At 64.2% G+C, this 56446-nt stretch carries 57 protein-coding genes and 1 pseudogene (2 of these 58 only partly in view); 27 read left to right on the top strand and 31 right to left on the bottom strand.

Going from position 1 to position 56446, the window contains the following annotated elements; translation table 11 throughout:
* Both kdpA and AC51GR_RS20655 read right to left on the bottom strand, forming a co-directional pair.
* Nucleotides 1-678, bottom strand: partial view of a potassium-transporting ATPase subunit KdpA gene (gene kdpA, locus AC51GR_RS20660; RefSeq protein WP_496326515.1) — the beginning only. Its footprint begins 1008 nt before the window's first position; 678 of the gene's 1686 nt are visible here — the first part of the coding sequence; its start codon is at nucleotides 676-678; its stop codon lies beyond the left edge, outside the window.
* Between the two features lie 3 nt (nucleotides 679-681).
* Nucleotides 682-822, bottom strand: a complete 141-nt coding sequence (locus AC51GR_RS20655; RefSeq protein WP_496326514.1) for a potassium-transporting ATPase subunit F — start codon at nucleotides 820-822, stop codon at nucleotides 682-684.
* Nucleotides 823-1127: 305 nt separating this feature from the next.
* Here AC51GR_RS20655 and AC51GR_RS20650 point away from each other — a divergent pair, with 305 nt between their 5' ends.
* Nucleotides 1128-1385: a hypothetical protein gene (locus AC51GR_RS20650; RefSeq protein WP_496326513.1), complete on the top strand. Its 258-nt coding sequence runs from the start codon at nucleotides 1128-1130 to the stop codon at nucleotides 1383-1385.
* Nucleotides 1386-1397: 12 nt separating this feature from the next.
* On the opposite strand, the gene AC51GR_RS20645 is transcribed toward AC51GR_RS20650, so the two are convergent.
* Both AC51GR_RS20645 and AC51GR_RS20640 read right to left on the bottom strand, forming a co-directional pair.
* Complete coding sequence (locus AC51GR_RS20645; RefSeq protein WP_496326512.1) at nucleotides 1398-2018, bottom strand: TetR/AcrR family transcriptional regulator; 621 nt, start codon at nucleotides 2016-2018, stop codon at nucleotides 1398-1400.
* Between the two features lie 163 nt (nucleotides 2019-2181).
* The gene (locus AC51GR_RS20640; protein WP_496326511.1) at nucleotides 2182-2898 is read right to left on the bottom strand and encodes an enoyl-CoA hydratase/isomerase family protein; all 717 of its coding nucleotides are present in this window, start codon (nucleotides 2896-2898) and stop codon (nucleotides 2182-2184) included.
* Between the two features lie 154 nt (nucleotides 2899-3052).
* Here AC51GR_RS20640 and AC51GR_RS20635 point away from each other — a divergent pair, with 154 nt between their 5' ends.
* The 6 genes and pseudogenes from AC51GR_RS20635 (at nucleotide 3053) to AC51GR_RS20610 (ending at nucleotide 9834) form a co-directional block, all read left to right on the top strand.
* On the top strand, nucleotides 3053-4588 hold the full coding sequence (locus AC51GR_RS20635; protein WP_496326510.1) for an AMP-binding protein: 1536 nt from the start codon (nucleotides 3053-3055) through the stop codon (nucleotides 4586-4588).
* Nucleotides 4589-4626: 38 nt separating this feature from the next.
* Entirely contained in the window at nucleotides 4627-5805 is a 1179-nt protein-coding gene (locus AC51GR_RS20630; RefSeq protein ID WP_496326509.1) for an amidohydrolase family protein, read from the top strand.
* Nucleotides 5802-7232: a FadD3 family acyl-CoA ligase gene (locus AC51GR_RS20625; RefSeq protein ID WP_496326508.1), complete on the top strand. Its 1431-nt coding sequence runs from the start codon at nucleotides 5802-5804 to the stop codon at nucleotides 7230-7232. The genes AC51GR_RS20630 and AC51GR_RS20625 overlap by 4 nt, the downstream gene beginning before the upstream one ends.
* Before the next feature lie 53 nt (nucleotides 7233-7285).
* Nucleotides 7286-7723 carry a hypothetical protein gene (locus AC51GR_RS20620; protein ID WP_496326507.1) on the top strand — a complete coding sequence of 146 codons (438 nt, stop codon included), beginning with the start codon at nucleotides 7286-7288 and terminating at the stop codon, nucleotides 7721-7723.
* Between the two features lie 211 nt (nucleotides 7724-7934).
* Nucleotides 7935-8350, top strand: a pseudogene (locus tag AC51GR_RS20615) (NAD-dependent dehydratase); the annotation flags it as partial.
* Between the two features lie 323 nt (nucleotides 8351-8673).
* On the top strand, nucleotides 8674-9834 hold the full coding sequence (locus AC51GR_RS20610; RefSeq protein WP_496326506.1) for an HNH endonuclease signature motif containing protein: 1161 nt from the start codon (nucleotides 8674-8676) through the stop codon (nucleotides 9832-9834).
* A 91-nt stretch (nucleotides 9835-9925) separates the two neighbouring features.
* On the opposite strand, the gene AC51GR_RS20605 is transcribed toward AC51GR_RS20610, so the two are convergent.
* The 4 genes from AC51GR_RS20605 to AC51GR_RS20590 are packed head-to-tail and all read right to left on the bottom strand — an operon-like array spanning nucleotide 9926 to nucleotide 14999.
* Nucleotides 9926-11092 (bottom strand): thiolase C-terminal domain-containing protein, encoded by a 1167-nt coding sequence (locus AC51GR_RS20605; RefSeq protein WP_496326505.1) that lies wholly within the window; start codon nucleotides 11090-11092, stop codon nucleotides 9926-9928.
* Nucleotides 11089-12276, bottom strand: coding sequence for a Zn-ribbon domain-containing OB-fold protein (locus tag AC51GR_RS20600; protein ID WP_496326504.1), 1188 nt, complete (start codon nucleotides 12274-12276; stop codon nucleotides 11089-11091). The genes AC51GR_RS20605 and AC51GR_RS20600 overlap by 4 nt, the downstream gene beginning before the upstream one ends.
* A gap of 18 nt (nucleotides 12277-12294) precedes the next feature.
* Nucleotides 12295-13500: a CaiB/BaiF CoA transferase family protein gene (locus AC51GR_RS20595; RefSeq protein ID WP_496326503.1), complete on the bottom strand. Its 1206-nt coding sequence runs from the start codon at nucleotides 13498-13500 to the stop codon at nucleotides 12295-12297.
* A complete protein-coding gene (locus tag AC51GR_RS20590; protein WP_496326502.1) occupies nucleotides 13497-14999 on the bottom strand; it encodes an aldehyde dehydrogenase family protein in 1503 nt (500 codons plus the stop codon). The genes AC51GR_RS20595 and AC51GR_RS20590 overlap by 4 nt, the downstream gene beginning before the upstream one ends.
* 219 nt (nucleotides 15000-15218) lie before the next feature.
* On the opposite strand from AC51GR_RS20590, the gene AC51GR_RS20585 reads away from it, so the two are divergent.
* The 12 genes from AC51GR_RS20585 (at nucleotide 15219) to AC51GR_RS20530 (ending at nucleotide 27051) form a co-directional block, all read left to right on the top strand.
* Nucleotides 15219-16025, top strand: a complete 807-nt coding sequence (locus AC51GR_RS20585; RefSeq protein ID WP_496326501.1) for a TauD/TfdA dioxygenase family protein — start codon at nucleotides 15219-15221, stop codon at nucleotides 16023-16025.
* On the top strand, nucleotides 16016-16726 hold the full coding sequence (locus tag AC51GR_RS20580; protein WP_496326500.1) for an SDR family NAD(P)-dependent oxidoreductase: 711 nt from the start codon (nucleotides 16016-16018) through the stop codon (nucleotides 16724-16726). Before AC51GR_RS20585 ends, AC51GR_RS20580 begins: the two co-directional genes overlap by 10 nt.
* A gap of 74 nt (nucleotides 16727-16800) precedes the next feature.
* On the top strand, nucleotides 16801-17661 hold the full coding sequence (locus AC51GR_RS20575; RefSeq protein ID WP_496326499.1) for a mycofactocin-coupled SDR family oxidoreductase: 861 nt from the start codon (nucleotides 16801-16803) through the stop codon (nucleotides 17659-17661).
* A 52-nt stretch (nucleotides 17662-17713) separates the two neighbouring features.
* Nucleotides 17714-17908: a ferredoxin gene (locus tag AC51GR_RS20570; RefSeq protein ID WP_496326498.1), complete on the top strand. Its 195-nt coding sequence runs from the start codon at nucleotides 17714-17716 to the stop codon at nucleotides 17906-17908.
* Nucleotides 17909-17958: 50 nt separating this feature from the next.
* A complete protein-coding gene (locus AC51GR_RS20565; RefSeq protein WP_496326497.1) occupies nucleotides 17959-19323 on the top strand; it encodes a cytochrome P450 in 1365 nt (454 codons plus the stop codon).
* 110 nt (nucleotides 19324-19433) lie between these two features.
* Nucleotides 19434-21101 (top strand): thiolase C-terminal domain-containing protein, encoded by a 1668-nt coding sequence (locus AC51GR_RS20560; RefSeq protein ID WP_496326496.1) that lies wholly within the window; start codon nucleotides 19434-19436, stop codon nucleotides 21099-21101.
* Nucleotides 21098-22009, top strand: coding sequence for an alpha/beta hydrolase (locus tag AC51GR_RS20555; RefSeq protein ID WP_496326495.1), 912 nt, complete (start codon nucleotides 21098-21100; stop codon nucleotides 22007-22009). Before AC51GR_RS20560 ends, AC51GR_RS20555 begins: the two co-directional genes overlap by 4 nt.
* A gap of 25 nt (nucleotides 22010-22034) precedes the next feature.
* Nucleotides 22035-22862, top strand: a complete 828-nt coding sequence (locus AC51GR_RS20550; RefSeq protein ID WP_496326494.1) for an NAD(P)-dependent oxidoreductase — start codon at nucleotides 22035-22037, stop codon at nucleotides 22860-22862.
* Nucleotides 22862-23668 carry an NAD(P)-dependent oxidoreductase gene (locus tag AC51GR_RS20545; protein ID WP_496326539.1) on the top strand — a complete coding sequence of 269 codons (807 nt, stop codon included), beginning with the start codon at nucleotides 22862-22864 and terminating at the stop codon, nucleotides 23666-23668. The genes AC51GR_RS20550 and AC51GR_RS20545 overlap by 1 nt, the downstream gene beginning before the upstream one ends.
* Before the next feature lie 31 nt (nucleotides 23669-23699).
* Complete coding sequence (locus tag AC51GR_RS20540; RefSeq protein WP_496326538.1) at nucleotides 23700-25241, top strand: acyl-CoA synthetase; 1542 nt, start codon at nucleotides 23700-23702, stop codon at nucleotides 25239-25241.
* 44 nt (nucleotides 25242-25285) lie between these two features.
* Nucleotides 25286-26191: an LLM class F420-dependent oxidoreductase gene (locus tag AC51GR_RS20535; protein WP_496326493.1), complete on the top strand. Its 906-nt coding sequence runs from the start codon at nucleotides 25286-25288 to the stop codon at nucleotides 26189-26191.
* A complete protein-coding gene (locus AC51GR_RS20530; protein WP_496326492.1) occupies nucleotides 26188-27051 on the top strand; it encodes an SDR family NAD(P)-dependent oxidoreductase in 864 nt (287 codons plus the stop codon). The genes AC51GR_RS20535 and AC51GR_RS20530 overlap by 4 nt, the downstream gene beginning before the upstream one ends.
* A 70-nt stretch (nucleotides 27052-27121) precedes the next feature.
* On the opposite strand, the gene AC51GR_RS20525 is transcribed toward AC51GR_RS20530, so the two are convergent.
* Entirely contained in the window at nucleotides 27122-28495 is a 1374-nt protein-coding gene (locus tag AC51GR_RS20525; protein ID WP_496326537.1) for an ABC transporter substrate-binding protein, read from the bottom strand.
* Nucleotides 28496-28670: 175 nt separating this feature from the next.
* Nucleotides 28671-29444, bottom strand: a complete 774-nt coding sequence (locus tag AC51GR_RS20520) for an SDR family NAD(P)-dependent oxidoreductase (protein WP_496326491.1) — start codon at nucleotides 29442-29444, stop codon at nucleotides 28671-28673.
* Between the two features lie 69 nt (nucleotides 29445-29513).
* Between AC51GR_RS20520 and AC51GR_RS20515 the strand changes: the two genes are divergently transcribed.
* Nucleotides 29514-30275: an SDR family NAD(P)-dependent oxidoreductase gene (locus AC51GR_RS20515; RefSeq protein ID WP_496326490.1), complete on the top strand. Its 762-nt coding sequence runs from the start codon at nucleotides 29514-29516 to the stop codon at nucleotides 30273-30275.
* Between the two features lie 173 nt (nucleotides 30276-30448).
* Here AC51GR_RS20515 and AC51GR_RS20510 read toward each other — a convergent pair whose 3' ends face one another.
* The 3 genes from AC51GR_RS20510 to AC51GR_RS20500 form a co-directional block, all read right to left on the bottom strand.
* The gene (locus tag AC51GR_RS20510) at nucleotides 30449-31867 is read right to left on the bottom strand and encodes an aldehyde dehydrogenase family protein (protein WP_496326489.1); all 1419 of its coding nucleotides are present in this window, start codon (nucleotides 31865-31867) and stop codon (nucleotides 30449-30451) included.
* Between the two features lie 268 nt (nucleotides 31868-32135).
* Nucleotides 32136-33542 carry an acyl-CoA reductase gene (locus AC51GR_RS20505; RefSeq protein WP_496326488.1) on the bottom strand — a complete coding sequence of 469 codons (1407 nt, stop codon included), beginning with the start codon at nucleotides 33540-33542 and terminating at the stop codon, nucleotides 32136-32138.
* Between the two features lie 11 nt (nucleotides 33543-33553).
* Nucleotides 33554-34849 carry a tellurite resistance TerB family protein gene (locus tag AC51GR_RS20500; RefSeq protein WP_496326487.1) on the bottom strand — a complete coding sequence of 432 codons (1296 nt, stop codon included), beginning with the start codon at nucleotides 34847-34849 and terminating at the stop codon, nucleotides 33554-33556.
* 118 nt (nucleotides 34850-34967) lie between these two features.
* On the opposite strand from AC51GR_RS20500, the gene AC51GR_RS20495 reads away from it, so the two are divergent.
* Nucleotides 34968-35639 carry a TetR/AcrR family transcriptional regulator gene (locus AC51GR_RS20495; RefSeq protein ID WP_496326486.1) on the top strand — a complete coding sequence of 224 codons (672 nt, stop codon included), beginning with the start codon at nucleotides 34968-34970 and terminating at the stop codon, nucleotides 35637-35639.
* On the opposite strand, the gene AC51GR_RS20490 is transcribed toward AC51GR_RS20495, so the two are convergent.
* From AC51GR_RS20490 to AC51GR_RS20475, 4 genes are read right to left on the bottom strand one after another with little or no spacing between them, the layout of a single operon-like run.
* Complete coding sequence (locus tag AC51GR_RS20490) at nucleotides 35623-36255, bottom strand: TetR/AcrR family transcriptional regulator (RefSeq protein WP_496326485.1); 633 nt, start codon at nucleotides 36253-36255, stop codon at nucleotides 35623-35625. The genes AC51GR_RS20495 and AC51GR_RS20490 overlap by 17 nt on opposite strands.
* Nucleotides 36256-36277: 22 nt before the next feature.
* Complete coding sequence (locus AC51GR_RS20485; protein ID WP_496326484.1) at nucleotides 36278-36610, bottom strand: hypothetical protein; 333 nt, start codon at nucleotides 36608-36610, stop codon at nucleotides 36278-36280.
* A gap of 36 nt (nucleotides 36611-36646) precedes the next feature.
* Nucleotides 36647-37477 carry an SDR family oxidoreductase gene (locus AC51GR_RS20480; RefSeq protein WP_496326483.1) on the bottom strand — a complete coding sequence of 277 codons (831 nt, stop codon included), beginning with the start codon at nucleotides 37475-37477 and terminating at the stop codon, nucleotides 36647-36649.
* Nucleotides 37477-37923, bottom strand: a complete 447-nt coding sequence (locus AC51GR_RS20475) for a VOC family protein (RefSeq protein WP_496326482.1) — start codon at nucleotides 37921-37923, stop codon at nucleotides 37477-37479. The genes AC51GR_RS20480 and AC51GR_RS20475 overlap by 1 nt, the downstream gene beginning before the upstream one ends.
* Nucleotides 37924-38036: 113 nt before the next feature.
* Between AC51GR_RS20475 and AC51GR_RS20470 the strand changes: the two genes are divergently transcribed.
* From AC51GR_RS20470 to AC51GR_RS20445, 6 genes are all read left to right on the top strand, one after another.
* The gene (locus tag AC51GR_RS20470; RefSeq protein ID WP_496326481.1) at nucleotides 38037-39338 is read left to right on the top strand and encodes an acyl-CoA dehydrogenase family protein; all 1302 of its coding nucleotides are present in this window, start codon (nucleotides 38037-38039) and stop codon (nucleotides 39336-39338) included.
* Nucleotides 39338-40354 carry a phosphotransferase family protein gene (locus AC51GR_RS20465; RefSeq protein ID WP_496326480.1) on the top strand — a complete coding sequence of 339 codons (1017 nt, stop codon included), beginning with the start codon at nucleotides 39338-39340 and terminating at the stop codon, nucleotides 40352-40354. Before AC51GR_RS20470 ends, AC51GR_RS20465 begins: the two co-directional genes overlap by 1 nt.
* Entirely contained in the window at nucleotides 40351-41115 is a 765-nt protein-coding gene (locus tag AC51GR_RS20460) for an enoyl-CoA hydratase-related protein (protein ID WP_496326479.1), read from the top strand. The genes AC51GR_RS20465 and AC51GR_RS20460 overlap by 4 nt, the downstream gene beginning before the upstream one ends.
* A 5-nt stretch (nucleotides 41116-41120) precedes the next feature.
* Nucleotides 41121-42092, top strand: a complete 972-nt coding sequence (locus AC51GR_RS20455) for an NADPH:quinone oxidoreductase family protein (RefSeq protein ID WP_496326478.1) — start codon at nucleotides 41121-41123, stop codon at nucleotides 42090-42092.
* Between the two features lie 38 nt (nucleotides 42093-42130).
* A complete protein-coding gene (locus tag AC51GR_RS20450; RefSeq protein WP_496326477.1) occupies nucleotides 42131-42601 on the top strand; it encodes a pyridoxamine 5'-phosphate oxidase family protein in 471 nt (156 codons plus the stop codon).
* A gap of 83 nt (nucleotides 42602-42684) precedes the next feature.
* Nucleotides 42685-43356 carry a hypothetical protein gene (locus tag AC51GR_RS20445; protein WP_496326476.1) on the top strand — a complete coding sequence of 224 codons (672 nt, stop codon included), beginning with the start codon at nucleotides 42685-42687 and terminating at the stop codon, nucleotides 43354-43356.
* Between the two features lie 77 nt (nucleotides 43357-43433).
* Here AC51GR_RS20445 and AC51GR_RS20440 read toward each other — a convergent pair whose 3' ends face one another.
* From AC51GR_RS20440 to AC51GR_RS20375, 14 genes are all read right to left on the bottom strand, one after another.
* Nucleotides 43434-43937 carry a hypothetical protein gene (locus AC51GR_RS20440; protein WP_496326475.1) on the bottom strand — a complete coding sequence of 168 codons (504 nt, stop codon included), beginning with the start codon at nucleotides 43935-43937 and terminating at the stop codon, nucleotides 43434-43436.
* Nucleotides 43934-44539: a TetR/AcrR family transcriptional regulator gene (locus AC51GR_RS20435; RefSeq protein WP_496326474.1), complete on the bottom strand. Its 606-nt coding sequence runs from the start codon at nucleotides 44537-44539 to the stop codon at nucleotides 43934-43936. The genes AC51GR_RS20440 and AC51GR_RS20435 overlap by 4 nt, the downstream gene beginning before the upstream one ends.
* 94 nt (nucleotides 44540-44633) lie before the next feature.
* Entirely contained in the window at nucleotides 44634-45782 is a 1149-nt protein-coding gene (locus AC51GR_RS20430; protein ID WP_496326473.1) for an acyl-CoA dehydrogenase family protein, read from the bottom strand.
* A 13-nt stretch (nucleotides 45783-45795) separates the two neighbouring features.
* A complete protein-coding gene (locus AC51GR_RS20425; RefSeq protein WP_496326472.1) occupies nucleotides 45796-46941 on the bottom strand; it encodes a thiolase family protein in 1146 nt (381 codons plus the stop codon).
* The gene (locus AC51GR_RS20420) at nucleotides 46942-47760 is read right to left on the bottom strand and encodes an enoyl-CoA hydratase/isomerase family protein (RefSeq protein ID WP_496326471.1); all 819 of its coding nucleotides are present in this window, start codon (nucleotides 47758-47760) and stop codon (nucleotides 46942-46944) included.
* Nucleotides 47750-49012 (bottom strand): CaiB/BaiF CoA transferase family protein, encoded by a 1263-nt coding sequence (locus AC51GR_RS20415; protein ID WP_496326470.1) that lies wholly within the window; start codon nucleotides 49010-49012, stop codon nucleotides 47750-47752. Before AC51GR_RS20415 ends, AC51GR_RS20420 begins: the two co-directional genes overlap by 11 nt.
* The gene (locus AC51GR_RS20410) at nucleotides 49012-49779 is read right to left on the bottom strand and encodes an SDR family NAD(P)-dependent oxidoreductase (RefSeq protein ID WP_496326469.1); all 768 of its coding nucleotides are present in this window, start codon (nucleotides 49777-49779) and stop codon (nucleotides 49012-49014) included. Before AC51GR_RS20410 ends, AC51GR_RS20415 begins: the two co-directional genes overlap by 1 nt.
* A complete protein-coding gene (locus AC51GR_RS20405; protein ID WP_496326468.1) occupies nucleotides 49779-50945 on the bottom strand; it encodes an acyl-CoA dehydrogenase family protein in 1167 nt (388 codons plus the stop codon). Before AC51GR_RS20405 ends, AC51GR_RS20410 begins: the two co-directional genes overlap by 1 nt.
* 155 nt (nucleotides 50946-51100) lie before the next feature.
* On the bottom strand, nucleotides 51101-51415 hold the full coding sequence (locus AC51GR_RS20400) for a hypothetical protein (protein WP_496326467.1): 315 nt from the start codon (nucleotides 51413-51415) through the stop codon (nucleotides 51101-51103).
* Nucleotides 51381-51785, bottom strand: a complete 405-nt coding sequence (locus AC51GR_RS20395) for a hypothetical protein (protein ID WP_496326466.1) — start codon at nucleotides 51783-51785, stop codon at nucleotides 51381-51383. The genes AC51GR_RS20400 and AC51GR_RS20395 overlap by 35 nt, the downstream gene beginning before the upstream one ends.
* Nucleotides 51782-52489 carry an ABC transporter ATP-binding protein gene (locus tag AC51GR_RS20390; protein ID WP_496326465.1) on the bottom strand — a complete coding sequence of 236 codons (708 nt, stop codon included), beginning with the start codon at nucleotides 52487-52489 and terminating at the stop codon, nucleotides 51782-51784. Before AC51GR_RS20390 ends, AC51GR_RS20395 begins: the two co-directional genes overlap by 4 nt.
* On the bottom strand, nucleotides 52486-53202 hold the full coding sequence (locus tag AC51GR_RS20385; RefSeq protein ID WP_496326464.1) for an ABC transporter ATP-binding protein: 717 nt from the start codon (nucleotides 53200-53202) through the stop codon (nucleotides 52486-52488). Before AC51GR_RS20385 ends, AC51GR_RS20390 begins: the two co-directional genes overlap by 4 nt.
* Nucleotides 53180-55360, bottom strand: coding sequence for a branched-chain amino acid ABC transporter permease (locus AC51GR_RS20380; RefSeq protein ID WP_496326463.1), 2181 nt, complete (start codon nucleotides 55358-55360; stop codon nucleotides 53180-53182). The genes AC51GR_RS20385 and AC51GR_RS20380 overlap by 23 nt, the downstream gene beginning before the upstream one ends.
* Nucleotides 55360-56446, bottom strand: the 3' portion of a protein-coding gene (locus AC51GR_RS20375; protein ID WP_496326536.1) for an ABC transporter substrate-binding protein. Its footprint extends 284 nt past the window's final position; 1087 of the gene's 1371 nt are visible here — the last part of the coding sequence; its start codon lies beyond the right edge, outside the window; it ends in the stop codon at nucleotides 55360-55362. The genes AC51GR_RS20380 and AC51GR_RS20375 overlap by 1 nt, the downstream gene beginning before the upstream one ends.

Raw genomic sequence — 56446 nt, 5'->3', positions numbered from 1 at the left:
CTTGATCGCTTCCTGCGACGCGAACGGACCGACCACACTCGAGCCACTTGATCCGTCGAGATTGATGAAGTCGAAGCCACTCCTGAACGACTGGATGGCGCCCTGGGTCAGAAGAATTGCCGCGACGATGATGCTCAGCGGCAGCAGGATTCGGAGCGCGGCCCGGGTCATGTCGACCCAGAAGTTGCCGAGCTCGCCGTCACCCTTCTTCGCGACGATGCCGCGGATGAGTGCAATGGCAACGGCCAGACCCACTGCTGCGGACAGGAAGTTCTGCACTGCCAGGCCGATCATCTGGGTCAGGTTGCTCATCACCACCTCGGGTGAGAAGGACTGCCAGTTGGTGTTCGCGACAAACGAGATCGCGGTGTTGAACGCCATGGCCGGCGATACGGAATCGCGGCCGTCGCTCCAGGGCAGGACACCTTGCAGTCGCTGCAGCAGGTAGAGGAAGACGATGCCGACGAACGAGAACGCGATCAACGCGGTGGCGTAGCCGGTCCACGTCTGGGAGCGCTTGGGGTCGATCCTGGCGATTTTGTAGATGAATCGTTCGGGCGCCCAATCGCGCGCACTGGAGAAGACCCGGGCCATGTAGTCACCGAGGGGTACATATGCCGCCGCGAGTACGACCACCACCACCCCGAGCTGGAGCGCGGCAGCCAAAGAGGAGTTCACGCCTTAGAACCTTTCGGGGAATATGAGGGCGGCAATGAGGTACAGCCCAACGATCACAGCGAGGATCAGCAACACGACATTGGTTGCTCCGTCGGCGGTCACCGGCGTGTTCTCGCAGCGACGGCACGCAGGACCAGCGCGCATATGAGGAATCCCCCGCCGATTGCCAGCAGGAAAAAGAGATCTGACACGACCACTCCTGGAAAGATGCTGGGCTACTCCATCGAGCCCGGCGTGTGTCCTGAGCATGCGCGCCGAAAGGGACATCGAGCCCGTCGTTGACGACCTTCATACGCCCGGGTTCACCTTCTTTACGCGATCTTTGCGCGTGGCGATCGGGCGCTTCGAGGCCTCGAATACCGGTGCAATATTCAGATATCGCAATACCGGATCAGTCGTTCGGCAACTCCGATGTACCCAGAGCGGGAATCTACTGATCTAATGTATGCATGCGGAATAGACAATCGACTGCTGCTGATAAGGATGCTCCCAAAGTATCCGAGGCACTCAGCGTTGGAGCGCAGGTCAACGTCACCACAGACGACAACACTCGCGAGGGCACCATCGTCGAGGACTTCGGTGTACTCCCCGAGGCCACGGTCGATCTCGGTGACGGGCTCAAGGTCAGCCCGAAGCGCTTTGCGGTGCTCCTGAATGACGGAAGTCTGGTCTTCGTCGACGACGACAGCCTCAAGGCACTCGCGTAAAACGCAGCGCCGTCAGCGACGGCGCTGCAGGATCTCCCGCAGCTCGGGACTCGGTTCGCCCTCGAGCTGACGGAGATAGTTCTCGACGACCTCGATCATCTCGGCGTGCCCTTCGCGGACGCCGAGAGTGTCTTCCATGACCACCACGCGCGAGATGCTGGTCATCAACACGATGGCCGCCACTGCCGGCATCTGGTCGAGATCGACCCCATACCTGCGCAGGACTTCTTCGATACCGGCACTGGCCTCGCTGCGGAATTGTTCTGAGATCCGCACGATCTCTGCCCGCAGTTCTTTGCGATGGTTCGACAACGCGATGAACTCCATCGTGAACGTCGCACCGGCCGGGTCAGTGCTGAAAGTCCACAGCGCCCACAACGGTTGCTCGGATTTGAGCGCGAGCGCCTGCACCTCGAGGCCCTGTTCGGCCCGACGTCGGAACAGCTCCAGGAACAGTTCGTCCATGGTGCGGAAGTAATAGTGCACCAGCTGAGGTTTGAGGCCCGCTTCGTCGGCCACCCGCCGGGAGCTCACCGCGGCATAGCCGTTCTCCAACATCAGACGCTCGGCGGCAGCGAGCAGCACCGCACGATTCTTCGCGTCCGGGGCGCCCAGTCTGCGGGGCGATGCCATCGGGTTCGACCTCCGCATCATTGACAGCAGCCGATTTGGCTCACGACATGTTAGCGCGCCGTTGTCCACAATATCGACGGATGCTGTGCAAATGCCTAGCACCGCTGCGCACAGAAGCACGAAATGGCCGCCCGGAGAACCGGACGGCCACTTCGAATCAGTGTCAGCGCTTGCGGTTCATCACCCGATCAGCGGCTTCCCAGTGCTCGTCGGCCACCCACAGGCGGGCGAAGGCCGCGACTGCCTCGTCCGGGGTGGCACCGCCGATGACGCGCTTGATGTCACCGGACGAATTGTTGGCCAACGACCTGGCCACAGCCTTCCAACCCTCGTCGAACGACGCCCTGGGCAGCACGCGGTCGACGAGACCGATCCGCTCGGCCTCCGCGGCGCCGAGGAGTGCGCCACCCCCGGCGAGCAGCAGGGCCCGGCTCTTGCCGACCAATTGCGCGAGGCGCTCGGCGCCGCCCCAGGCCGGCATGATCGCCAGCGTCACCTGATTGAAGCCGATCCTGATGTCGTCGGCGGCGATCCGGATGTCGGCCGCGACGGCCACCTCGGCTCCGCCACCGAGCGCATGCCCGTTGAGCGCCGCGACAACCGGCGCCGGGAACGCAGCGATCTGATCGCAGATCCCACGCATCCGCCGGGCCATCGCCTCGGCCTCTTCGATGGTCCGCAGGGCACTGAGTTGCTTCAGATCTCCGCCTGAGACGAACGCTTTGTCGCCACCCCCCTTGATGACCAGGGCCTGAGCACCCTTCGCCTCATCGAGCGCCGTCTCGAGCTGATCCATGGTTTCCGGCGCGATCGCGTTCCGGGCCTGCGGACGGTCGATGGTGATGACCGCCAGGCCTTCGTTGAGTTCAAGTTCAACCATGGGAGATTCTCCATCAATGAGATTGGCATTCTTCTTCTGTGAGAATATCATCACCATCGTCGGCCTCTGATCTCCTCACCCGGCCGACGCCCGCCCCCCCGGCCGTCATTTCCGGGCCCGGTTCTCGGACCAGAGCTGCATTGGAGTGCTCGACATGCGAATCATCCCCGCCGACCTGGTGGCCCGATACGAGCAGCAGGGCTGGTGGACCGACGAGACGATCGGCGAACTGCTCGCAGCCGGACTCGCGGCCGCACCCGATGTCGAGTTCCGGATCCATTCGACGACCCGGCCGTGGACCGGAACCTTCGCCGATGTCGAACTGGTGGCCCGGCGACTTGCCGCCGGCCTACGGGACCGCGGCGTGGGCCCCGGCGACATCGTCGCATTCCAACTCCCCAACTGGATGGAGGCCGCGGCGACCTTCTGGGCTTCGTCGTTCCTCGGTGCCACGGTGGTTCCGATTGTCCACTTCTATGGGCGCAAAGAGGTCGGATACATCCTCGGCGCGATCAAACCGAAGGTGTTCATCGCCGCCGAGAAGTTCGGCCGCCTCGAGTACGACCCGGCCCTTAGTGCCGACGTCCCGATCGTCGGGGTGGTGGGCCGCGACTTCGACGACCTGCTGGCCGACGAACCGATATCGGGGATCATCGAGACAGATGCGGCCCTACCTGCACTGATCGCGTTCACCTCGGGAACCACCAGCTCGCCCAAGGGTGTGATCCACAGTCATCGCACCCTCGGTTTCGAGACCCGGCAACTCGGCGCGTGGTATCCGCCCGATCGCGGGAGCCAGCTCACCGCTGCGCCGGTCGGGCACTTCATCGGGATGGTCAACGCCTTCCTCATCCCGGTCCTCGACGGCAGTCCCATCAACCTCACCGACGTATGGGATCCGGCTCAGTCCATGCATCTGATGAAGACGGAGGGCCTGACCGTCGGCGGCGGCGCCACCTACTTCGTGACGAGCCTGATCGACCACCCCGACTTCACCGACGAGTACCTGCCCTTCATGAAGTACGCCGGATTGGGCGGATCGTCGGTGCCGGCGGCGGTCACCACGCGACTCGAGGACCTCGGCATCACGGTGTTCCGCTCATATGGGAGCACCGAACACCCCTCGATCGTCGGTTCCATGTACAACGCACCCATCGACAAGCGTCTGTTCACCGACGGAAATGTCTTGCCGGGCGTGGAGATTCGGCTCGGTGACGACGGCGAGATCTTCAGTCGCGGACCCGATCTCTGCATCGGGTACACCGATCCGGAGCTGACCGCCCGCAGCTTCGACGACGAGGGTTGGTACCGCACAGGCGATGTCGGCGTGCTAGACAGGGATGGGTACCTCACGATCACTGATCGCAAGGCGGACTTCATCATTCGGGGCGGCGAGAACATCAGCGCACTGGAGGTCGAAGAGGTGCTGATGGGCATGGCCGCAGTTGCCGAAGCGGTGGTCGTCGCCGCCCCCGATGCCCGCCTGGGGGAGCACGCCGCTGGGGTCCTTCGACTCAAATCCGGCCATTCCATGCCCACGATGGCCGAAGTCCGAGCACACTGCGATCAGGTCGGCCTGGCCAAGCAGAAGTGGCCCGAAGAGCTCCATCAGGCGGCCGAGTTTCCGCGCACTGCAAGCGGAAAAGTTCAGAAGTTTCAAGTGCGCAAGGATATTGCTACATCCACATAAAGAGAATATGATTCTCACAAGAGGAAATGGAGGATCTCATGCCCGAAGCATTGCCGTATCCGTTGTTCGACGCGGACAACCACCTGTACGAGACCCAGGAGGCGCTGACCAAGTTCCTTCCGGAGAAGTACAAGAATGCGATCCAATACGTCCAGGTCAACGGCCGGACCAAGATCGCCATCCGTGGCCAGATCAGCGAATACATCCCCAACCCGACGTTCGACGTCGTCGCACGCCCGGGTGCGATGGAGGATTACTTCAAGAACGGTAATCCCAAGGGTCTGAGCAAGCGCGAGATCTTCGGCAAGCCGATCAAGTCGCCTGCCGCATTCCGTGAGCCCGCTGCGCGTCTCAAGCTCATGGATGAGCTGCAGATCGACCGCACGCTGATGTTCCCCACGCTCGCCAGCCTCATCGAGGAGCGCATGCGTGACAACCCGGAACTGATCCATGCGGTGGTCCACTCGCTCAATCAGTGGTTGTACGAGACCTGGGGCTTCAATTACGAGGATCGCATCTTCACCGTCCCGGTGATCAGCTTGCCGATCGTCGAAGAGGCCATCAAAGAGCTCGAGTGGTGTGTCGAGCGCGGCGCCAAGGCCATCCTGGTCCGGCCCGCCCCGGTGCCCGGATACAAGGGCCCGCGGTCGTTTGCCCTTCCGGAGTTCGACCCCTTCTGGAAGCGTGTTGTCGAGCTCGACGTGCTGGTCACCCAGCACTCGTCGGACAGCGGCTACGCGCGGTACAACCAGGACTGGGACGGCACCGGCGACGAGATGCTCCCCTTCGTCACCAACGCGTTCCGCATGGTCAGCGAATGGCGTCCGATCCAGGACACCGTTGCCTCGTGGGTCTGCCACGGCGCGCTGTTCCGTTTCCCGGAACTTCGTATCGCCGTCATCGAAAACGGTGCCAGCTGGTTGCCGCACGTGCTGCAGACACTGGGCGACGTCTACAAGAAGGCTCCTGAGGGCTTCGGCATGCAGGATCCGGTGGCTGCGATCAAGAAGAGCATCCACGTCAGCCCCTTCTGGGAAGAAGACTTCAGCAAGCTCACCGCCTTGATCGGCGCCGAGCGCGTGCTGTTCGGGTCGGACTACCCGCATCCCGAGGGCCTGGCCGAGCCGACCTCCTACATCAGCCACATCCAGCACCTGCCCCTCGAGGATCAGAAGCTGGTCATGGGCGGAAACATGGCGAGGTTGCTCAAGGTATGACCTGGGAGACCATCCCGCAGATGGTCCTCTCCGTCGGCGATCGCTTCGGTGACAACGAAGCGATCGTCGACGGACCGCTCCGGCTGACTTTCCGTCAACTCGCCCAACGGGTTCGGAAGGCAGCCGGAGCTTTTGCATCAGCGGGCATCGACAAAGGCGACCGGGTCGCCATCTGGGCACCCAACTCGGCGGAGTGGGTCATCGCGGTCTTCGGTCTACTGACGGCCGGCGGCGTGCTGGTCCCGGTCAACACCCGTTACAAGGCCGATGAGGCGCACGACATCGTCCGGCGCAGCGGTGCCAAGCTCCTGCTGGTCCAGCAGGGTTTTCTCGGAGTGCAGTACGGCGGACCCGAAGGCGTGCCGGTCATCGACCTGAAGTCCGACTTCCTCGACGGCAGTGAGCCTTTCGAGCTGCAGGTGAGCGGCGACGACATCGCCGACATCATGTACACCTCGGGTACCACCGGGCGCCCCAAGGGCGTCATGATGAATCACCGGCAGACGCTGCGGCTGTTCTCCGAGTGGTGCGAGCTCGCCGATCTGCGCGAAGGCGACCGCTATCTCATCGTCAACCCCTTCTTCCACATGTTCGGCTACAAGGCCGGCGTGATCGCGTCGATGATCCGGGGCGCCACCATCTTTCCCGTACCTGTACTCGACGTCGAGCAGGTACTCGATCTGGTCGAGCGCGAGAAGATCACGATGCTCCCCGGTCCCCCGACCCTGTACCAGTCGCTACTCGCGGCCAACGACGGAAGCCGTGATCTGTCCTCGCTTCGCGCCGCGGTCACCGGGTCGGCAGACATCCCCGTCGAACTGATCCGCCGGATCAAGAATGACCTCCCCTTCGAGACCATCATGACCGGTTACGGGCTGAGCGAGGGCGGCACGGCCACCGCATCCCGGGCCGGCGACACCTTCGAACAGATCGCCACCACCGTCGGAAGGCCGTGCAACGGAATCGAATTGCGCATCGCCGACGACGGCGAGGTCCTCATCCGCGGGTACAACGTCATGCAGGGTTACCTCGACGATCCGGCGGCCACCGCCGAGGCCATCGATTCCGACGGATGGCTTCACACCGGAGATCTCGGCACCCTCGACGAGGGCGGCCGACTGCGCATCATCGGCCGTAAGAAGGACATGTTCATCGTCGGCGGCTTCAACGCCTACCCTGCCGAGATCGAGGGCTTCCTGCTCGAACATCCCGCAGTGGCACAGGTCGCTGTCATCGGCGTCCCCGACGAGCGGCTCGGTGAGGTCTGCAAGGCATTCGTCGTGGCGGAGAAACCCGTATCCGAGGCAGACCTGATCACCTGGAGCCGAGGACGCATGGCCGGCTTCAAAGTCCCCCGGTCGATCGAGTTCCTGACCGAGCTACCGACCAACGCAACCGGCAAAGTGGTGAAGGATCTGTTGCGATGAGTTCGCCGGCCGCTACTGTGGCCTGAACAAACCCCCGTCACGAGGACCACCCGATGGACACGGACCTGCCCTTGATCGACGAACACCGGTTGCACGTCGGCGCGCCCGTCCAGACCACCTGGGAAGCCCTGACCACCTGGATCGCCCGCACCCAACTCGGTACCAACACCCGATTCGCACATCTGGTGGGCACCGATCCGCGCCGCGTTTCGGGCACGATCCCCGACGTGGGCGCCACGATCCCCGGATTCGCGGTCACCGAATCCGTACCCACCGAACACATCACTCTGGCCGGACGCCACCGTTTCTCCCGCTACCTGTTGGTCTTCACGGTGAGCGACGACACCGGGGGCTCGGTGGTCAGCGCCCGATCTCATGCAACGTTTCCAGGAGCGCTCGGCTGGGGTTATCGACGCTTCGTCATCAGCTCCGGAGCACATGGACTCATCGTCAAACGCATGCTCGCCCAGATCCGCAGCGCCGCCGAATGACTCCCCACCCCTCCGCCGAGCGTGCCGATCGGACCGTTCACCGTGCCGAAGTTGCTCACAGACCCCGCTCGATGAACGCGGCAAGCCTCGCGATCTGTTGCTCGTTTCGCTTGTAGTGCGGGGTCGGAGCCCGAGGTGTGATCGGCGGAAACCTGATCGACCACCTCGCAGCACCGGCACATGGGACATCATCGGACTTCTCGGCGAGGCGGCACTCTACGCGACCATCTCGAAGAAGTTGGGTGTCCCGCTGAGCTTCCCCGGGAAAACCCCGACAGCTCCAACGAAGCATTCAACATCAACAACGGCGATCTCTCTCGCCGGCAAGAGATGTGGCCACAAATTGCTACGTTCTTCGACGTGGACGTCGCGCCCCCACTCCCGATGTCGACGGCTGTTGCAATGGCGGACAAGGAGCCGCCACGGGACGAGATCGTCCGCGAATACGACCTTGCCCCAACCCCGTACTCCGAGGTCTCATCGTGGGATTTCCGCGACTTCGTATTCGGTTGGGACTACGCCTATTTCGCCGATGGCTCAAAAGCACGACGGTTCGAATTCCAGCGCTACGCCGACACCGAAGCAATGTTCCTCGAGATATTCATCCGAACCCGCCAGATAATCCCGCGACCGCCTCGGTACACCTTCGGGGTCCACGGCGACACCGAGAACGCCACCAGAGCGCCGTCGACCAGGGAAACCACCCTTGTCAGACCCCTCCGATAGGCTGGTCGACCAACTCAATTAGCCTGACGAAATAGACTGCCGCACACTCGAATTGATTTATTCGAAAGCTTGTGCGAATAGAGTTTGGGGCGTATTGTTGAGCCATGGACTTCGGGGGAATGTTCGCCAGATTGTCAGATCTGGCAGGGGATGCAGCTCTGGTCGCCGGGGATGATGCGCAGGTTTCATCACACACGGTGGCGGCTATACGACTCAATCACGTTGTGGAACAGGTACTTTTCCGGCTGGTCGGCGAAGTCGACAGGCGTGGGTTGGCACAGAAGAAAGGTGTGGGGTCCACAGTCAAGCTGTTACGGGACGCCGGTATGGCGCCGGCAGCCGCGCACCGGTATGTGCGAGTGGGTAAGGCACTCGGCGACATTCCGTCGGTGTCAGCCTACGGAGTGGACGGGAGCCTGTCGGGTGAGCATGTGGACTCGATTATCAAGGGCCTCAACCACATTGACCGGCGGAATCCAGAGTTACCCGTCTCTGATCGAGACGATTGTGTCCGAGGCCTGCTCACCGAAGCGTTGATGGGCACGCCGGCTGCGGTGTCGGTGCGGGCGCGGCATATGGCGTTGGTGTTGTCGCCACCCGACAAAAAAATCCCCGACGCGGAAAACCATGACCTGAACGAGTTGTCATTCGGGACCGGTGATGACGGCCGCACCCGCGGCACCCTGGATCTGGATAGTCTGCTCGGCGAGAAGCTGGCGGTGGCACTCGATCCGCTGTGCACACCAGTACCTGAACCCGACGGCTCGCCGGATCCGCGGAGCACAGGCCAGATCCGCGCCGATGCGCTGGAACGGTTGCTGGATTCGTATTTCGGTCAGGAAGACCGACCCACCCGAGGCGGTGCGAAACCACATGTGACGGTGACAATCTCACCCGAACATCTACAACACTTGCAGCTGCGCGGCATCCCGGGTGCCAGCGCGCTGGCCATGGCACCGAAGTTCGAATGGACCGGACCAGCATCAGCACCGACCGCCCAGATGGTGGCGTGTGATTCGGTGATCACCAGAATCCTGCTCGACAACAACTCGGTGCCACTCGATGTCGGCCGTGACCAACGCACCGTCACCCCCGCGATCCGCAAAGCGTTGATCGCCCGCGACCAGGGCTGCGCCTTCCCCGGCTGCGGTTGCGCCGCGGTCTACACCGACGCCCATCACATCGACTTCTGGCGCAACGGCGGCGGCACCAGCCTGACCAACATGGTGCTGCTCTGCCGGCGACACCACCGCTACATCCACCATCAGGGCTGGACGGTGTTCATCGGCCACGACGGGCATCCCTGGTTCCTCGCACCGGGCAGCACCACCGAACTGCGGTCTCATGCCCGCCGCACCCTGACCTCTGAGCTCACCGTCGCATAGACAACCAAGCCCTTACACCGAGAACCGAAGCAGTGCAGATAGCTCTGCCCTGCAAGCTCTTTGACAACTTCACAGCGTGGTCGCTCGAAACCTAGCGGGACGAGTCCGGTCCCTCGAGGATCGTCACGGCGGCAACGGCGGTGGGTCCACCGAGGTTGTGTGCCAGACCGATCTTGGCACCATCCACCTGATTGATGGCGTTGCCGCGCAGCTGGTCGAACAACTCGACACACTGCGCGACACCGGTGGCGCCCGGCGGATGTCCCTTCGATTTCAGGCCTCCACTGGGATTCACCGGCATCGAACCGCCGACGGAGGTGTCGCCGGCCTCGAGCAGTTTGTAGCCCTCGAACCGGTCGGCGAACCCCAGATCCTCGTAGCTCATGATCTCGACGCCGGTGAAGAAGTCGTGCAGCTCGGCGACATCGATGTCGGCCGGGGTCATCCCGGCCATCGAGAAGGCCTGCTTGGCGGCACGGACCGTGGCCGGGAAGGTGGTCATGTCCGTCTTGTGCTGGTGCATGACCGAATCCAGGCCGAGACCGACACCCCGCACCCACACGGGCCGGTCGGTGTAGCGGTCGACAACGTCTTCGGAGACCAGGATCAGGGCGGCCGCACCGTCACTCTGGGGTGCACAGTCATAGAGCCCGAACGGTGTCACCACCGTGGGTGCCTCGAGCGCCTGTTCCATGGTGATCTCGAACCGCAAGCGCGCCTTGGGATTGTTGACACCCTGGCGGTGGTTCTTCACCGCGACCATCGCCATGTGTTCCCGGGTCGCCGGCGACTCGTAGAGGTAGCGGCTCACGTGCAGCGCGAATCCAGCCGGGGCGACCAGGCCCAACGGGTAGTCCCACGCCATATCCCGCGACGTCGCCTCCCACTCCCAGAGCATGTCCTTGGAGGCCGTCTCCCGGAGCTTGTCGGCGCCCATGACGAGGGCGACATCGAACGCACCGGAGGCGATGCCGTACAACGCGTTCCGAACCGCGTCATTGCCGGTGGCGCAGGAGTTCTCGATGCGCGTGACCGGGATGTCGGGCAGGCCGAGGGAATCGGCGAGGATGCCGGACGGGAAGCCGTCCGTGGTCCCCATCGCGCCGAACCACGCGGCTTGCAGGTCATTCTTGTTGATGCCCTTGTCGACACTGGCCGCCGCCTCGGCGTAGGCCATCGGCAGCAGGTCTTTGATTCCGTGAGCGAAGTGTTCGGCGAACGGGGTCATACCCGCGCCGACAACTGCAACCTTCCTCATACCGCTGCTCCTTCCGCAACAGGTTCTGGCTCGAACGCGTAGCCGTAGTCGGGAACTCCCGACCGCATGGCCACCCGGCGCAGCGCCAACCGCCCTCGGTCACCGATATCCACCGAACCGGGGTCGGCTCCGGTCACCTTCACCAGCACCCGCACATTCACATCTTCGAGTTCCACGATCACCAGCGAATACGGGGTCTTCAGACCCGGGACCGGTACATGGACCGTCACACCGGTGTAGACGGTCCCGGTCCGCGGCAGCGGTACGTGTTCGTATTCGGTCTGCAGGGCGGAGTCGTCGGACACCTGGTAGCGCGGCGGGAAGTCGAGGTGGTCGGAACCGGTGTGTCTTCCTGCCTCCCAACGCACTTTCGCCTCGAACGCCCGCTCGTACGCCGCCAACGAGATGGGGATCTCGTTGCCGGGAATATAGGTTGTCTCGATCTTGGGCCGGGCAGTGGGTTCACGGCGGTGCAGTGCCACCGAGCCGGCGGCAACCGTGATCCCGGACAGGCTCGCCTGTTCCACAGCGGCGAGCGGGCCGGTCGTCTCCGACTCGGCCATGGCCGCCAGTGCGAACAGACCTGAACTGGCACCCACCGTCGGCAAATGTGCAGCGAACCCGGGACTCAGTTCGGCTGCGTGCTTGTGGTCGACGCCCGCAACCGCTGTCGGATGATCCAGCCATGCCGCGGCCAGCGAAGCCACCAGACCGCGGTCGTGCAGCAGCCGTGGGTCGCCGTAGTCGTGCACCACACCGGTGGCATTGCGCGTGCGGACCGGGAGGCTGCGCGCCACCCGGGCCGACGTGCGGACGTGCAGACCGCAATCCGACGTCAGAGCGGCAGCCGCTCCGGCCGGATCGAGGTCCACCCCGATGACCAGCGTCCGCTGGCGCGCCGAACTCAACGCATCAAGCGTTGCCGGCGCGCCACCGAGACGCTCGGTCACCTCTAGCTCGGGGTCGAGATCAAGCCCGGCGAGAAGCACTGCAGCATTACTACTTTCGAGCAAAGGGAGGTCGCGGGTGACAAGAACAACCGAGTCGACCGCACCCCCTTTGGACAGCGCTGCCCGACCCGCCTCCACCGCCATCGTGATGGCATCCTCATCGTCACCGGCGATGCGATGTTCCGAGGTACCCCACGGCGGCAGGTACGTTCCGATAGAGGCGATGTAAGGCATGTTGATCTCCCGATTTACCTAGGTGACCGCGCCGGCGGTCTTCAGTTCGATGATGCGATCCCAGTCGAGCCCGATTTCCTGGAGGATCTCATCGGTATGGGCGGCGAACTCCGGAGCCGCAGCGGTTTCCGTTGCGGCGACATCGAATTGGACCGGTGTCGAGACCAACTCGATCTCACCCGCCTGGACGAAGTAGTCGTTGGCCCGCGCCTGCGCGTCCGAGGTCACCTGGTACGAATCCTGCACGGGCGCCCACGGACCGGCGAGCGTCCCGAAGCGCTCGGTCCACTCTTCGAGCGTGCGGCCCTTGATCGCCTCACGCAGGATCGCCACCGCGGCCTCGGTGTTGTCCGAGATGTCCTTGCCCGTGGCGAATCGCGGATCGTCGATGAGGTCGGTGCGGTCGATGTGCCGGCAGACATCCGCCCAGAACTTCGACGGTTGCATCATGATGAACGAGATGTACCGGCCATCGGCCGTCTCGTACACACCGGTCAGCGGATTCACCGGGGATCCGTGAACGCCGGGTACCGGCGCCACCATCGGCTCTTTCAGATGAGCCGACAATGCAACTCCGTGTCCCATCGCCCACAGGCCACTGCCCAAGAGCGACACATCCACCACCGACGGCTCACCGGTCCGCTCGCGTTTGAGCAACGCCGCAGTGACGCCGCCCGCGAGGTTGGTCCCGGAGATGGTGTCCCCGTATGCCGGTCCCGGAGGCGCGATCATGCCCTGGGTTCCGGGCGGGGTGATGGTTGCGGCCGTGCCTGCACGGCACCAGAACGCGGTCATGTCGTAACCGCCGCGGTCCGATTCCTGCCCGCGCGGCCCCAACGCACTGCCACGGGCGTAGATGATCTTCGGGTTGATCGCCCGGATGTCGTCGACGTCGATCCCGAACTTGGCGCGGTGATCGGGCAGGAAACTGGTCAGGAAGACATCCGCCTTCTTGACCAATTCGGTCAGGACTTCCTTGCCCTCGGGCTTGGACATGTCCAGGCCCAGGCTCCGCTTGCCCCGGTTGGCGTGTTCGACGTTCGGGTTGGGGTCGCCAACCACGATCATCGTGCCGGTCTGTCGCAGACCGCGCTGCGGATCTCCGGTCACCGCGTGTTCGATCTTGATGACCTCGGCGCCCCAGTCCGAGAGAACCGCACCAGCGGACGGCACGAACCCGTACATCGCGACCTCGAGGACGCGGATGCCCTCTAGTGGCTTCATGCAGTCACCACCGGAGCCGCAAACGCCTTGGTCTCGAGGAACTCTTCGAGTCCGGCTGTACCCATCTCACGGCCGAGGCCCGACTGCTTGTACCCGCCGAAGGGCACGTCGGCGCTGAAGTAGTTGCCGCCGTTGACGCTGAACGTACCGGTGCGGATCCGGCGACCGATCGCGATGGCCCGATCCTCATCGGCGCTCAGGACGCCGCCCGAGAGACCGAACTGCGAATCGTTGGCGATCCTCACGGCGTGGTCGTCATCATCGAACGGGATGACGGCGAGCACGGGGCCGAAGACCTCATCCTGCGCGATCTCGCTGGACGGGTCGACGTTTGCCAGCAAGGTGGGCTTGTAGAAGTAGCCCGGGCTCACGGACTCGCCACCGAAGGCCAGTGTCGCGCCCGCTTCGACGGCCCGCTTCACCATGCCGTCGACTTTGTCTCGCTGACGTTCGCTGATCAGCGGACCCATGTAGATCTTCGGGTTGGTCGGGTCACCGTAGGAGATGTGCCCCATCATCGCCGCAACCGCCGCGACGATCTCGTCCTGCTTGTGACGCGGCACCAACAGGCGGGTGGTCAGCGCACAGCCCTGACCGGCATGCGAACAGATGCTGAATGCCGCGAACTGGGCAGCGGTCTGCAGGTCGGCATCCTCGAGGACGATCAGGGCCGACTTGCCGCCGAGTTCCAGGAAAACCTTCTTGAGGGTGTCGCCGGCCGCGGACATGATCTGGCGGCCGACCGGGGTGGAGCCGGTGAACGAGACGACGTCGACGTCGGGGTGCGTGGTCATCGTCTGACCGACAGCGATCTCGGTGGACGAGAGCACGTTGACGACACCGGCCGGGATGTCGGTGTGGTTGGCGATCACTTCGCCGAGCGCCAAGGTGAGCAGTGGGGTGTCGGGTGCGCCCTTGAGGATCACGGTGCAGCCGGCGGCCAGCGACGGAGCGAGCTTCGCCAGCGCGAGCTGCGTCGGGTAGTTGTAGGCGGCAATGGCCGAGACCACACCGGCCGCTTCCTTTTCGACCCAACGGCGATGACGTTTGCCGTTGATCTCGGTCTCACCGAGGTCTTCGGTCAGCGGGTAGTTGCGGAGCAGGTCGGCGTAGTACTTGACGATGCCGATCGGCACGTCGAGCTGGTTGCCATGGGTGAGGATCCGGGTGGCGCCGACCTCCGCCATCGTGATCTCGCGAAGATCTTCGGCGTTGTCGAGCAGCGCCTGGTGCAGCTGATCGAGGCACTTGATGCGCAGCGCGGTGTTGGTCGACCAATCCGTGTGGTCGAATGCCTGGCGTGCGGCGGCGATGGCCGCATTCGCCTCGTCGACACCGGCATCCGGGGCGTAGCCGTACACCTCTTCGGTGGCCGGGTTCAGCGAGGGGAACTCCTTGTCCATCGCCACCAACTCCCCACCGATGAGTAGACGTTTGCGGACTCCTCCGGCTTTCACGCCGACTCCTCCATCGGTCGCGACTGCTTCCTGGGCTGGCATTGCGCCTCCTCAAAATCTGTGAAAACTTCATTCTCAAATATGACCAACGCCACATTCGTCTTAAACGGACTGTAGCAACATTTCCTGCGCACGCCTACCCCGAGGTGAGCCCGTCCGGGGGCGGGCAAACGGACAATAGCCGCAGCCCAAACGCACCAAACTCTTGCCGACTGCTACATTTTGAGAGTATCGTTCTCACAAATAGAAAGGGAGATTCTTGTGATTGAGACAACAGCCCTCGGCCCCGCCCTCGGCGTTCAGGTCCACGGCGTAGAAGACCTGAATGACCCCGTGGTGACCGCCCAGTGCCTCGAAGCACTCAAGTGGCGAGGTGTCCTCCTCATCCGCGGATTGGACCTGAGCGACGAGGACCAGGTCACGTTCAGCCGCAAGCTCGGACCGGTGCAGGCTCCGGCAGGCCAAGAGGTCTTTGTCGTCTCCCTCAATCCCGAGAAGTCCCGCTCGGCCGAGTACCTCAAGGGCACTCTCTTCTGGCACATCGACGACACCTGCAACGACGTCCCGTCCAAGGCCACGATGCTCACCTGCAAGCATGTCGCTATGGTCGGCGGCGGCACCGCCTTCTCCAATACATATGCCGCATACGAGGCCCTGCCCGAGGCAGAGAAGAAGCGTCTCGAAGGTCTGCGCGTGCACCACAGCTTCGAAGCCGCCCAGCGACTGGTCGACCCCGACCCGACCCCCGATGTGCTCGCCCTCTGGCGCACTCAGAAGACACACGACACGTCACTGGTCTGGGATCGCAAGGACGGCCGCAAGTCGCTGGTCATCGGTGCCACCGCCGAGTACATCGTCGGAATGGATCCTGTCGAAAGCCGCGAACTGCTCGACGAGCTGTTGACCTGGACCACCCAGGACCGCTTCAGCTACAGCCACGAGTGGCAGGTCGGTGACGTCGTCATCTGGGACAACACCGGAATGCTGCACCGTGCACTGCCTTACGACCCCAGCTCCGAACGCGAGATGCACCGGACCACGATGGGCGGAAACGAGCCATGGGCGTGAAAACAGCAGTGGTCACCGGCGGTAGCTCCGGGATCGGCCACGCCGTGGTCGAACGCCTGGTCGCCGACGGCTACAACGTCGCCTCCTTCGATCGGACACCGAGCGAGGAAAAGAACACGTACACCGTCGACATCACCAGCCGTGAGCAGATCGACGCCGCGCTCGCGGAGGTGCGCGACACCTTCGGCCCGGTCACCGTCCTGGTCAACGCGGCCGGCATCGACAGCTTCGGCCGCTTCGTCGATCTCGACTTCGACGAGTGGAAGCGCATCCTCGACGTCAACCTCAACGGCACCTACCACTGCATCCAGGCCGCACTGCCGGACATGCTGAAGGCCAAGTGGGGCCGGATCGTCAACATCTCGTCCTCCAGCGCACATTCGGGCCAGCCGTACATGGCCGCCTACGTCTCGGCCAAGTCCGCGGTCAACGGGCTCACCAAGTCCCTGGCGCTCGAGCTCGGTCAGGTCGGCATCACCGTGAACGCGGTACCACCGGGCTTCGTCGACACCCCGCTGCTGCGCAGCGCCGAGGGTCAGAAGCGTCTCGGCGGCACCGTCGACGAGCACATCCTGCGGACTCCGGTACGCCGGGTCGGGCGGCCCGAAGACATCGCCGCCGCCTGCGCCTTCCTGATCTCCGAGGACGCGAGCTACATCACCGGTCAGATCTTGGGCGTGAACGGCGGCCGCAACACATAGGTAGTGAGCACCGGCGCCACCCGCCGTTGTCGATGGATCCCCCAGCAGCAGAAGAAAATCGAAAGGCAGTCACCATGGGTCGTGTAGAGGGCAAAGTCGCGTTCATCACCGGAGCAGCACGAGGACAGGGCCGCAGCCACGCGGTCCGCCTCGCCGAAGAAGGCGCCGACATCATCGCCGTCGACATCTGCACCGACTTCGAGACCATCGGGTACCCGATGGCAACGCCCGAAGATCTCGCAGAAACAGCCAGACTGGTCGAGAAGCACGACCGTCGTATCGTCACCGTGCAGGCCGATGTGCGCGACGCGGCCCAGATGAAGGCAGCTGTCGACCAGGGTGTCGCCGAACTCGGCCGCCTCGACATCGTTGTCGCACAGGCCGGTATCGCCGGGATGAAGGGCGAGCCCCGGTGGCAGTCGTTCACCGACGTCATCAACACCAACCTCGTCGGCACCATCAATGCGGTGACCGCTGCCCTGCCCCACCTCAAAGAGGGCGCCTCGATCATCGCCACCGGATCCACCGCGGCGCTGATGGACACCAGCAAGGTCGATCAGCCCGGCAAGGATCCCGGTGGCGTCGCCTACGTCTACTCCAAGCGCGCGCTGACCGAGTTCATCCACAACCTCGCGCTGCACATCGCCCCGGAAGGCATCCGCGCCAACGTGGTTCATCCGACGAACTGCAATACGGACATGCTCCAGAGCGAACCGATGTACCGTTCATTCCGTCCGGACCTCGAGAACCCCAAGCGCGAGGACGCAGAGCCGGCGTTCGGCGTGCAGCAGGCCATGAAGATCCCGTTCGTCGAACCACTCGACATCAGCAACATGGTCCTGTTCCTCGCTTCAGATGAATCTCGCTATGTCACCGGCACCCAGCAGCGCGTCGATGGCGGCGGTTACCTGAAGTGGTACGGCGTTCACTTCTGATCCGAAAACCCCAACCCCAGCCCGCAATACAACAACTCTCGAGGAGACACACGTGAAGGTGCAGGTCGATTCAGACAAGTGCCAGGGACACACGCTTTGCGCGATGATCGCTCCCGAGTCGTTCGAATTGGACGACATCGACGGACACGCGTCGGCGATCACCGAGGATGTACCGGCGGAGCACGAAAAGAGTGTCCGCGAGGCATTCGCATCGTGCCCGGAACGAGCAATCACCATCACCGAGTAGTACCCCCTTCCCTGGTATTCGACTGCCCCGCACCTGAAAGGACGACGCCCATGACCGTTGAGGACGTCACCCAAGACGCTCGAAAGACACCCCGTTTCCAGTTCGAGAGACACGCGCCCCACTACCGGGACGAGTTCGAAACCGTGACCCAGAAAATGCAGTCGGAGTGTCCGATCGCATGGAGTGACACCTACGGCGGCCACTGGGTTGCCGCGGGCAACAAAGAGGTCTTCGAACTCGCTCGCTGCCCGGTGGTGTCCACCGACCACGATGTCAGCGGCACCGGCTCCGGTTACAAGGGCATCTCGATTCCGACCGCGGAACGTGCCAGCGGTATTCGCGGCGGCATCCTGGAGATGGACGACCCCGATCACAAGAACTACCGCGCCATCCTGAACCCGTACCTGTCGCCGGCTGCGGTGAAGGCCTGGGTTCCGTTCATCGACGACGTCGTCCAGGCGTGCCTCGACGAGAAGATCGAGTCGGGACGGATCGACTTCGTCGACGAGCTCGCGAACATCGTTCCGGCCGTCCTGACGTTGGGCATGATGGGCATCCCGCTGGAGAAGTGGACGCTCTACAACGAGCCGGTGCACGCCGCGGTCTACACCCCGCCGGACTCCCCGGACATCGCGCGGGTCAACGAGATGCACCGGACCATGGGCATCGATCTGTTCACCAATCTCGCCGAGATCAAGGCGAATCCACGTCCCGGACTGATCAACGCCCTGGTCGAGGCACGCATCGACGGCGAACCGCTGCCGGACATGGAGATCTTCGGCAACCTCGGCCTGCTCATCGGTGGTGGCTTCGACACCACCACGGCGCTGACCGCCCATGCACTCGAATGGCTCTCGGAGAATCCCGAAGCACGTAAGACGCTGAGCGACAACCGGGATGAGCTGCTCGACTCCGCCACCGAGGAGTTCCTGCGCTACTACACCCCGGCCCCCGGTGACGGACGTACCGTCGCCGCGGACATCGAGATCGAGGGCAAGGAGTTCAAGGAGGGCGACCGGTTGTGGCTCTCCTGGGCGATGGCCAACCGCGATCCCGAGGTGTTCGACGACCCCAACGAGGTCATCCTCGACCGTGGTGCCAACCGGCACTACAGCTTCGGACTCGGTCTGCATCGCTGCGCCGGTTCCAATGTCGCCCGGACCGTCTTCAAGCGGATGCTCCTCGCCGTTCTCGACCGGATGCCGGACTACAAGTGCGATCCGGAGGCGACCGTGCACTACGACACCATCGGTGTCATCCAGGGCATGCGTCATCTGCCCGCGGACTTCACCCCGGGTGAGCGGGTCGGCGACGGTTTCGACGCCACCCTCGTCAGGTTGCAGAAGCTGATCGACGACACCCGTCTGGCAGAGCCTGCGGTCATCGCGAAAGCGCGCGCCCAATCAGCCGGATAGTCGGCTCAGCACCAACGATCTGACAGCGCAGAACACGAAGAACGCGGACCGCGGCCGCCACGCTGATGCAGGCGTGGCGGCCACTGTCGTAGTTCCAACAAGGAGGCACAGTGGCCGAAACGACAGGACGTCCCCTGCCGTCACTCACCAGCGAGAACGAGTTCTTCTGGACGTCGGGTTCCGACGGCACATTACGTATCCAGGAATGCCAGAGCTGCTCGTCGCTGATCCATCCGCCGCAGCCGGTCTGCCGGTATTGCCGCGGCCGTGAGCTCGCGCCCCGGGCCGTGTCGGGTCACGCCACCCTCATCGGGTTCACCATCAACGAGCGGTTCCCGCTCCCCGGTATGCCGACCCCGTTTGTGATCGCCCAGGTGGCGCTCGAAGAGGATTCCCGTATCCGGCTGACCACCAACACCGTTGAGTGTGACCCTGCCGACCTCGTACTCGGTATGCGGATGGAGGTCGTCTTCGAGAACCGCGAAGACGTCTGGTACCCGTTGTTCCGGCCCGCCGCCGAACAGGCCTCGCAGCCGGCCGCGGCGCCCCACGACGAGATCGAACCGCAAGACTTCCACAAGCATGTCCGGCCGATGGCCACCACCGAGAAGTTCGAGGACAAGGTCGCCTTCACCGGTGTCGGGATGTCCGAGATCGGCCGGCGCCTGATGGTGTCACCGCTGGACCTGACCATCACCGCCTGCGAACGTGCCGTCGCCGACGCCGGTCTGACGATGGCCGACATCGACGGCATCGCCAGCTATCCGGGCTCCGGTGACGTCGGTGGATTCGGCGAAGGCGGCGGCGTGCTGTCGGTCGAGGCCGCCCTCGGTATCCACCCGACCTGGTACAACGGCGGCATCGAAACCTTCGGTCCCGGCGGGTCGGTCATCGCCGCGATGATGGCCGTTGCCAGCGGACTCGCCACCCACGTGCTGTGCTACCGAACCCTGTGGGAATCCACCTACGGCGAATTGATGAAGCAGGGCAAGCTGTCTCGCTCCGGCGGCGGACGCGCCAAGGGTTACATCATGCCGTTCGGCGCCATGTCGGCCTCGCACACGCTCGCGATGAACGCCCAGCGCCACATGCACCGGTACGGCACCACCCGCGAGACACTCGGGTGGATCGCGTTGAACCAGCGAAAGAACGCCGCGCTCAACCCCACCGCCATCTACCGCGATCCGATGACCATGGACGACTATCTGTCGGCCCGCACCATCACCACACCGTTCGGTCTCTACGACTGCGACGTGCCCTGCGACGCGTCGATCGCCGTCATCGTCTCGGCCAAAGACGCTGCGGCCGACCTGGCCAAACCGCCGGTGTACGTCGAGGCGGTGGGCACCCAGATCCTCGAACGGATCGAATGGGACCAGAGCACGTTGACCCATGAACCCCAGGTCCTGGGGCCGTCGGCGCACATGTGGTCGCGAACCTCGCTGCGGCCCAGCGACATCGACACCGCTCAGTTGTACGACGGTTTCAGCTTCAACTGCCTGTCCTGGCTGGAGGCGCTGGGCTTCTGCGGGATCGGCGAGGCCAAAGACTTCCTCGACGGCGGCAAGAACATCGCCATCGGCGGCGAAGTCGCCGTCAACACCCACGGCGGTCAGCTCTCACACGGACGGACGCACGGCATGGGCCTGATCGCCGAGGCGATCACTCAGCTCCGCGGCGAAGGTGGGGCCCGCCAGGTGCCCGGAGCCAAAACCGCGATCGCCAGTAGTGGTGGCCTGACACCCGGTGGCGTGATGCTCTTGAGGTCGGCCCAGTGACCGCGGCGGAGACGACAACCACCGCGGCCGGCGACGTGCCGGTCGCGCAGGTTGTCGATGTCGACGGGATCCCATCATCGGGTCTGCTTCTCGCCGTCCCCGAACCACGGGGCGTCATCGTCGCGCTGCACGGTGGCGCATCCAAGGCGGCCTACTACGACTGCCCCGGTTTTCCGCGACATTCCCTCCTTCGGACCGGAGCCGCGAACGGCTATACCGTTCTGGCACTGGATCGTCCGGGATATGAGGCCTCCTACGAACTCGGCGGCCGGTTCACAACCGCGGAGCAGCGTGTCGACTGGGCCTACGCGGCAGTGGAGGCGCACCTCGGTGACCGCGCACGCGGAGCCGGCACCTTCATCCTGGCCCATTCGGTGGGGTCCGAACTCGGTGTCCGCATGGCTGCCGCCAACCCGCGAGGAGACCTCCTGGGTCTGGAGATCTCCGGGACCGGCCTGGAGCACCAGGCACAGGCCGCCAGGGTTCTGGTGCCCCGGCACAACGGTGGCAAGAAGCCCGACGGCGCCGGTGTGCGCGAACTGCTCTGGAACCCCGCGCGCCTCTACCCGGCCGAATTATCCGGCGGTGGGGCGATTTCCGCGCCCGGACCCAAATACGAGTATGAAGTGGTCCGGGATTGGCCGACGATCACGTTCCCCGACAAGGCAGCACAGGTCCGGGTCCCGGTGCACTTCACCTCCGGCGAGTTCGAGAACGTGTGGCGTCAGGACCCCGATGCGTTGCACGACATCGGCGCGTTGTTCAGCAACTCACCCCGGGTCGTGGTGGAACAGCAGTTCGACGGCGGTCACAACCTGAGTCTGGGATACACCGCCAGGGCCTATCACCTGAACAGCTTGTCGTTTGTCGAAGAGTGCATCAACGACGCGAAACGTCCCGGGCACTAGTGCCTTTCGACCAGAAGGAGTATTGATGCGAGTCGGATTCATCGGTCTCGGCAGCCAAGGCGGCCCGATGGCCCGCCGGATCGTGGAAGCCGGTTACGAGACGACACTGTGGGCGCGGCGACCGGAGTCGCTCGAGCCGTACGGTGACACCGCGGCGAAGACCGCGGGTACCCCCGCCGAATTGGGCGCCGCCAGCGATCTGGCCTGCGTTTGCGTTGTCGCCGACGCCGACGTCCGTGAGGTCGTCGACGGGCCGCAGGGCATCCTGCGTGGGATGAGCGCAGGCGGCGTCATCGCAGTGCACTCGACGGTGCACCCGGACACCTGCCGCGAACTGGCGGACAAGGCTGCACAGCAAGGTATCTCGTTCGTCGACGCACCGGTCAGCGGTGGTGGCATGGGCGCCGCCGCCGGCACGCTCCTGGTGATGGTGGGCGGTGACGACGAGGTCGTCGCCCGCGTCCGGCCGGTCTTCGAGACCTATGCCGATCCGGTGGTCCACCTCGGCGGCATCGGCGCCGGCGAGGTCACGAAGCTTCTCAACAATCTGCTGTTCAGCGCCAACCTCTCCACCGCGTCGAGCACCCTGGCCCTCGGGGAAGCACTCGGCGTCGACCCCACCCGGCTCGCCGAGGTCCTCGCGCGTGGGTCGTCGAACAGCTTCGCGTTGGCCCGGATCACCGACACCGCGGGTTCACTGGACCGGATCGCCATGCATGCCGGAGAACTGCTCCGCAAGGACGTCACGCTCGTCGCCGACATCGCCGATGCCGCAGGCGCCACGGTGGGTTCCGTCCTGACCGCGGCCGACGCCACGCTGGCCCAGATGAACCACCCACGACAGGAGTCATGATGCGTATCGGATTTGTCGGCACCGGCCGGATGGGTCTGCCCATGGTCCGCCGCCTCGTCGGCGGCGGCCACCAGGTGCGCGCGCTGGTCCGCAATGATCAGGCACGTGATGACGTCACCGAAGCGGGTGCCGAGGCAGTCTCCGACATCAGCGAAGTCGGATTCGACGCCGAGATCGTCATCGTCTGCGTCTTCACCGACGACCAGGTGCGTGAGATCTGCCTCCAGGGTCCGCTGATCGCCGCGATGCCACCAGGCTCGGTGCTGGTTCTGCACACCACTGGCAGCCCGGTCACTGCAGAGCTGATCACGGAGCGCGCCAAACCCTTTGGCGTGCATGTCGTCGACGCCCCGGTCAGCGGCGGTCCACACAACATCGCGGCCGGTGGCCTCACGGTCTACCTCGGTGGCGACTCCGAGGCCATCGACCGCATCCGTCCGGCCTTGCAGACCTATGCCGAACCGGCATTGCATGTCGGGGTCATCGGCAACGGCCAACGGGTCAAGCTGGTCAACAACGCATTGTTCGCGGCGCAGATCGGATTGCTTCGTGAAGGAGTTCGCCTCGCAGCCGAACTCGGCATCGACGAATCCACCCTGCTCAGTTCGCTCCCCCACGGCAGCTCCAGCAGCCGTGCGCTGGACGGGGTGTCGTCCCGCGGATCGGTTTCCGCGTTCAGTGAAGCGGTGGGTGCCTTCGTCAGCAAAGACGTCAGCGTTGTCCGCGCCGTCGCCCTCGAACTCGGTGGACAACTCGGACTGATCGACGAAGTGATCGGCGACCAATTCGGAGCCGTCAAACCCTGATCCGACCGAGTTAGGACTGTTTCGTATGCAGATGACGCCAAGCCATCACGCCGAACTGACACCGGATGCGCCGGCCATCGTGATGGGCCGAAGCGGCGAGGTTGTCACGTACGCCCAGCTCGAAGACCGGTCGATCCGATTCGCCCGGGCCCTGCGCGAACGGGGCCTACAGCCGGGTGATCACATCGCGATCCTGATGGAGAACACTCGCTCGTTCCTCGAGATCGCTTGGGCGGCACAGCGTTCTGGCCTCTACTACACCGCCGTCAATCGACATCTGCGTACCGACGAGGTGCAGTACGTCCTCGACGACAGCGGCGCGCAGGCACTGATCGCCAGTGAGTCCGTCGCCGATGTCGTCGTCGATCTCGACCTGTCCCGGCTACGCGCGAAGATCAGCGGCGCCGGGCGGATCGACGGCTTCGAGTCATACGAGGACGTCCTGGCCGCCACCTCCGGGGCACCCCTCGACGACGAGCTCGAGGGCCGGGAGATGCTGTACTCCTCGGGCACCACCGGTCGTCCCAAAGGGGTTCGGAAACCAGTGGACGGCAAAGCATTCGGTGACCCGTCGTCGGCCCCGGTGCTCATCGCCAAGGGTGTGGTCGATCGCAGTTCCGGCGACAACGTCGTGTACCTGTCCCCTGCGCCGCTCTATCATGCCTCGCCCCTGGTCTTTTCGATGTCATGGCATCGTGGAGGAGCAACCGTGGTGGTGATGGAGAGCTTCGATCCACGACGATGCCTGGAACTGATCGAGCGCTACCGCGTCACCGACGCGCAATTCGTACCCACCATGTTCGTCCGGATGCTCCGGCTCCCCGATGCAGAACGGGAGCGGTATGACGTGTCGAGCCTGCGCGGCGTGATGCATTCGGCCGCACCATGTCCGGTCGCGGTGAAACGACAGATGCTCGACTGGTGGGGGCCGATCATCAATGAGTACTACTCGGGTACCGAAGATATCGGGGCCACCGCCATCACGGCCGCCGAGTGGCTTGCGCATCCGGGTTCGGTGGGTCGGCCGATGCAGCCCTGCCACATCCTCGACGCGCACGGCAACGAACTGCCTGCCGGTGAGGCCGGCGATGTGTACTTCGAAGGCGGGCGCCCGTTCGAGTACCACAACGACCCGGAGAAGACCGCGTCCGCGGTGGACGCCCACGGCTGGCGAACCATCGGCGACATGGGATATCTCGACGAGGACGGATACCTGTACCTCACCGACCGCAAGGCCCACATGATCATTTCCGGTGGAGTGAACATCTATCCGCAGGAAACCGAAAACATCCTGGCATCGCATCCGGCGATCGCCGATGTCGCCGTCATCGGGGTCCCCGACGACGAGATGGGCGAATCCGTCAAGGCTGTCGTGCAACTGGTCGACCCCGAGACCGGCGATGATGAGCTCGGGAGCGAGCTGATCGCGTATTGCGCACGAGAGCTCGCCACTTACAAGTGCCCTCGCAGTGTCGACTTCGTCGACGAACTGCCCCGAGATCCGAACGGAAAGTTGTACAAACGCCGGCTCCGCGAACGCTACTGGGACGGGCACGACAGCCTGATCCTCTGACCATGACGAAGTCAGTCCACAAACACGAGTTCATGAGGTGACCGATGCGCTACATCTTCCACTATCCAGAACCCAGCGGCCCCGATGCCGATCTCTTTGCGGCCGGACCGATGACCGATGTCGCGGTCGCGGTGGAAAAGGCCGGGTTCGATGGATTCTCGGTGAGCGAACATCCGATCCCCGGAGCGAAGTGGCTGGCCACCGGTGGACACCAGACGGTCGACCCCTTTGTGGCGTTGAGTTTTGTCGCCGCTGCGACCAGCCGGATCAAGGTCCTGACCTACCTGGCGGTCGCGCCCTACCGGAATCCACTGTTGCTGGCCAAGTCTGCGTCGACACTGGACACGCTGTCCGGTGGACGACTGATCCTGGGCCTGGGCACCGGGTACCAGAAGAGCGAGTTCTTCGCACTCGGCGTCGACATCGACGAACGCAACGAGTTGTTCGACGAGGCCCTGGACGTGCTCCCCCTGCACTGGAGCGGCGAGGCATTCAGCTATCAGGGCAAACACTTCAACGCGCGGGATGTGCGGTCGCTGCCGCGACCGGTCTCCGACCCGATCCCGATCTGGGTCGGCGGCAACTCCAAGCTCAGCCGCCGCCGGGTCGCCGAACGGGCACAGGGCTGGATGCCGATGTCCGGTGGAGCACAGCTCAGTGCCACCGCCCGCACTCCGGCACTGGGATCGAGTTTGGAACTGGGCGACAAGATCTCGGAGATGCGAGACGCCGCAGCGGCCGCCGGGCGCACCGAGCCGATCGACGTCCTCTACTCCTACCAGGCCGATGGACTGACCACACCCGCCGCGGACGCCGACCGTCACCGCGAGAATTTTGCCGAACTCGAGAAGGCCGGTGTCACCTGGATCGTGGTCTCGCATCCCCCGGCCCGTTCCTTCGGCGAGACCACCGAGTTCCTCGACGCATTCGGATCGACCCACCTGTCATGACCTGGTTCGAAGAACGTGCCCGACTCGACGGCACTGTGGCCGTGATCACCGGCGGCGCAGGAGGTCTCGGCGAGAGCATCGCGGCCGACCTCGTCGCCAACGGTGTACGCATCGCCGTGATCGACATCGATCCGACGGCCGTCGAGGCCATGCGCGAGAACCTCGCCGACGGTGGCTTCGAGGCAATCGTGCATCACGGCGATGCTCGCGATCCGGAGACGCTGGCGGCTTTGTTCACAGCTGTGGATGAACGCTGGGGACAACTGGACACGCTCGTGAACATCGTCGGCGGGACCTTCCGAACGCCCTTCACCGAAAGCAAACCGAAGGGCTGGGACGCGCTCTTGCGCACCAACCTTCATCATGTGTTCCACGCCTGCTCGTTGGCGATCCCACGGATGCAGGCCGGTGGTCGCGGCGGCAGCATCATCAACATCAGCACCATCGAGGCGCATCGCGCGGCACCGGGATTCGCGGTGTACTCGGCGGCGAAGGCCGCGGTGGAGCAGTTCGCCCGCACACTGTCGGTGGAGGTTGCCCCGGATCGGATCCGGGTCAACAACATCGCCCCCGACTTTGTGCCGACACCCAGCCTGGACAAACTCGGCGGTGGCGGGGCTCCTGCCATGGCCACCCCGGTCGGCGCCCGGATCGCCATCCCGATGGGCCGGGTCGGCCACGTCACGGATGTCTCGAACTGCGTGGTCTTCCTCGCCTCCGGACTGTCGGAGTACATCACCGGGACAACGCTGCACCCCGATGGCGGCACGCTCGCGTCGTCGGGATGGTTCAACTGGCCCGACCACGGCTGGGCCAATTATGCACCGGCTTCGGTCATGGACCGGCCGGACTCGGACTGATCGAACTCAGACTGAGCGAACTCGGACCGATCACCGTGTGATCAGTCCGAGTTCGCGCAGCTCGAATCGATTACTTGATATCCGCCATGGACTTTCCGACGTCGGCCAGCGTCATCGGCGTGCCGTAGTCGGTCGTGTACTTGTAGGGCGGGATGTCGCAGCGGTAGAGACCGTTGTCGGGCTTGAAGTCAGCGGGCTCCCAGCCGTCCGGTGTCGCCACCTCCACGTTGAAGCACGGTGACGGCGGAGCCGGTTGCTCCAGATTCTGCGGTGCGGTCAACCCGCCTCCGGTCCAGGCTGTTTCGGCCTTCGCCGCGTTGTAGACGCAGGTACGGGTCAGATCATCGCCACAGCCGGCCGCGGACTTCGCGAAGAGCAACCATGCGGACATCGCACGAATACCCGGCAATGTGATCTGGGCATCCGGCGCGTACTTGTCATACAACGCCTTGAGCTGGGTGATCGCCGGCTCATCGCTGTTCAGTGGCGCCACACCTCCCATGTCGAGGATGTTGTTCTGGAAGTCGAGCGAATCCGATGCCAGATCGAGGAACTGCTGGTTGTAGGCATTGTTGTTCGTATCGATCCAGTCGAGCTTGTAGTCGAGCGAGGTCAGGACGCTCTCCAGCTTGGCGAGCTGCTTGAAATCGCCATAGAACTGCAGGCCCTTGACCCCCTTGCTCTTGATCGACTGTGCGTACGGAGTCCAGTCCGAGACACCCATTGCCGGGTACAGGTCGTTGTAGACGTAGGTTCCGCCTGCGGCTTCGGTGGATTCGACGGCCTGAGCGCCAATGTCTTTCGTCAGCGGCGAGTCGCCGTTGATGATTCCGATGAGGTTTGCCGACCCCGGGTATGCGTCCTTGATCAGCCAGCTCCGCAGCTGGAAGTAGGGGTCGTAGCCGACGGTCTGGGCCGGTGAGGCGCTGACCTGCAAATCTGAGCCGGTCACCGCCGGTTGCACGGTCTGGCCGGGGAAGCTCGGAAGCCCACAGGTCAGCCGGTCCTTGACGCCGAGTCCGTCGAGCGCGCTGCCGCCGCCGACGAGCGCGAAATCCTCGCGGCAGGCGGTGATCATCTGCTGGCGGGTTTCCATCAGCTTGGAATCACGCGTGTTGGCCACGAGCGTGCGGCCGTTGATGCCGCCGAGTTCGTTGCACCACGACGTGAAGACCTTCGCCGCGTCGACGAACTCGGGGTTCTTGGTGAAGCCCACGTCGGAGAACACACCGACCTTGATCTCGCTTTCGGTGACACCCTGCGCGGGCGACCCGGTGGCCGAGCCCTCCTGGCAGACGTCGGTGAGGGATCCGAAGTCACTCGACACCGTCTCCGCCGACGCGGTTCCACCTCCACCTCCCCCTTCGTCGCCATCTCCGCCACTGCGGTCGCTGCTACACCCGGCAACAACAAGCAGTGCGGCAGCCGACAAGGCTACGAGCATGCGATGCGGTTTCAACTGTTCCTCCTCGATCGTGACCCCCCGGTAGCGCGGAGCCTATCCCCGACCGGTGCCGTGGCGGAGCAATTTGGAACTTTATCCTTATAAGGTTAACCAGGAATGCTGGGCAGCCTCGTTGACCTGCGACTTTGACGAACGTTCAGCGAGCACGTAAAGGTCAGAACAACCCGCCATCAACCCGGATCAACGACCCCGTGGTGAAGCTCGAGGCTGCGCTGGCCAAGTAGAGCGCGGTGGTCACGATCTCCGACGTCTCACCCGGGCGCCCCGCTGCGCTGCGCAAGCCGGTACGCGCGTCGTCGCCCCAGCCTTTCGAGATGTCCGTCAGGAACGGTCCGGCCGAGATCGTGTTGACCCGGACGTTGGGTCCGTATTCACGACCGAAAACGCCTGCGAGGGTGTTCAGTGCAGCCTTGGCCCCGGCATAGGGTCCGAACTTGGGCGCCGGGAAGATGGCGCCCGAAGACGAGATGTTGATGATCGAGCCACCGTCGCCGTCGGCCATCCGACGGCCGACGAGCGAGCCGAGCCGGAACGGTCCCTTGAAGTTCACCGCGACAACCTTGTCGAAGAGCTCCTCGCTCGTCTCCTCCGACGACGGCGCCACCGGCGACAAGCCGGCGTTGTTGACCAAGATGTCGACCTTGCCGAAGTGGGCGTAGGCCGTGTCCACAAGTGCGTCAACGTCTTCCCACTTGCCCACGTGAGCACTCACCGGCAACGCCTTCCGGCCGAGCGCCTCCACTTCGCGAGCCGTCTCCTCACATGAGGGAAGTTTGCGACTGGCGATGACGACGTCGGCGCCCGCCCTGGCAAAGGCCAGCACCATTTCGTGGCCGAGACCGCGACTTCCACCTGTCACGAGGGCTACTTTGCCCTTCAATGAGAACAATTCAGAGAGATCGGCTGCGGGTTCCGGAGTTGCATTCATGCCATGAGAATAGCATTCTGATTACTTAGATCGTGATTCTCATGCGCATGTTCACAAGGGAGCCAGTTGATGCAGGGACTGCAGGACAAAGTTGTCGTGGTAGCCGGGGCCGCCACCGGACTCGGGGCCGACTCTGCACAGCGGTTGGCCCGCGAAGGCGCGAAAGTAGTTGTCGGTGACCTCAACCCAGCAGGTGCCGAGAAGACCGCCGCCGCGATCAACGAGGCAGGCGGCCAGGCCGTTGCCTCGCAGTTCGACATCGCCGACGACGATTCGGTCAAGGACCTCATCGCCTTTGCGGTCGCCACCTTCGGCGGACTCGACGCCGTCCACGTCAACGCCGGCGACATGGCCGCGGTCTCCAAGGACACCAACGTCGTCGACATCGACCTCGAGATCTGGGACCGCACCATCGCAGTCAACCTCCGCGGGCACATGCTGGTCAGCCGGCACAGCATCCCCGAACTCCTCAAACGCGGTGGTGGATCGCTCGTCTACACGTCGTCGGTCGCATCGTTCGCCGGTCAACCCCAGCGTCCCGCCTACGCTGCGACCAAGGCCGGCATCAATGCCATCGCCCGCCATGTCGCCGCCGGATGGGGCAAGGACGGGATCCGGGCCAACGCCCTCACCCCGGGCCTGATCCTGACCGATGAGATCAAGCAGGGCGCCGATCCGAAGATGTTGCAGGGCATGCTCAAAGGCGCTCGCAGCCCCCGACTCGGAGAAGCCCGTGACGTCTCCAGCATGGTCGCCTACCTGATGTCCGACGAGGGTTCCTGGATCAACGGCCAGGTCGTCAACATCGACGGCGGCACCTACTTCCGCTGACTGACCCACTCCACCCTCCGTCGACCGTGCCTTAATCACCGCCGAGCGTGCCCTAGTTACCGCCGAGCGTGCCAAAGATGCTCACGCCAAGCACTTTTCGGCACGGTCAATGGCGACTTTGGCACGCTCGACGGTGATATCGGCACGCTCGGCGGAGGGGCGGGCGGGTTGGGTCAGAGTTTGATGGTGACGCACTTGACCTGACTGTAGTGATGCAGCGCCTCGACACCCTTCTCGCGACCGTAACCGCTGTTCTTCCAACCGCCGAAAGGTGTTTGGACGGACGCCGTTGACCAGGTGTTGACGAAGACCTGGCCGACCCGCAGGCGGTCGCTGACCGTCAATGCCCGGGAGACGTCTTTGGTCCAGACCCCGGCGACCAGTCCGTAATCGGAATCGTTGGCCATCGCAACGGCTTCGGCGTCGTCATCGAAAGGGATCACCACGACGACGGGGCCGAAGATCTCTTCACGGGCGATCCGTGCGGAGTTGTCCACGCCGGTGTAGATCGTCGGGTCGATGTAGAACCCGCCGGTCTCGTCGGCGACCGTCGACACCGTGCCACCGGTGGCCGCATGCGCCCCATCGGATTCGGCGACCTTGAAGTATTCCTGCACCCGCGAGAACTGGTCCCGCGTGATCAGCGGACCGATGTCGTGGCCCACACGTACGTTCGCGGCGCGGTCGACCAACCTCCGGACCACCTCGTCATGGACCGAGCGATGAACCAGCAGTCGGGTGCCGGCAGAACAGACCTGTCCCGCGTTGGCCGTGAACGCCTGCAGTGAACCGGCCACGGCCGCATCGAGATCGGCGTCGGCGAAGATGATGTTCGCCGACTTCCCGCCCAATTCGAGGGTGAGCGGAATGATCCGTTCAGCCGCGATCCTGCCGATCGCCCGTCCGGTGGGAACAGACCCGGTGAAGGCGACTTTCGCCACCGACGGATGCTCCACCAGTGCGGCGCCGGCATCCCGTCCGTCGCCGAGGACCACATTGAAAACGCCCGGCGCAAAACCGACCTCGGACGCCAGCTGCGCCAACCGCACAGTGGTCGACGAAGTGTACTCGGAAGGCTTGACCACCACCGTGTTCCCGGCCGCCAATGCGGGCGCGCACGCCCTGGCCGCCTGGTTGATCGGCACGTTCCACGGGGTGATCACACCGACGACACCGAACGGTTCACGCCGGGTGTAGACATGTTGATCCGGCGCCACATCCAGGGTCTCCCCGACCGGCATCCCGATCAGTCCACCGTAGAAGTCGAAGTAGGTGGCCGAGCCGTCGATCTCTCCCAGGGCGACGGCTTCGGGCTTGCCGGTCTCACTGACCTCCAACTGCGCGAGTTCCGTTGCGTTCTCGCGCATCGCACGTGCGAGGTCGGAGAACAACCGGGCGCGCGCCAGTCCCGGCACCTGACGCCAGGCCTGCGCAGCCGAGTCGGCCGCGGTGACCGCAAGGGAGATGTCCACACCGTTCCCGGCGGCGATCCGGCGAACCTCTGTGCCGCTCGCCGGATCTGTGACACCAAGGTATTCGCCGGCCGACGGCGCCACCGGGGCGCCACCGATCCAGTGGTCGAGTTTTTGCACGTCTGTCAGGTCCTTTTAACTGGTCGGGGGAAAATCGCAGGCCGCTTGTTGAGAAAATCATGCGGATATCCGAGCCGCACCCGGTTTGCCGTCTCCAGCCGATCGAGGTGCGTCTGTTCCAACCGTACCGCCAGGGCGCCCAGATCATCTCCCACATCAGATCGATGTGGTCGCGAATGTCATTGCACCGAGGCAGAGTTCACCGACCCGAATCCCTGACCTTCCGAGGACCCGCACCGGCATCGCCGTACCGAATCCCTCGATTCCGCTACGCGTCATCGTCGACCACCCAGTTCACGAATCGATGCAGCGGATACATGCCGTCATGAGGTCCACCCATGCTGCCCTTCATGGCACTTCCGAGTTTCACCAGACGTTGCACGCCCGCGGTGGCCAGATCATCACGGATCTCGGCTTTTCGATGCGTCGGGTACACCCCGACGGTCTGCGTGGCGACGGTGGCCAACGCCGCCGCGTCCCGCATGGTGTCGACCGGGATGACGTTCACGGTCTTGTTGGTGGGATGGAAGTCGACCATCTCCGGCGACCGGACAACCAGTCCGCGCCCGTCGAACGCACCCCAGACCCGGTATTCGGGTTCGAGGAAGCGCATCCCCTCGACTGCCTCGCGGATGTCGGAAGCCGGTTTCGGCCCGACTGCCGACGCGAAATCCCGGTCCACACCGAGACGTTCGTGGAGCAGTTCGCAGAAGCGGTCCACCTGCTCGACATCCCCTTCGACGCAGATGTGCCGGGCCGCGAGACAGGCATCCTGGTTGAAGATCGTGACGTCCTTGGCGGCCAGCTCCGCGACCTCGAGCAGGCCCTCCTCGGACTCGAAGGCCTCGCGGCCGATGACCGACATCGATACCTTGGGATCGAAGGAGATGAGCCCGAAACCGGGGCCCACATATTTCGCCGCGTTCTCGATCGCGGCCCCGCCACCCCAGGCGACCAGTTTGTCGAAGTACTGCGACCGGTAGAGAATGCTCTCGACCTTCTCGTCTCCGCCCCTCCAGTACACCGCCGACATCGATTGGAGCACTGGATGATCAGGCGCGATGTCGGCCATGGTCCGCAGTACCGCGACGGTGGTGAACGGATCGGCAGACGGCATCTTGAACACGTTGACGGCCTTGGTCAGGGCGGCGTCGGCGATCGACGTCATGGCCGCACTCGGCGAGTTGCCCGCCAGCATGTGGACCAGCCGGGGCGGGAAAGCCCTGATGCGGCTGACACTTCCGTTCGGATCGATGTTCTCCACCCAGCCGTCGAGCACATCGAGGCTTCCGAAGGTCTTCTTCAGCCGGTATTCCATCGCCTCCCTGGTGAGGAACTGTCCCGGCCTGGCGAAGGTGTTCTCGATGATGCGTCGCGGAAGGGCGCTGACCTGCAGCGTCATCTCCAGCGATTCCTGCAGGTATTCGTTCTTCTCCAGCGACAGGTGCGACGCCGTCTCGACCAGGAAGTCGATGATCTCCGACACCGGCATGTCGAAGGCCGGTCCCTGCTGCGTGCGCGGCACGAACAGGTCGTTGAACTCGATTTTCGGGGTCACAAACGGGACGCCGAAATCCCTTGAGAGATACTCGTTGTCCTCACCCCAGATCAGCTTGCCCCGAACGAAATGCGGTACCCGGATCTTGGATTTGGTCGGGCTCGATGTGGCAGTCATGTGACGGGCCCTCAGTCCTCGATGAATCCACGCACGTAGGCATCCATGGTGCCGGCGCAGGTGATCTTGTCGTCGTCCTCGAGATCGGAGTAGCGGGCGATCTCATCGAGGACGCTGGTGCCGGCTCGACCACAGGGGCATCCGTCGAGTTCGGCGATGATCTTGTCCCCGGAAATCGTTCCGCCCCAGCGTCCGTCGACGGTGGTGTCGAAGAAGGCCGCCCGGCCCTCGACCTGTCCGTCGGAGACCGGCGCCATCGACTCGCCGTTCTTGTCGAGCACGAAGAGGATCACCTCGGCCGGGACGTGATACCGCCCGGACAGACATTTCGGCAGGCGCAGGTTGAGCTCCTGCATCGAGTAGTAGTGCAGGAAACGGGCAGGGTCGATGTTGAGCAGCCGGTAGATCTGCTCCTGGTAGTCCTCGGGCAGGGATATGCCTTTGAGTCCGCCACCGGTCGTCAGCGCGTTCTGGCCGGTGATGTCGCCGTCTTTGGCACCGATCTCCTTCAGGATCTCGGTCAGCCGGAACAGATTCGGGAACTGCGAGCTGAAGAAGAAGCGTTCGGAACGCCGGGCGAGGATCTGCTCGGCGAGGTAGTGCAATCGATCCTCGTTCTCCTGTTGGCGCTGTGCTGCTCTCGCCTCGAATGCGGCGATCTCATCCGGTGCGGCGGTGCCGTCGGCCATGGCCCGGCGCATCGCCTGCAGCAGCGCCATGTATTTGTGGTGTCCGGCCGGGGCGGTGCTCGGTGGCATCGCGATACCGTCCGGCCTGCCGTACGTCTCGGCCAGCATGTCTTTCAACGCAACGTGCGCGGTGAGGCTGGTCTCCGGACCCACCGGGATGAAGTTCCAGATCTGTTGCGGCCGAACACCGAGGTCGGTCAGACAGTCGAACATGTTGGTCGAGCTCGTGTCGAGGTCGGTCCGGGTCTTGTTGAGGAAGGAACCCTTTCCGCTGGTCCCACTGGAACTCGACACCATGTGTCCCGCGGCTTCGAGGCGGCCGATCCAGCCATCGACGTCTTCGACCCCGTCGACGTCGACATCGGCCACCCGGTGGGTCGACAGCGAGTCGAGCCAGCGATTCATCTGGGACCACTTGCTTTTGGCGATAAGCGATTCCGGGTAGCTCTTGTACGTCGTGTGCGGGAACAGCAGCGGAATGAGGTCTTCACGGGCCCGGATCTGCGTGATGCCTTCAGCGTCGGCACGCTGCCGCAGAACGGGCACCTGCTCGCGGCGCTCCCGGAAACGGGCATCGAGTTGCTCGACGACATCTCGTGGATTCGTGGTCACTGACATTGCTGCCTCCGTGGAAGGTGGGACGTGAAGAGAAAGGGGGGTACGGCGGACCGACTTCATTAACCATACCCGCGGGTAAAGTTTTCTGTCCAGGGCTCGAGGTGGCAGACTTTCCCAGGTGACCTCGACCAACTCCGACACACCACCGGGCGGCCCGACCCGCAGCCGCGGTGGTCGGCCGACAAAAGCGCAGGCGGGCGCGCTCGATCGCAAGATTCGCCAGTGCGCTCTGGAGGAGTTCCTGCAGCACGGCTACGAGGGCACGTCGATGAACGCGATCGCCGCCGCGGCCGGAACCACCAAACCCTCGCTGTACGCCCGGTTCCCGACCAAAGAGGACGTGTTCCGTTCAGTACTCGGGTGGGCACTGCAGCAACACGATTGGCCGGAGCCCGAACCGCCGGCACCCGATCCCGACGACCTCGAGGCGGCACTGACGGCCGTCGCTCGCGCCGCCGTCCGTCGCGCGACCAATCCGTCGATGATCAAGCTGGAGCAGATAGCCATCGCCCACGCGTCGCGCTATCCCGAAATAGCCCGTCGCACATTCGGAACCGGGTTCTGGCCGCGCAAGCAGTTTGTTGTCGAGCTACTCGTCCGGCACACCGCGACAGGATCGATCGAGGCCGACGACCCGGACATGCTCGCCGAACTGTTCCTCGGCCTGGTCGGCGGCCAGGCCCGACTGGCCTCGTTCGGCATCGTCCGGGACGCCGCCGAGCAGGATCGGCACATCCGGGCCGCGGTCGAACTCTTCCTCCGCGGCTTGCGTCCTATGCCTTCGGGGTGACCGCCCGGATACAGAACTCATAAATGTGGTCGATGTCGGCCGGTGTGGGTTCGGTTCGACGCCACAGGTAGTCCGCGAGCATGCCGAGCGTGGCATGGGCGGCGAGCAACGCGTCGAAATCCGGATCGGTGCTGCCGAGTTCGGCAAAGGGTTCGGTCAGCAACGACGCCATCGGGCCGTTGGCCGACACCGCGCCCTGCATGCTGTCACCAGCGAGACCACTGGCATTCCACGAGACCGCGCGGGTGGAATCGGCGGTATCCCCGATCGCCTGTGCGAGCACACCTTCGACCCAACGACGGACCTTGCCCTCGGGGTTCGGCTCCTTGCTCATCTGATGAGCGACGTACCGGCGCAAGCGTGCGGTGCCGTCCTCCAGTAACGCCGCCACGAGCGCATCCTTCGACGAGAAGTGCCGGTAGAAGGCCTCATTCGACAGACCAGCGGCAGAAACGATGTCGGCAACCCGGGGCCGGGACTCGGTGCCCCGCTCCTGGATGACACTGAGCGCGGCATCGAGCAACCGGCGCACCTCGGCCGCATAGTTGGCACCCCGCTTGGCCAGGCTGCGCTCGGCGATCCGGGTCGCCAGATCGTCGGCCGCGTCCTCGCTCATCTGTTTGTCCACAGCATCAAGATTAGTGCCCATCCGTCGGTGGGTACTCGGTGGTGACCTCCAGCAGTCGCATCGTCGGGGGCGGATCGGTCTGCTGCAGGTCCGACAATGTGAGCGCACCCGACCGCGCCGCAGCCATCATGCCCTTGAGGATCTGCTCGAGGTCGTCACCTTCCAACTCGTAGATCGCGACGTACGGACCGTCCTTGTCGACCGGCGCGAACCGCCGGACCGACACGATGCCGGCGATCGCGGTCATCTCGGGAAGGTGGACCTCGTTGTACCAGCGGTTGAACTCGGCATCGACATCCTCCGATGCCGGCCGGGATTCGACGTAGTAGATGCCCTTTGCCATATAGTGTTGCCTCTCAATTGTTTTCACCGACCAAGTTCAGGGGGAACCGGGTCCCCTCACTGCGGCACACAGGCCGCCGTCCACCAGCAGGTCGGTGCCACTGAGGAAGCTCGCCTCGTCCGACAGAGCAAAGGCAACGACGGATGCGAGCTCGGCCGCCTGCCCGAGCCGGCCCACCGGCGTCGTCCCGATCCACTCGGCGATCCGCGGATTGTCCGCCGCTTCCTGACGGCCCTGCGGGGTGTCGATGAGCCCCGGCGACACCGAGTTCACCCGCCCGCCCAGTGGCCCCAGACGAACAGCCTCTTGTTGCGCATAGCGCTTCACGCCGAGTTTGGCCACGGCGTAGGCCGCGCCCGGATGCTCGATCTTCGGCCCGAAGCTCTCCCGGATCCGGTCCAGGAACCCGGGTTCCAGCGGATGGTCGAGTATCTCCGCGGTGGCGGCGTCGATCTGGACCCCACCGATCGCCGGTGCCATCGACGCAAAGTAGACCCACGCCGTCCCGGCCGCGGTCAGCGACCGAAACGCCTCGGCAAGCCTTGCGGTCGCGACCAGGTCGACCGTGAAGATCCGGCGCCAGTCCGCCATCGTCGGCGAGATGCCCGCAACATGGGCGACCGCACGCAGGGTCCCGAGTCCGGCAACCCGGTCGGCAAGCCGCTGCACGCCGTCGGCATCGGTGATGTCGAGGACATGGTGTTCGACGACAGCCGCATCGGCCGACGACAGTTCCTGCGCCGCGGCTTTCACCGTGGATTCATCGAGGTCGACGAGTACCAGCGTGTCGACCATCCCGGTCAGTCGGCGCGCACAGTCGAGCCCCATGCCGCGTCCGGCGCCGGTCACCACGCCAACGGTGCCCATCAGTGCGGCGCCCAGCACTGCTGCAGCGACGGCTCGGCTGCGCGGGTCACGAGTTCCATCCGAAAGCCGGTGTCGCTGCGCAGGAATGCGAAGAACAGTGAGCCGTCCGGACCCCCGCGGGTCACCTCGGTGACGTAGCCCTGTTGTACGAGGTCGGCGACGTCGGCGGCGACGTCGTCGGACCAGTAGCCGGCGTGATGGATGCCCGCCGGATCGGCCGGTTCCCAGAAGGTACCGGGAATACTGCGCACCACCTCAAGCCTGGGGGTGGTGATCGAGTACGCACACCGGACATCGACCGTCAGCTCCCCGGTGGGCAGCGTGACCTCGATGGGAGCCCCGATCTCCGGGCCCCACTCGTAGCCGAGGAGCGACGACAACTGCGCCTTGGTTGCCTCCAGATCGTGCGTCACGATTCCGACGTGAAACAGGTCTTCAGCCTTCATGGGTGGTAGCCGCCTTTCCGTGGGGACACCCTATTCGGAACGATCTTCACACAAATAAGAATTGTGTTCCGTCTCGCCAGAATGATATTCTCACACGGAACGAGGAGGCCGCCATGGCATGGGATTTTGAGACCGACCCGGAGTACCAGGCAAAACTGGACTGGGCCGATGAATTTGTCCGCGAAGAAGTCGAACCACTCGATCACGCGTGGCCGCATATGCAGTTCGTCCCGCTGGACGGGGGTCGACGCAAGGCGATCGACCCGCTCAAGCAGCGGGTTCGCGACCAGGGTCTGTGGGCCACCCACCTGGGCCCCGACCTCGGCGGCCAGGGTTACGGCCAGCTCCAGTTGGCCCTGCTCAACGAGATCCTCGGCCGTTCGTCGTGGGCTCCGATCGTCTTCGGCTGCCAGGCCCCTGACACGGGCAACGCCGAGATCATCGCCCACTACGGCACACCGGAACAGAAAAAGCAGTACCTGCAGCCACTGCTCGACGGCGAATGCTTCTCGAGCTACTCGATGACCGAGCCGCAGGCCGGTGCCGATCCGACACAGTTCAAGACCAGCGCGGTCCGGGACGGTGACCATTGGATCATCAACGGGTACAAGTACTTTTCGTCGAACGCCAAGACCGCATCGTTCCTGATCGTCATGGTTGTCACCAACCCCGACGTGAGTGCGTACAAGGGCATGTCGATGTTCCTGGTCCCCACCGACACCCCGGGCGTGATCATCGAACGCAACGTCGGATTGTTCGGTGAGCCGATGGACTCCGGCACCCACGCCCTGATCCACTACGACAATGTCCGCGTCCCCGACAGCGCACTACTCGGCGGTGAGGGTCAGGCGTTCGCGGTGGCCCAGACCCGCCTCGGCGGTGGCCGGATCCACCACGCGATGCGCACGATCGGGTTGGCGCAGAAGGCGATCGACATGATGTGCGAGCGCGTGCTGAGCCGCGAGACCGCAGGCAGCCGCCTGGCCGACAAACAGTTCATCCAGGGCTACATCGCCGACTCGTACGCCCAGTTGGCACAGTTCCGGCTGTTCGTCCTCAACACGGCCTGGAAGATCGACAAGTACAACGATTACAAGAAGGTCCGCAAGGACATCGCCACCGCCAAGGTGGTCATGCCCACGGTCCTGCACGACATCGCTTGGCGCGCAATGCAAGTACACGGCGCCCTCGGTGTCACCAACGAGATGCCGTTCCTGACCATGGTCCACGGCGCCGCGGTGATGGGCCTGGCCGACGGTCCCACCGAGGTCCACAAGATGACCGTGGCCAAACAGGTCCTGCGTGACTACAAGGGCACCGAAGACCAGTGGCCCACCGAGTGGATTCCTCGCAAACAAGCCGAGGCCAAGGCCAAGTACGCCGAATTTCTCGAACTCGAAGTGGGGAATCTCTGATGGATCTGATCAAGCTCGCAGACTGGATGGACCAAGCCGGACTGCCCGGTAAGGGTGAACCGCTCGACGCCAAGTTCCTCTCCGGCGGCACGCAGAACGAGATCTACAAACTCACTCGCGGAGAACATGTTTCGGTGATCCGGATGCCGCCGCCGGGCGCACCGGCCAACCGCGATGAAGGCATCATGCGGGAATGGCGCATCATCGAAGCCCTCGACGGCACCGATGTTCCGCACACCAAGGCGATCGCCGCCTGCTCCGACACCTCCGTGCTCGGACGTTCGTTCTACCTGATGGGTTACGTCGACGGTTGGTCGCCGATGGACAACAAGCAGTGGAAGGAACCCTTCACCTCCGACCTCGAATTGCGAAAAGGCCTGGCATATCAGCTGGCCGAAGGCATCGCATTGCTGTCGAAGGTCGATTGGCAGGCCCAGGGCCTATCCGACCTCGGCCGCCCGGAAGGCTTCCACGAGCGCCAGGTCAGTCGCTGGACCCGCTTCTATGAGCGGATCAAGACCCGTGAGCTCGACGGCATGGACGTTGCCACCGAGTGGCTCGAGACCCACAAGCCACTCGACTTCATCCCCGGCCTCATGCACGGCGACTACCAGTTCGCCAACGTCATGTTCAAAGAAGGTGCCCCCGCCCAGCTCGCCGCGATCGTCGACTGGGAGATGGGTACCGTCGGCGACCCGAAGCTGGATCTGGCCTGGATGGTCCAGGGCTGGCCCGAAGACACCAATGCACCCGAGGCATCGACGTCGAGCTATGTCGACCTCCTGGGAATGCCGTCTCGTCAGCAGCTGATCGACCACTACGCCGAGGTCTCCGGCCGCCAGGTCGACGACCTCGACTACTACCTGGTCCTGGCCAAATGGAAACTCGCCGTTGTTCTGGAACAGGGCTTCTCCCGCGCAGGTGACGACGTCAAACTGCAGGCCTACGGCCCGATCATCACCAAGTTGATGCGGGAAGCAGCCGACTTCGCAGAATCGAGCGACTACAAATCATGAGCACAACGACCGACGAGCTCATCTCAGAGCGGCGCGGAGCCGTTCTGATCCTGCGACTCAACCGCCCCGAGGCCCGAAATGCGCTCACCGGCAGCCTCCTTCGCGGAATCGGTACGGCCGCACTCGAAGCCGAGGAAGATCCGGAGATCCGCGCCATCGTCCTGACCGGTACCGGTGATCGCGCATTCTGTGCGGGCATGGATCTACGTGCGTTCGCCGAAGGTGGAGACTTCTCCTCCGAGGGTTTCGAGCGCCTCGCCAGTGGCGCGCTGGCCGTCCCGGTGATCGGCGCCGCGAACGGCACCGCCATCGGCGGCGGCCTCGAACTGCTGCTCGGCTGCGACATCATCGTCTCGTCGACGGCAGCGAAGTTCGGACTCCCCGAGGTCAAGCGTGGCCTCTTCCCCGGTGGCGGCGGAACCACGATCGGTACCCGCATCCCGATGGGCATCGCCCTGGAGATGACATTGACCGGCGATCTGATCACGGCGCAGCGCGCGTACGAGATCGGCCTGGTCAATGCTGTTGCGTCGCAGGAGGATGTACTCGACGTGGCGATCGGCTATGCCGAACGTGTCGCGGCCAACGCCCCCTTGGGCCTGGCCGCCTGCAAAGAGCTCGTCCGACTCTCGGTCTCGGACGCCGCCGCCGCCAAGACGCGGCTGGCCGAGCAACAGGCGATCGTCTTCAGCAGCAGCGACGCCAAAGAAGGCGCGATGGCATTCATCGAGAAGCGCGAACCGAACTGGCAAGGGCGGTAAGACGTATGCGCGCAGCCGTGTGCCCGGAACCGGGTCCGCCGGAAATCGTTGAGGTTCAGGATATTCCCGCTCCGTCTTTGAAAGCCGGTCAGGCCCGCGTGGCAGTTGCCTGCGCCGCAGCGAACTTTCCCGACGTCCTCGTGATCGCCGGGGAGTATCAGGTCAAGGTCCCCACGCCGTTTGTGCCGGGCAGCGAGTTCGCCGGCACCGTCACCGAGGTCGCCGACGATGTCACATCCGTGGCTGTCGGCGCCCGGGTGACCGGGACGGGCATCGTCGGCGCGTTCGCCGAAGAGGTCTGTGCCACCGCGGCCGGACTGAAGATGATCCCGGAATCGATCTCCGACGAGGTGGCCGCCGCGTTCGGTGTCGCCCACCGCACGGCCTACCACACGCTGCGCTCGGTGGCCCGCATCAAAGCGGGCGACCACGTGATCGTCCTGGGCGCCGGTGGCGGCGTGGGACTGGCGGCGGTGCAACTGGCCGTCGCCATCGGCGCCACCGTCACCGCCGTGGCCTCCTCGGACGAAAAACTCGCCGTGGCCAAGGATTACGGCGCAACAGCGGTGATCAACCACCGCAACGCCGACCTTCGCACCGCCCTGCGGGAGCTGGTCCCCCAAGGCGCCGACGCGGTCATCGACCCGGTCGGAGGTGACCAGTCCGAGCCGGCGCTGCGGGCGCTGGGCCGGGGTGGACGTTTTGTCACCATCGGGTATGCCTCCGGCACGATTCCGCGCATCCCGCTCAACCTCGTCCTCGTCAAAGGGGTACAGGTGCTGGGATTCCAGTTCCAGGACCTGCCGCCGGACGAGTACCGGCGCAACGAGGACGAACTCGCCGAACTCCTCGTCGAGGGCACCGCGGTCCCCCACATCGGGGCCACCTACCCCCTGGAGCAGGCGGCCTCGGCGCTACGCCTGGTGGCCGACGGTCAGGCCATCGGCAAGGTTCTGGTCAAGGTAGCCACTGCTTGAAATGTCTGCGTGACAATGACATCGGCGATAGGTGAAGCATGAGCGAACAGTTACGGGAGCAGAAACGCGGGCGACGCATCGCCATGACACCGGAGGAGCGCGATGTGTTCCTGAACGCGAACCGCACCTGCCGGATGGCAACGAGCGGCGTGAACGGTGCCCCGCACATGTCAGCACTCTGGTACGTCTGGGACGGCGAGGCGCTGTGGCTCAACTCCCTTGTGAAAAGCCAACGCTGGACCGACATCGTTCGCGACCCGAGGGTGTCCGTGCTCGTGGACTCGGGTGACGACTTCTCCGATCTGTGCGGCGTGGAGATCATCGGCAGCGCAACCCCGGTCGGTGAGGTCCCGAGGACCGGTGAGCCGGTCGAAGAGCTCATCGCCCCGGAAGCAGCATTCGGAGCGAAGTACGCCGGTGGCAGGTTCGGCTACGACGGAAGGCATGCCTGGCTTCGGGTCGTCCCGACGAAGATCGTCAGCTGGGATTTCCGTAAGGCCGGGAAGTAGCCGCTGATGGCCACATCGTGCACATCGGACATCGAATCGGCGAAAGCGCGAACATCCGAGCCGTCCCCGGCCACAATGTTCACGTGAGCGGAGCAGCCGGGCGGCCCACACCGTCGTCGACACCCGTACGGGCAACGATGACGGTGGTTCCCGCCTTCGCCACCAACGATCAACTCGTCGACGCAGTCCGGCTCGTGAAGCAGGAGCGCAGGCGAGCCCGAAGCCGCGACCTGCCCTACCGGCTGGCCGTCCTCGGCACCACCACCGCCGACCTTGTCGAACACGCCGGCGGCCTGCTGTTCGACCACATCATGGCGGGCTGGGTTGTCACCGTTCTGGTTCCATCAGACGCCGATCCGCGGCCGCTGCAGATACTCGGCACCCGGATACTCGACGTGGACACAGCCCTGAAGATGGATCTCGAGCCGTCACTGCGGTCACGACGCCACGGTCCGTGGCCGCACAAGGTCGTGATGTCGGGTGATGTGTGTGCCCGCAATCCCCTCTTACACAAGGGCGTTCTCCAATCCTTCGACAACGGCGACACCAACACGATGCTGTGGGGCCCCCGCCGGCCTGCTGTGCACGCCGACGACATCACGCCCGTCGAGCATCAACTCAGCAACGCAGCGCGCGCTTTCAAGGCACATGCGCTGGCCGCCACGTCGGCAGCGGACACCGAGGTCTCGCAGGTGGAATCCTTCACCGGCAACAAGGTACGCACCAAGGCTCCACCGGCACTTCATCTCGCTTGATCAGAGCACACCGACGCGACAACACCTGGGCCCCGACACAGTAAGTGTCGGGGCCCAGGTGAGTATTTGTCGTCGTGTCAGGCCGGAACGAGGTCCGACAGACCCTCCCACGACCGGGTCTTGCCGCAGCGGAACACCTCGGTCAGGCCGACCGCATCGGCGGGCAGAGATGCGGCGGCGAGCGCCTGCGCCTTGAAGGCCCGGGCGGCAACACTGAGACGGTGACGCACCGTTCCGATCCGGGTATCGAGCTCGGACGGCAGGCGATCACCCCAGAGCGTCACCTCGGTTTCACCGTCCTCGAGGATCTGCTGCACACCATCGCGCACCCGATCATCACGCTCGTAGAGCGATCCGGCGGTGACGACGGCCTGCGGATGGAATCCGAATCCCCGCCATTCGAAGGCCGACTCGAAGTCGACCGTCTGTGCGCCGAGGATCTGCAGGGCCCGCGCAGTCGGGTCGTCCTGCACCAGCACCGTGACATCCCAGCCGGCCATGCCGCGGTCGAACACCAGGCCGCCGGCGTACTTGATCACCTCATTTGCCGTCGGTGCAACGACCACCAGGCGGTACTTCACGAATTCGTCACCCGCCCGAAGTCCCTCGCCAGCGACTTTGCGTATTCCCTGAACACTTCCGTCAGTGGAAGTGATTGATCCAGCAGCCATGATGTTTCCATCCCATTGAGAAAGGCGACTATTTCGAAGGCCTTCAAATCTGCATCGAAGTCCGAGCGGTACCTACCATCGGCCTGTCCGCGCCGGATACCAGCGGCAACGGTGCCAATTGCGGCGTGATACCTGGCGAGCAGGCGATCATGCAGCGGCGCATCCGGTTCGAGGTTCTCCATCTGGAGCACCGCGAACGTTCCTATCAGTTCCGGGGACCGTTCGAATCGCTCGGCGACCCTCACGATCCCTTCGAGCAGATCGCCTTCGCGATCGGCATGTTGGTCGTCGTCGGCATCGCGCATCTCGAGCACCGCATGTAGGAGCTGTGCCTTGGACTCGAAATGGTGGAGCAAACCGGCGGAGCTGACGCCGGCTTCGGTGGCGATCTGCGACAGAGTCGTATTGCGCCACCCGTTACGTGCGAGCAACCGTTGCGCGACGTCGAGAATCTGTCGCTTGCGCTCCTCGCCTTTGACGAGAAGAGCTTCGTAAGGTCGATCACTCGCCACTGATGTCCTTCGCTCCAGCCAACCAACTGAACAGATAGTAGGTTGGATTCACCCATGTGACAAGAGTCTCACCAAATTTGATGTGGGTTGCAGATCACAGACCGAGCGATTTGGCGATGATCACCTTCATGACTTCGCTTGTACCTGCATAAATGCGTGCAACCCGGGCGTCGAGGTAGAGCCTGGCGATGGGATATTCGGCCATGTATCCGTACCCACCGAACAGCTGCAGGCACCGATCGACGACTCTCGCCTGGACTTCGGTGCAGAAGAGTTTCACCCGTGCGGCGTCAGAACCGGACAACTCGTCGTCCACCAGATCGAGGACCGCGCGGTCGACCATCGCCTGTCCGGCCTCGATCTCGGCCGACATGGCCGCGAGTTCGAACTTGGTGTTCTGGAACGAACTGACCGGCGTACCGAACGCCTTGCGGTCTTTCACGTACTCGATGGTGGTCGTCACGGCCGCCCGCGCCTGGGCGATCGAACCCACGGCCACGGTGATGCGCTCCTGCGGCAGGTTCCGGCCGAGGTAGCCGAACGCCTTGCCTTCCTCACCGAGCAGGTTCGACACCGGCACCCGGACATTGTCGAAGGACAGTTCTACGGTGTCCTGGACCTTGCAACCCATCTTTTCGAGCACCCGGCCGCGTTCGAAACCTGGCATGCCGTCCTCGACGACCAGCAGCGACAGACCGCCACGACGGTTGTCCGGATCGGTCGATGTCCGGGCCAGGACGATCACCAGGTCGGCGAGCAATCCGCCGGTGATGAAGGTCTTGGCACCGTTGAGCACATACTCGTCGCCTTCGAGCACGGCGTTGGTGCTCACGCCTGCGAGGTCGGATCCGGTGCCCGGTTCGGTCATCGCGATCGCCGACAGCAGCGTGCCCTTGGCAAGCCCCGGGAACCAGCGGGTCCGCTGGTCCTCGTTGGCGTACTCGAGGAAGTACGGGAGGATGACGTCGAGCTGGGTCCGGACGGTGCTCAACGTGACCAGCGCTCGCGCCGCTTCCTCCTGGAGGATGACGTTGTAGCGGTAGTCGCGCAGGCCGGCGCCGCCGAACTCCTCGGGGATTGCGATACCGAGCAGTCCGAGCGATCCGAGTTCGGCGAAGATCTCGCGCGGCATCTGACCGGCTTTTTCCCAGGCCGCGTACTCCGGAACGATGCGCTTGCCGATGAAGTCGCGCGCCAGCGCCCGGAACTCCTCATGGTCCTCGGTGAATACTCCGCGTCTCATATCGCTTCCTCTCTCACGAAACCAGTTCGACGAGGGTGGCGTTGGCAGTGCCGCCGCCCTCACACATGGTCTGCAGTCCGTACCGGATTCCGTTGTCCCGCATGTGATTGATCATGCGGGTCATCAGAATCGCCCCCGAACCACCGAGCGGGTGACCCAGGGCGATCGCACCACCGAGCGGGTTCAGCAGGGCCGGATCGGCACCGGTTTCTGCGAGCCAGGCCATCGGGACCGGAGCAAATGCCTCGTTCACCTCGAACACGCCGACCTCGGACAGCTTCACGCCCGCCTTGTCGAGGACCTTCGCGGTCGCCGGGATCGGGCCGGTGAGCATCAGCACCGGATCATCACCGACGACGGCACCGGCGGTGTACCGCACCAACGGCTTCAAACCCAGCTCGCGCGCCTTTTCCGGGGTCATCACCAGCAATGCCGCTGCGCCATCGGAGATCTGGGACGAGTTGCCGGCATGGATCACGCCGTCTTCGGCGAACGCGGGCTTGAGGTTGGCCAGCTTTTCGACCGTGCTCCCCCGCCGGATACCCTCGTCGGCGGTGACGACACCGTCGTCGGTCGGGGTGGCGACGATCTGGGACTCGAACGCGCCGGCATCCTGCGCTTTCGCGGCCCGCTCATGGGAGAGCACCGAGAACTCGTCGACGGCGGTCCGGTCGAAACCCCACTTCTGGGCGATCTTCTCGGCCGAGATCCCCTGGTTGAAGGCAAAACCTTCATAGCGGCCAAGGGCTTTGGGCCCATACGGCGCGCCGGTCGAGCGGGCCGCACCCAGCGGCACGCGGCTCATCACCTCGACACCGCCCGCGACGACGACGTCCTGCTGGCCCGACATCACTGCCTGCACCGCGAAGTCGAGTGCCTGCTGGCTCGATCCGCACGCCCGGTTGATCGTGACCCCGGGGATCGATTCGGGCCATCCGGCGGCCAGGACCGAATACCGGCCGACATTGCTGGACTGGTCACCGACCTGCGAAACACAGCCCCACACAACATCATCGATGATCTCCGGGTTCACACCGCTGCGCTCGGCGAGGGCCGTGAGCACATGAGCCGAAAGATCGACCGGATGAACGCCGGCCAGTCCGCCGTTCCGTTTTCCGACTGCGGTACGAACCGCCTCGACGATGACAACTTCGCGCATCTACTTCTCCACTTCGGTGTTCTGTGATGACGGCCGGGGCACAGCCCACTGGCCGGTGAATTCCGGTGTTCGCCGCGCGCTGAAGGCGGCAAACGCCTCCTGGGCGTCGCGGGTCGCAAAATTGGCGGCCTGCGCGCGGGCCTCGTTGGCCAGCGCATCGTGCAACGTGCGATCGGCGCCCTCGTTGAGCAAGGCCTTCGTCTGTGCCAGCGCGATCGGCGGTCCGGCCGCGAGCCGGCCGGTGAGGTCGTCGACGAAAGCATCGATCTCCTCGGCGGCGACCACCCAGGTGACGAGGTTCAGCGCGCGGGCCTCGGTGGCATCGATCTGCTCGGCCAGCATCGTCAGTCGTTTGGCCTGTTGCAGGCCCACAAGTTTCGGCAGCAGCCAGGAACCACCGAGGTCCATCGACAATCCCCGCTTGACGAAGATCTGTGAAAACGTCGATCCCGGTGTGGCGACCACAAAGTCACAACCCAGCGCCAGATTCCAGCCCGCACCCACCGCCACCCCGTCGACCTTGGCGATCGTCGGCATCGGGAGGTTGTGCAGCAACTCGGCGACCGCGGTGAGGTTACGCAATTTGTATGTCGGATGCGTCGGGTCGGGGGTGGCGATGTCGGCGCCCGAGCAGAATGCACCACCGGCCCCGGTGATGACCAGCGCCCGGACGGTGCGATCGTCACCCGCGGCGATCAGCGCGTCCCGCAACGCGATCCAGAGTTCGCGGCTGATCGCATTCTTGCGGCGCGGCCGGTTCAGGGTGAGGGTCCGGACCCCATCGCGATCATCGCACAGCAGTTCTGGCTCAGCGTTCATACGCCGGACCGACCGCACCCTGTGCCCGTAGTCCCACCAGATCGTCCTCTCCGACACCGACGTCGGCCAGGATCTTCTCGGTGTGCTCACCGAGCCCCGGTACCGCACCCATCGGCGGATCGAAACCCGAGATGATCGGGGGTGGCAGCAACGCCGCGATCGGACCGTTCGGAGTGTCGATGTCGCGCCAGCGGTCTCGTTCGGAGAGCTGCGGGTGCGCGATCACCTCACTGGGCAGGTTGTACCGGGCATTACCGATACCCGCCTTGTCCGCGATGCTCTGGATCTCGGACAGATCGTGCTCCGCGCACCAGGCTCCGACGGCCTCCTGCAGCACGTCCCGGTTGGCCACGCGGCCGCTGTTGTTCGCGAACCTGGAGTCGTCGGCGAGATCATCACGGCCGATGATCTCCCGCGCCAGACGCTGCCACTCGCTGTCGTTGGTCGTACCCAGGACCACCGTCTGCCCGTCGGCGGTGGCGTACGAACCGTACGGCGAGACCGCGGGCGAACTCATGCCCAGCGGCTGCTGGTCGACCCCGGAATGACGGGTGTAGTTCAGCTGGTAACCCATGACCTCGGCTGCAGTGTCGAAAAGACTCACCTTGACCTCGGCAGAACCTTTGCCCTCCGCAACGCGCCGGTCCCGCGAGTACAGCAGCGCGATGATCGACAGAGCGGCATAGAGACCGGTCGAGACATCCGCCACCGGCGGACCGGGTTTCGCCGGTTGACCGGGGAATCCGGTCACGGCGCAGACGCCGGCCTCGGCCTGGACCAGCAGATCGTAGGCCCGCTTGTGCGACAACGGACCACCACTGCCGTATCCGTCGATCTCGACCGCAACCAGATTCGGATGGCGCCGTGCCAGCTCGTCCCCCGACAAGCCGAGCCGTGCAGTCGCCCCTGGCGCGAGATTCGACACCAGCGCGTCGGCCCGGTCGAGCAACCGGTGCAGCAGATCGATCCCGGCCGCCGACTTCAGATCCAGGGTGACCGATTCCTTGCCACGGTTGGCCCAGACAAAGTGGGCGGCTTGGCCTTTCACCACATCGTCGTAGTGGCGGGCGAAGTCACCGCCCTTCGGATTCTCGACCTTGATCACCCGGGCCCCGAAATCTGCCAGGGTCCGGGTGCACATCGGGGCCGAGATGGCCTGCTCGAGCGTCACCACGGTGACACCGGCGAGCGGGCCCGCCGACTCACCGGCGTCCGGCCGGTCAGCGGCATCCGAAAGGTCAGCGGAGCTCATCACATCACCATGCCGCCATCGACCGGCAAGACCTGACCGGTGACAAACGACGAGGCATCAGAGGCGAGAAACAGGAACGCGCCGGCGATCTCTTCCGGTTCGGCCCAGCGCCGCAACGGAATCCGGTTGAGCATGTTCTCGGCGAACTTCTCGTTGGTGCGGATCGTCTTGGTCATCGGCGTCGCGGCCAGTGGGGCCAGCGCGTTGACGAGGATCTGCTTGCGCGCCAGCTCACGCGCCAGCGACTTCGTCAGACCGATGATGCCGGCCTTCGCCGCCGAGTAGTTGACCTGCCCCAGTGTCCCGGTGATACCGGCAGACGACGTCACGTTGATGATCCGGCCGGTGCCGTCGGTGGGGAGGTACCGCAACGCCGCCTGGGAGCAGTTGAAGGCGCCTTTGAGGTGGATGTCGAGCATCCGCTGGAACGACTCCCCGGTCGTGTCCTTGAACATCGCGGGCGCGGTGACCCCGGCATTGTTGACGACGATGTGCAGAACTCCGTCGGCGAGTGCGGCCGCCGCCGACGCAGCCGCGTCGGCACCTTCACGATCACTGACGTCGAGCTCGAATCCCTCTGCCTTGCCGCCGGCCTCGACGATGCGCTTGGCAACCAACGTGGCCGCCTCACCGTTGATGTCGGTGACCAGAACGGCGGCACCGGCGGCGGCGAACGCCTCTGCCACAGCCGAACCGATGCCACCGGCCGCGCCGGTGACCAGGGCCGACCGTCCGGTCAGATCGAACATTCCAGTTTTGACGCTCATCAGTAGCTCCTCGGCATTCCCAAAGTATGTGAACCCAGATAGTTCAGGATCATCTCCTGGCTGATCGGGGCGATCTTCATCAGCCGGGCCTCGCGGAAGTACCGCGCGACGTGGTACTCCTCCGAGTAGCCCATACCGCCGTGCGTCTGCAGGGCCCGGTCGGCCGCATTGAAACCGGCTTCAGCACAAAGATACTTTGCGGTGTTTGCCTCACGGCCACAGGGCTTTCCATTGTCGTAGAGCCAGGTTGCCTTGCGCAGCACCAGTTCTGCGGCATCCAGATGGGCCAGCGCGTCGGCCAGCGGGAACTGGATTCCCTGATTCATGCCGATCGGCCGATTGAAGACGATACGTTCGCCGCCGTACTTGACGGCCTTGTCGAGGGCGACACGTCCGATACCGAGGGCTTCCGAGGCGATCAGCATGCGCTCCGGGTTGAGTCCGTCGAGCAGGTACTTGAAGCCCTGGCCCTCTTCTCCGACGCGATCCTCGATCGGGATCCGGAGATCATCGATGAACAACTCGTTGGAGGTCACCGCGTTTCGGCCCATCTTCGGGATCGGCCGGATCGTCACCTTGCTGCGGTCGAGATCGGTGAGGAACAGCGTCATGCCGTCGGTCTTCTTCTCGACATCTTCGTACTTCGTCGTCCGGGTCAGCAGCAGGATCTTCTCCGACTCCATCGCCTTGGAGATCCACACCTTGCGGCCGTTGACGACATAGCTGTCACCTTCGCGCTTGGCGAAGGTGGTGATCCGCGAAGTGTCCAGGCCGGCACCGGGTTCGGTGACGCCGAAGCAGACATGTAGGTCACCGTTGACGATGCGTGGCAGCGTACGGGCCTTCAGTTCATCGGATCCGTGCACAACGACCGGATGCATACCGAAGATCGACAGGTGGATCGAACTCGCGGCATTCATCGCGCCACCGGAACGGGACACCGCCTCGAGCAGCAGCGTCGCCTCGGTGATGCCCAGACCGTGACCGCCGTATTCCTCCGGCATGGTCATTCCCAGCCAACCACCGTCGGCGATCGCTTTGTAGAATTCTTTCGGAAACTCGTGCGCGAGATCCTTTTCCATCCAATACTGGTCATCAAAACGACTTGCCAGCTCGGATACCGACTTGCGGATCAGTTCCTGATCCTCGGTCAAATCAAAGTTCATTCCGGTGGACACAACGCATTCCTTCCGATCTTTTCCGTCTCGTGCCGATTTCCGCATCGAGTCACGCCTGCCGCTGCATGCAGGAGAATTCGCCGTTGCGGGAGGCCGGATTCCGACCCCCCGCGACGACGACATTCTGGCGCTCAGTTACCCGATCAGTCAGAAGCGGGCAGCGGCTTGGGGCTCTTGATACTCAGTTCGGCGCCATCGACGCTCAACGTCCCGGTGCCCGCGGACGTGCAGAGCAACTCGATCGTGTCACCCGCGTCGACATAACGCTTTCCGAGAAGTGTTGCCGGAGAGCTGCCGTCACCGGCGATCTTCGCCGCGGTGGCAGCGGGCACCATCGGTGCGCCGCCGCAGGCGACCACCACGTCCGAGGCCGGCGCCTTCACCACCACGACGCGGGTCGCGCAGCTGGTACTTGCCAGCTGATCACCGGGGCGCAACGGCGTGCTTTGCTGAGTCATCGTGTACATCCTTTTCGACGAGAACCTTATCGTTGGGAGAGAGCTGTTCGGAGAGGTTGCTGAAGTCGAACGCCTGCCGGGCCAGCCAGAACCGCAGGAACTCCGTGAGGGAGTAGCGCAAGAACACCGCCGACCCGACAACAGCCAGCGAGATACCGATCAGTGCGATGACGATCGCATCGCGCTGCTCGAGCGGACTCGCGGTGCCATGCGACATGAAGTAGGCGATGATCGCCAGCACCGGGCCGATCACCATCAGCGCGAGGCCGATGCGCAGCCAGAGCTGCGACCGGCCGGTGGCCGGATCGGCGATCTTCAGCTCGGACAACTCACGGGTGAAGCGATCGGCGCGGGATTCGGATGAGGTCATGAGGAACTTCCTAGGTAGAGGGCTGCCAGTTCTTTTCGGAATTCGTCGTCGGGACGACCCTGGTGTTCGACCCGTCCGCGGACTAGCACCGCGGCATGGTCTGCATAGTCGAGAACGGCCGCCGCGAACTGCTCGACAACCAGTACGGCGACACCCTGCCGGGCGATCTCCGCCACCTGCTCATAGAGCTCGGCGACGATCAGGGGCGCCAGCCCCATCGACAACTCGTCGAGCAACAGCACCGCGGGATCGGTTGCCAGACCCCGGGACAGGGCCAGCATCTGCTGCTCACCGCCGGACATCGTGCCGGCGGTCTGCGTTGCCCGCTTGCCCAGAATCGGGAAGCGACTGAACGCGATCTCTTCGATCTCCGCGCGCGAACGCCCGGTGAAGGTCATCATCTGCAGGTTCTCCCGGACCGTCAGGTTCGGGAACACGCCGCGACCCTCGGGGATCAGGCAGACACCGGCGCGGGCCACATCACCCAACGCCATTCCGGTGGCATCTCGTCCGCCGAGAATCAGCTGACCCGATTTGACCGGGTGGTTGCCGGCCGCCACGTTCAGCGTCGTGGTCTTGCCGGCACCGTTCGGTCCGAGCAGGGCGACCACCTGTCCGGCGGAGACGCTCAGATTGATGCCGTGGAGGACCGAGATGGCGTCATAAGCCGCCCGGACGTCCCTCAGTTCCAACATTGGAGTCATGCTTCCGTCCCCAGGTATGCAGCCAGAACCTTTTCGTCTTTACGGATCACATCGGGCGGACCCGATGCGATGATCTTGCCGAGGTCGAGCACGAACACCTGGTCACAGACTTCCATCACCAGCTCCATGTCGTGTTCGACCAGCAGGATCGCCGCACCGCGGTCGGCGATCGTCCGGAGCAGGAGCGCGAAGCGTTCCGTCTCCTCGGGATCCTGCCCGGCCGCGGGTTCGTCCAGCAGCAACAGACTCGGTTTGACGGCGAGGGCTCGCGCCACCTCCACCAAACGTCCCATACCCGTTGGCAACTCGTCCGAACTCACGTCGGCGATGTCCTGCAGACCGAGCCGTTCGACGATCTCGTCGACGACCTCCGTGGCGTTGCGACGATGGGGACCGAGCTCCGCGGCAACCAGCAGGTTGTCGCGAACGCTCAAGCGCCCGAACAGTTCCAGTCGCTGGAACGTCCTTGCCAGACCACGACGGGCCCTCTTCGAGGGACCTTCGCGCGTCACATCATGGCCATCCATCACCACCGTGCCGGTCACCGGCTTACGCAGCCCGGTGACCACGTCGAACAGTGTGCTCTTGCCGGCACCGTTCGGCCCGATCAAGCCGGTGATCTTGCCGGCCTCCGCCGACAGCGCAACGTCTTCCAGCGCCCGGTGGCCACCAAAGGCCACCGTCACGCCACTAACCTCGAGTTGCAATGGCATGGTCCAACACCTCCTCGTCCTCGGCGCGCCACGGGCGCTTGAGCCCCCACCACTCGACCGGGATGTCTTCATCCACAATCGACCCATCTGAGCCCAAAGTGTCCGAATTCGGGAATTCCGGATCGTCCGGATCGATGATCGGGGCGGGCTTGAGCGCCGCCCAGACCTGCAGGGCAATCACTCCGGCGACGATCCCGAAGAAGAAGATCCAGCCATCGAACACGTCGCCGAGGCGCAGTGCCCAGAGCAGCACGAACCAGCTCAGGAATGCCGACACCGCAATGCGATCGGCGAAGATCGGATCCCACTGCTTGCGCATCTGCGGGATCGCACCCGAACTCAGGATTCCGCCGGCGAAGGCGATACCCGCCAGACCCGGGATCACCTGGACGAGATCGGCGGAATCCGGCCAGATCATCACCACTGCGACAAACGGACCGGCCAGCATGAATCCGGTGAAGAACCCGGCGCCCACCGAGCCCAGACCCGCGATGGTCGCGATCAGGAACAGCGGCAGTCCGGCAACAAAATTGAACTGATCTGCGGTGACCGACTGCAGTTGCATCCCGTACAGGGCGCCGCCGAGACCGGCGATGCCGGCACCGAGTGCGAAGACCGCAACCTTTGCGGTCAGCAGATTGCCGCCGAGCGTGGCGTAGGCCGCCTCGCTGTCACGTTGCGCGATGAGCCTGCGGCCGTAGCGGCTCCGGCGAACCAGTGCCACGACGAGTGTCGCCAGGGCGAGGAATATCGCCGAGAGGATCGTGATGCGGGCCGTGGTGTCGAAATGGAACCCGAACAGGTTGGGCCCCACCAACTCCACCGAACCCTGGTCGAAGATCGTGATCTCCGCACCGAAGACGTTGAACGCCGGGAGGGTGAAGATCCAGCGATCCATGATCACCGCGAACGCCGCTGTTCCCAGGGCCAGATACACCCCCGAGAGCCGGAGCGCCGGGATCGCGACGATCGCACCCGCGATCGCCGACACCAGCACCGTGGCGATGAGCGCCCACCACTGCCCGCTGCCACCGAAGTAGGCGCAGGCAGCCGCACCGATACCGGCCATCGTCAACTGGCACAACGAGATCTGGCCGGCAAAGCCTGCGAGCGGGACGAACGAGAGAGCGATGATACTCATCGGGAAGATCAAGCCGAAGCTGATCAGATCACCCTCACTGAGGACTGTCGTCAGGACCACCGCGAACACGACGATCGCCACACCGAAGATCACGGTGCCACGCACGGTCGGCAACGGGACCTTGGTCAGGCGCCGGTCGCGGCCACGGAGCCGGCCGTGCGGGAACAACAGCAGTGCCAACAGCAACAGGAGCGCAGGCGCTGCCAGACGCAGACCCGGGAGATACTCGTTCTGTGGCAGGTAGCCGGCGAGATAGGCCTCCATGCAACCGACCACGATCGCGCCGACGAAGGTCATCGGCAAGCTCTTGAGCCGCCCGAAAATCGCTGCGGCGTAGGCACTGATGATGAGCAACGAGAGCTGCATCGCATCGAGGGCCACCATCGAGGCGATCAGGATGCCACCGATCGCCGCCAGCTCGGTGCCCAGGATCCACGCCACCCGGTTGGCCCGCACCGGATTCGCTCCGGTGAGGCCGACCAGTCCCCTGTCGTCCACGGTTGCCCGCATCTCGGTGCCGATACGGGTGTTGAACATCAACACCCGCAGGCCGATTGCCACTGCAATCGCCACCAACATGGTCACCATCTGATGCCACGTGATGGTGGCCGAACCGATGTGTATCGGAGACTGGTCGGCGAAGAACCGGGGAATCGACTTGGCGTCGTTCGGATCCCACACCCACCGGGCCAGGGCGATCAGACCGCTCAACAGAGCGATCGTCATCACCATTTTCTCTGCCTCACCCAATCGTTGGACCGGGCGCATCGCCAGTTCGACAAGGATCGCAAACCCCGGTGCCAGGACACCGAGAATGATGATCAGCGAGAGCCATACCGGCACACCCCATCCGATGGAGAGTTGCCAGTACGTGAACGCGGCGAACATGCCCGCCGCGCCATGCGCGAAGTTGAAGACGCCGGTGGTCGTGTACGTGAGTACCAGACCGCTGCCGATCACTGCGTAGATCGCAGCGGTCGTCAGTCCAACGATCCCGAAGGTGAGGAATTGGTCCATTACTTCACATCACTCATGCTCTTACCAACATCGGCCAGGGTCATCGGGGCTCCGTAATCCTTGGTGTATTTGTAGGGCTCTTCGCAGCGGTAGAACTCGCCGTCGGCAGCACCGATGTCCACAGACTCCCAACCATCGGCAGTTGTCTTCTGTACGTTGAAGCAGCCGTTCGGCGGAATGGGTGACGAGATGTTCACCGGAGCGTGCAATCCACCTCCGGTCCAGGCGGTTTCACTCTTGGCGGTATCCACCAGGCACGTCCGGGTGAGATCGTCACCGCAGGCTGCAGCGGACTTGGCGAAGAGCAACCACGAGGAGATCGCTCGGATCGCCGGCAGGGTTATCTGGGTGTCCGAAGAGTACTTCGCCCAGAGTTCCTTGAGCTGCTCCATAGCGGGAACATCACTCTCGATCGGCGCATTGCCGGCGAGGTCGAGGTAGTTGTTCTGCTCGGCGGCAGAAGTGCCTGCGAGCTCGATGAACTGGTCGCCGTAGGCGTTGTTGTTGGTATCGATCCAGTCGAGCTTGTAGTCGATACTGGTGAGCACACTCTCGAGCTTGGCCAGCTGCTTGAAGTCACCGTAGAAGATGAGGCCCTTGACGCCCTTGCTCTTCATGGTTTGCGCGTACGGAGTCCAGTCCGAAACACCCATTGCCGGGTACAGGTCGTTGTAGACGAATGTGCCGCCCGCCGCAGTGACTGCTTCCACGGCCTGTTCGCCGAGGACCTTCGTCACCGGCGAGTCGCCGTTGATGATGCCGACCGCACCCTTGGATTCGGGGTGGGCCTCGTCGATGAGCCAGCTCCGGAACGCGTAGTACGGATCGTAGCCCGGTGTCAGGGCCGCATCGGCCGAGATCTCGAGTTCTGAACCCACCGACTGCGTCTGCGACGTCTGGGCCGGGAAGCTCGGAAGCGTGCAGTTCAGGCGTTCCTTGACGCCGAGCCCGTCGAGTGCGCTGCCGCCACCGGCGAGGGCGAAGTCCTCACGGCATGCAGCGATCATCTGCTGTCGCACCTCCATGAGCTTGCTGTCCCGGGTGTTGGCGACGATCTTGCGGCCGTTGATACCGCCGAGGTCGTTG

It is taken from the genome of Williamsia sp. z71, from assembly GCF_059553375.1.
This window is presented reverse-complemented; position numbering and strand designations above follow the sequence as displayed.

Bases quoted from the DNA above. Each gene is read 5' to 3' on its own strand.
- AC51GR_RS20655 (WP_496326514.1), bottom strand. From the start codon at position 822: ATGCGCGCTGGTCCTGCGTGCCGTCGCTGCGAGAACACGCCGGTGACC.
- AC51GR_RS20650 (WP_496326513.1), top strand. From the start codon at position 1,128: ATGCGGAATAGACAATCGACTGCTGCTGATAAGGATGCTCCCAAAGTA.
- AC51GR_RS20645 (WP_496326512.1), bottom strand. From the start codon at position 2,018: ATGGCATCGCCCCGCAGACTGGGCGCCCCGGACGCGAAGAATCGTGCG.
- AC51GR_RS20640 (WP_496326511.1), bottom strand. From the start codon at position 2,898: ATGGTTGAACTTGAACTCAACGAAGGCCTGGCGGTCATCACCATCGAC.
- AC51GR_RS20635 (WP_496326510.1), top strand. From the start codon at position 3,053: ATGCGAATCATCCCCGCCGACCTGGTGGCCCGATACGAGCAGCAGGGC.
- AC51GR_RS20630 (WP_496326509.1), top strand. From the start codon at position 4,627: ATGCCCGAAGCATTGCCGTATCCGTTGTTCGACGCGGACAACCACCTG.
- AC51GR_RS20625 (WP_496326508.1), top strand. From the start codon at position 5,802: ATGACCTGGGAGACCATCCCGCAGATGGTCCTCTCCGTCGGCGATCGC.
- AC51GR_RS20620 (WP_496326507.1), top strand. From the start codon at position 7,286: ATGGACACGGACCTGCCCTTGATCGACGAACACCGGTTGCACGTCGGC.
- AC51GR_RS20605 (WP_496326505.1), bottom strand. From the start codon at position 11,092: ATGAGGAAGGTTGCAGTTGTCGGCGCGGGTATGACCCCGTTCGCCGAA.
- AC51GR_RS20600 (WP_496326504.1), bottom strand. From the start codon at position 12,276: ATGCCTTACATCGCCTCTATCGGAACGTACCTGCCGCCGTGGGGTACC.
- AC51GR_RS20595 (WP_496326503.1), bottom strand. From the start codon at position 13,500: ATGAAGCCACTAGAGGGCATCCGCGTCCTCGAGGTCGCGATGTACGGG.
- AC51GR_RS20590 (WP_496326502.1), bottom strand. From the start codon at position 14,999: ATGCCAGCCCAGGAAGCAGTCGCGACCGATGGAGGAGTCGGCGTGAAA.
- AC51GR_RS20580 (WP_496326500.1), top strand. From the start codon at position 16,016: ATGGGCGTGAAAACAGCAGTGGTCACCGGCGGTAGCTCCGGGATCGGC.
- AC51GR_RS20575 (WP_496326499.1), top strand. From the start codon at position 16,801: ATGGGTCGTGTAGAGGGCAAAGTCGCGTTCATCACCGGAGCAGCACGA.
- AC51GR_RS20565 (WP_496326497.1), top strand. From the start codon at position 17,959: ATGACCGTTGAGGACGTCACCCAAGACGCTCGAAAGACACCCCGTTTC.
- AC51GR_RS20550 (WP_496326494.1), top strand. From the start codon at position 22,035: ATGCGAGTCGGATTCATCGGTCTCGGCAGCCAAGGCGGCCCGATGGCC.
- AC51GR_RS20545 (WP_496326539.1), top strand. From the start codon at position 22,862: ATGCGTATCGGATTTGTCGGCACCGGCCGGATGGGTCTGCCCATGGTC.
- AC51GR_RS20540 (WP_496326538.1), top strand. From the start codon at position 23,700: ATGACGCCAAGCCATCACGCCGAACTGACACCGGATGCGCCGGCCATC.
- AC51GR_RS20535 (WP_496326493.1), top strand. From the start codon at position 25,286: ATGCGCTACATCTTCCACTATCCAGAACCCAGCGGCCCCGATGCCGAT.
- AC51GR_RS20530 (WP_496326492.1), top strand. From the start codon at position 26,188: ATGACCTGGTTCGAAGAACGTGCCCGACTCGACGGCACTGTGGCCGTG.
- AC51GR_RS20525 (WP_496326537.1), bottom strand. From the start codon at position 28,495: ATGCTCGTAGCCTTGTCGGCTGCCGCACTGCTTGTTGTTGCCGGGTGT.
- AC51GR_RS20520 (WP_496326491.1), bottom strand. From the start codon at position 29,444: ATGAATGCAACTCCGGAACCCGCAGCCGATCTCTCTGAATTGTTCTCA.
- AC51GR_RS20515 (WP_496326490.1), top strand. From the start codon at position 29,514: ATGCAGGGACTGCAGGACAAAGTTGTCGTGGTAGCCGGGGCCGCCACC.
- AC51GR_RS20505 (WP_496326488.1), bottom strand. From the start codon at position 33,542: ATGACTGCCACATCGAGCCCGACCAAATCCAAGATCCGGGTACCGCAT.
- AC51GR_RS20500 (WP_496326487.1), bottom strand. From the start codon at position 34,849: ATGTCAGTGACCACGAATCCACGAGATGTCGTCGAGCAACTCGATGCC.
- AC51GR_RS20490 (WP_496326485.1), bottom strand. From the start codon at position 36,255: ATGAGCGAGGACGCGGCCGACGATCTGGCGACCCGGATCGCCGAGCGC.
- AC51GR_RS20485 (WP_496326484.1), bottom strand. From the start codon at position 36,610: ATGGCAAAGGGCATCTACTACGTCGAATCCCGGCCGGCATCGGAGGAT.
- AC51GR_RS20480 (WP_496326483.1), bottom strand. From the start codon at position 37,477: ATGGGCACCGTTGGCGTGGTGACCGGCGCCGGACGCGGCATGGGGCTC.
- AC51GR_RS20475 (WP_496326482.1), bottom strand. From the start codon at position 37,923: ATGAAGGCTGAAGACCTGTTTCACGTCGGAATCGTGACGCACGATCTG.
- AC51GR_RS20470 (WP_496326481.1), top strand. From the start codon at position 38,037: ATGGCATGGGATTTTGAGACCGACCCGGAGTACCAGGCAAAACTGGAC.
- AC51GR_RS20465 (WP_496326480.1), top strand. From the start codon at position 39,338: ATGGATCTGATCAAGCTCGCAGACTGGATGGACCAAGCCGGACTGCCC.
- AC51GR_RS20460 (WP_496326479.1), top strand. From the start codon at position 40,351: ATGAGCACAACGACCGACGAGCTCATCTCAGAGCGGCGCGGAGCCGTT.
- AC51GR_RS20455 (WP_496326478.1), top strand. From the start codon at position 41,121: ATGCGCGCAGCCGTGTGCCCGGAACCGGGTCCGCCGGAAATCGTTGAG.
- AC51GR_RS20450 (WP_496326477.1), top strand. From the start codon at position 42,131: ATGAGCGAACAGTTACGGGAGCAGAAACGCGGGCGACGCATCGCCATG.
- AC51GR_RS20430 (WP_496326473.1), bottom strand. From the start codon at position 45,782: ATGAGACGCGGAGTATTCACCGAGGACCATGAGGAGTTCCGGGCGCTG.
- AC51GR_RS20425 (WP_496326472.1), bottom strand. From the start codon at position 46,941: ATGCGCGAAGTTGTCATCGTCGAGGCGGTTCGTACCGCAGTCGGAAAA.
- AC51GR_RS20420 (WP_496326471.1), bottom strand. From the start codon at position 47,760: ATGAACGCTGAGCCAGAACTGCTGTGCGATGATCGCGATGGGGTCCGG.
- AC51GR_RS20415 (WP_496326470.1), bottom strand. From the start codon at position 49,012: ATGAGCTCCGCTGACCTTTCGGATGCCGCTGACCGGCCGGACGCCGGT.
- AC51GR_RS20410 (WP_496326469.1), bottom strand. From the start codon at position 49,779: ATGAGCGTCAAAACTGGAATGTTCGATCTGACCGGACGGTCGGCCCTG.
- AC51GR_RS20405 (WP_496326468.1), bottom strand. From the start codon at position 50,945: ATGAACTTTGATTTGACCGAGGATCAGGAACTGATCCGCAAGTCGGTA.
- AC51GR_RS20400 (WP_496326467.1), bottom strand. From the start codon at position 51,415: ATGACTCAGCAAAGCACGCCGTTGCGCCCCGGTGATCAGCTGGCAAGT.
- AC51GR_RS20395 (WP_496326466.1), bottom strand. From the start codon at position 51,785: ATGACCTCATCCGAATCCCGCGCCGATCGCTTCACCCGTGAGTTGTCC.
- AC51GR_RS20390 (WP_496326465.1), bottom strand. From the start codon at position 52,489: ATGACTCCAATGTTGGAACTGAGGGACGTCCGGGCGGCTTATGACGCC.
- AC51GR_RS20385 (WP_496326464.1), bottom strand. From the start codon at position 53,202: ATGCCATTGCAACTCGAGGTTAGTGGCGTGACGGTGGCCTTTGGTGGC.
- AC51GR_RS20380 (WP_496326463.1), bottom strand. From the start codon at position 55,360: ATGGACCAATTCCTCACCTTCGGGATCGTTGGACTGACGACCGCTGCG.